Source organism: Deinococcus metalli, assembly GCF_014201805.1.
In the GTDB taxonomy this organism is placed as follows: domain Bacteria; phylum Deinococcota; class Deinococci; order Deinococcales; family Deinococcaceae; genus Deinococcus; species Deinococcus metalli.
On record NZ_JACHFK010000001.1, the window covers coordinates 999,676 to 1,055,819 of the forward strand.

Below are 56,144 nucleotides of genomic sequence, written 5' to 3' on the forward strand. Positions count from 1 at the left end.
GGTGAAGGGGGCCGGAACCGGGATAGACATGGGAAACCTCGGCTGGGAGAGGGTGTGCAGGGCCTGCCGGCGTTCGGACCGCCCGAACGCGAAGCGCGCGGCCCCGCCCGGCAGCGGCTAGGGTGAGGGTACACCCCGCGCCGCCCGGCCCGGAGTCCGAGGTGACATGGTCCTGCCGCATTCCACTCCCCCCGCCCCACGTCGCCCGACGCCCCCCCGGCGTACCCGCTCCACCCGATGAGCGTCCGCACGTCCTCGACCGCCCGCGCCGGACACCCGCCCGCCGCCGCGTCCCTGCGCGGGCTGGGGCTGTACGTGCTGGCCCTGGTGATCTTCGCCGGGCAGGACGGCCTGGCCAAGCACCTCGTGCACGCGCACTCGCCGGCCGTGGTGTCGGCCGTGCGCTTCAGCACGCAGGTGTTGCTGCTCTCCGCCCTCCTGCCGCGGCCGGTGCGCGCGGCGCCGCGGGACGTGGTGTATCCAAAGTGGCTGGTGCTGGCGCGCTCGCTGTGTCTGGCGAGCCTGACCGTGATCATGATGGGCGCGTTCGCGCGCCTGCCGCTGGCCGAGGCGACCGCGATCTCGTTCCTCGCGCCGCTGCTGGTCACGGTGCTGGCCGTGCCGCTGCTGGGCGAACGGCCGGGGCCACTGCGCTGGATCGGCGCCGTGGGGGGATTTCTGGGCCTGCTGCTGATCGTGCGGCCCGGCGGGCACCTCGATCCGCTGGGCGTGGGGCTGGCGTTTCTCGCGGCGGCCGTGAACACCGGCTACCAGCTGCTGTCGCGCGCGCTGCAGGGAATTCCGTCGCTGCATCTGCTGTACCACTCGGCCGTGACCGGCAGCGTCTTCGGAGTCTCAGTCGTGGTGCTCGCCCATCAGGGCGGTCCGATCTCGTGGACCGACCTCGCCCTGATGGGCGTACTGGGCCTCACGGGCGGCAGCGGGCACTTCCTGCTCACGGTCGCGTACCGCACGTCGGACGCGTCGCTGCTGGCCCCGCTGACGTACCTGCAACTCGTGTTCGCGGCGGTGGTGGGGTGGGTGGCCTTCCACCAGTTCCCGGACGCCATCGGCCTGAGCGGCATGGCACTGATCTGCGCGTCGGGGGTGCTGGCGGTGCTCGACGGCCGGCGCCGCCTCCAGCCGCCCGGCGACTGAGGAAGCGTCACTGCCCAGAGCGCAGGGCGGCGAAGGTGCGCCGCAGCAACCGCGCCGCCTCGGACGCGCGCACGCCCGGCGTGACGGTGGGCCGCGCGCCCCAGTGGTGGGCGAGCACGTCCGTGACGCCGCCCAGCGCGCCGGCCTTCGGGTTCGGCGCGCCGTAGACGATGTGCCCGATCCGCGCCTCCAGCGCCGCGCCGAGGCACATCGGACACGGCTCCAGCGTGACGACCAGCGTGCAGGCGGTGAGGTACGGCGTGCCGAGCGTGACGGCGGCCCCGCGCAGCGCCTCGAGTTCCGCGTGGCGGGTCATGTCGCCGCGCTCGCGGCTGCGGTTGCGGCCCCGGCCGACCACAGCGCCGTCCGGACCGAGCACGACCGCGCCGACCGGCACCTCCTGCGCGCGCCCTGCCTCGTGGGCGAGCGCGAGGGCCTCGCCCATCGCGGCGTGCAGCGGATCGGCCGCCTGGGCCGCGTCCTCACGCGCGCCGGCAGCCCACAGCGGCGGCGTCACGCCCACCCACCGCACCGCGCCGTCCGCCCCGACGAGCAGCGGCACCCGGTCGCGGTCCGCCCGCGGCACCCTGAGGTCCGTCAGGACGTCGCTGAGCTTGCGCGTGCCGCCCGCGAGGACGATGCGGTCGCCGTCCCGCCGCGTGCGGAGCCCCCAGCCGGCCGGCACGGGAAACGCCGGAAGCGGGAAGGTCACCGGGGCGGTGTGCAGCCGGCCGCCGCTCGCCGTGACGTCCCGTCCGCCCGGCAGGGTGACGTGGACGGTGCCGCCCGCGTGCAGGGCGCCGGCCAGCGTGTCCACGTGTCCGGCGTGCACGTCCAGCCGCGCCCGGACGAGTTCCTGCCGGACGTGGCGCCGCAGGACGGCGAGCGGCGCGCCCGTCCGGGGCGCGTGCGGCGTCAGTCCCTGTGTGAGGGCGGCCAACGCGGCGTCGTCCTGCGCCTGGTACCGCGCCACCCGGGCCAGCGACGCCTCCAGGCCGGGAAAGCGGGCTGTCAGGACGGGCATCACCGACGTCCGCAGCCACGCGCGGGTGTAGCGGGGATCGTCGTTTGACGCGTCCTCGCGCCAGTCCTGCCCGGCCGCCGTCAGGTAGGCCTCGATCTCGCCCCGGTCCACGTCCAGCCACGGTCGGCGCAGTGTTCCGCGCTGGGGCGCGATGCCGTTCAGCACGGGTTCGCCGCGCAGGAGCTGGATCAGCACCGTCTCGGCCTGGTCGCGGCGGGTGTGGGCAGTCAGGACGGCCGCGGCGCCGTGGGCCTTCGCCGCGCGGGTCAGGACGTCGTAGCGCACGCGCCGGGCGGCGTCCTCGAGGTTCCAGCCGCGCCGCGCGGCGACGGCGGCCACGTCCACCCGCGTGACGACCACGGGCACGTCCAGGCGGGCGGCGAGGGCCTGCACCCACGCGGCGTCCGCTGCCGAGTCCGGGCGCAGGGCGTGGTCGAGGTGGACCGCCACCACCCGCGCGTGGGCCGCGTGGAGCGCGAGCAGCAGCGCCACGGAATCCGCGCCGCCCGACACGCCGGCCACCACGGTCTGCCCGGCATAGGGCCGCAGCGGCTGTGCCAGCCGGGCCGGCAGGTTGGGGGGACGCGCGGGGGTGGACACGCCGGCATTGTAGGAAGTCGCCGCCCAGGACGCGACCCGGGGCGACCGCGAGAGTGTGCGGGATGGAACGCCGCGCGCGGGCCGCACCGGTAGAATGGCGCGATGAGTCCCCGCCCCGGTGCGCCCGCACCCCTGTTCGAGAAACGCAGCGTCGACGGCGAGCTGATCCGGCTCTCCGACCTGCGCGGCCGGCACGTGGTGCTGGTCTTCTACCCGCGGGCCGGGTCCGCCGGCTGCTCCATCGAGGCGCAGCGCTTCGAGACCGCCCTGCCGGAGTTCGAGCGGCTGGGCGCGGTCGTGATCGGCGTGAGCACCGACACCGAGGCCCGGCAGGCGCGGTTTCGCGACACCTGCCACCTGACCTTCCCGCTGCTGCCGGACAGCGACCGCAGCGTGTGCCATGCGTACGGCGTGCTGGGCGTCATCGGCGGGCTGCTGAACATGGCCGCCCGCGAGACCGTGCTGATCGACCCGCAGGGCGTCATCGCGGCGCGCTGGCGCAACCCGAATCCGGCCGCGCATGTGCCGGCGGTGCTGCGTGCCCTGGGCAGCGAGTCCGGCCACGCGCCGAGTGCGGTGCAGGGCACGTGAATCACGTGTCCGTGGTCACCCGCCGCTGAGGAAACGCAGCGACTCCTGATACAGCATCGCGGTGGTCTCCAGGCTCGCGAAGGTGTGTGTGCCGCCGGGAATGGCGGTCGCGTCGCAGCCGAGCGCGCGGGCGTAGCGCACGCCGAACTCCGGTGGGCACACGTCGTCCTCGTCGCCGTGGATCACGTGTGCCACGCCGCCCCAGCGGGCGGCGGCCTCCAGCGGCCGCTGGCGCAGCATGTCCTGGAAGAACGCGCGGCTGACCGGCCAGCCGCCCAGGTCCGCGACAGTCGCCGGGAGCTGACCCCCCGGCAGGCGCGGCAGCCACAGGTCGGGAAGCGCAGGCGCCCACAGCAGCAGGCGGTGTGCCCGCGCTTCCTGCGCGGCCAGCGTGGCGACCAGGCCGCCCATGCTGAAGCCCAGCAGCATCACCCGCAGGGGATCGATGCCGGGCTGCCGGCGCACGTACGCGCAGGCCTCCAGCGTGTCCTGCACCTCGGTGCCCACCGTGACGTCGCTGAACTCGCCCTGCGACTCGCCGCTGCCCCGGCAGTCGAAGCGCAGGCTGGCGACGCCGCGCGCGGCGAGCACGCGCGAGAAGCGCACGAACAGCCGCTGCGCCTCGGTGCGGTTGCCGGTGAAGCCGTGCACGAACACGACAGACGGCCAGCCGGACGCGGGGGCGTCGGTGTCCGGGGTGTGCAGCATGCCGTAGAGCCGGCTGCCGTCGACGCTGAACTGCGCGAAGTGTTCCATGTCCGGGATTGTGCCACCGCGCGGCCGCCGCACCCTACACTCCGCTCATGCCCTTCCCCGCCCTGCCCGTGATCCTCGACGGCGACCCCGGTCTGGACGACGCGGTCGCGTGGCTGCTGGCCGCCGCCAGCCCGGAACTCGACATCCTGGCCGTGACGACCGTACACGGCAACGTGCCGCTGGACCTGACCACCCGCAACGCGGGCGTGACGCTGGCGCTGGCTGGCTCGGCCGCGCCGTATTTCGCGGGGGCCGACCGCCCCGTGGTGCGCCCCGCCGTGACCGCCGCCGCGGTCCACGGCGCCACCGGCCTGCCCGCCCAGAACCTGCCGGAGCCCGCGCGACCGCCGGCGGAGGGCCACGCCGTTCACACGCTCATCCGGCACGCGCGGCAGCGACCGGGCGAGGTGACGGTGATCGCCACGGGGCCGCTCACGAACGTGGCACTGGCCTTCCGGATGGCGCCGGACCTGCCGGGCCTGCTGCGGGAAGTCGTGTGGATGGGCGGCAGCACCGCGCAGGGCAACCGCACGCCGGCGGCGGAATTCAACGCGCTGGCCGACCCGCACGCCGCGCACATGGTGTTCGGGTCGGGCGCAGCGCTGCGGATGGTGGGCCTGAACGTGACCATGCAGTGCATCGCCACGCCAGACCGCGTGCAGGCGCTGCGCGACCTGGGCACCCGCGCGGGCGCAGTCAGCGCGGAACTGCTGACCTTCTACGCCGGCGTGTACCGCGATCGCTACGGCCTGGACGGTGGCGCGCTGCATGACCCGCTGGCCGTGGCGGGCGTCATCTGGCCGGACCTGCTGGAGTGGGCGCCGATGGACGTGCAGATCGAGGTGCAGGACGGTGCGAACGTCGGGCGGACGACCTGCGACCTGTACGGCGTGACACGCCGGCCCGCCAACGCGCGGGTGGCGGTCGGGGTGGACGACGCCGCGTTCTTCGCGCGCCTGCTGGAGCGGCTGGCGACCCTGCCCTGAAGGGCGGCTGCGGCCGCTCAGCTGAAGTCGAAATCGAGGCTCAGACCCGCGATGCCGCGCGGCGCGGCGTGGGTGGCCTGCCCACTCGGCACCAGCGCCACGGTCTCCTCGCGAGCGGTGACGATACCGGGCGTGGGAACGGCCGGGTCCGGCGCACGGCGCAGCAGGGTCACGGTGCCCTGGTGGGCATTCACCCGCACGACCGCGCCGTCCTGCAACCACTCTGGGCGCCGGCCGCGCAGGCCCACGGCGGGCCGGCCCAGACCGCGCTCGTGCAGCGCCGGAGCCGACAGCGGGCCGGCGTGGTCGAGCACCACCGCGGCGGCGCCCGATAGCTGCGGCCGGTGCCACGGCCGCACGTCGCTGCACAGCGCGATCACGCCGTCCGGCACGGTCTGGCCGGGCGTCCAGGCGTACAGCTGGCCGTCACGCACCCCCGGCGACAGCGGCACGGCCGGGTACTGCCGGTCGACCAGCGTCCACGTGGGCGTGTCCGCGGCGGGCGTGTGCTGCAGGCGGCGCAGCTGGGTGAGGCCGCGCAGGGTGCCGGGGTCCAGGGTGCCGTCCAGGGCGTCGCGCAGTTCGGCCGGCGTCAGCCAGCGCGCGTCGGCCGGGCGGTTCAGCCACCCCGCACGGGTGAGGAGGGCCGCGCCCTGCACGGCGGCGCGGATCAGCTCGCGGCGGGCCAGCCGGGTGGCGCTCTGGTGGGCACGCAGCGCGGCGTGCTGTGCACGGGCGGCCTCCACCAGGGCGCGGGCGGCGCCGCGCCGGGCGCCGGTCAGGGTGGTCTGGAGCTGCTGCAGGGCCGCGCCGGCGACCTCGCCGCCCGGGCCGCTCCCCGCGTCCACGCCGCACAGCAGTTCCAGGTGTAGAGCGCCGCGCTGGTCGAGCCAGTGCCACGCCACAGCCCGCAGCGCCTCAGTGGCGAGCACCGCGTTGTAGGTGCTGAGGGCGTCGGGGTCGTCACCCAGGCGGTGCATGGCGCGAGCGAGCCGGGTGGCCGGCGTGGCCCGGGTCTCACCGACCGGCACCGCAGGTACGGCGGCGCGCGGCCCCAGCGCCGCCTGGTGCAGGAAGTCCGGGCGGGGCCGGGGCGGGGGCGCCGCCGGCACGTCCGGCTCGGGCGTCACGCCGAGGGCAAGCTGAAAGGCCAGGGCCTGCTCGCGGCCCAGCGGCGCGGTCAGGGTCTCCAGGTGCGCGGCGTGCAGGAACAGCCGGCCCTCACGCTGCGCGAGCAGCCGCGTGCTCAGGCCGTCCGGGTCGGTCAGGTTCAGGGCCCGCAGCAGGGTCCGGACCCGGCCGTGCACGCTCAGCCGCACGATTCCGAGTTCCAGCGGACACAGCGCGGCCGGATGGTCGTCCAGGGGAAGCCACCGGGGGGGCGTCCGGGTGGGAGCGGGGGCAGCGGTCATGGGCCGTCCTCATTGTGGCCTCAACATCGTCATGCTGCAAGTCAGGACCGGCGATCCTGCCGCGCTGCACCGGCCCTGATGAGCTGCCCGGGCGGTCAGGGTTCTCATCAAACCGCCACAGCTGAACGGCAGGTCAGGACAAGGCGTGAAGTGCCTGTCTCCGCGCTCGTCCACGGAAGATCAGACGCGCCCCCGCCCCACGATGCACCCGACAGCTGTCTGGACAGGCGAGATTTTCGCGCTAAGCACGCATTCCGTCGGCCTGCCACGCCGAGGAGGCGTAGTGTAAGCTCGGCAGGTATGAACGTCATCGGCAAAGTGACCGTGCTTCCCCAGCTGCCGCCCAGCCTGTCGCGGCTGTCCGAGCTGGCCTACAACCTGTACTGGTCGTGGACCCCACACGCCCAGGCGCTGTATCAGGATCTCGATCCGTCATCATGGGAGCGCTTCCAGCACAACCCGGTGCGCACGCTGCTGGACGTGCCGCAGTCCCGTCTGGATGAAGTCGCCAAGGACCCGGCGTACCTGGCGCGCTACACGCAGGTCATGGCGGATTTCGACGCGTACATGGGCAAGACGGACACCTGGGCCAGCCGGAATGCGCCGGCCATGAAGCCCGTCGCGTACTTCTCCATGGAGTACGCGTACCACGAGTCGCTGCCCATCTACTCCGGCGGTCTGGGGGTGCTGGCGGGCGACCACTGCAAGAGCGCGTCGGACCTCGGGATTCCGTTCACGGCGGTGGGGATGCTGTTCCACCAGGGGTACTTCACGCAGCTGTTCGACAAGGACGGCTGGCAGAACGAGAGCTACGAGGAACTCGACCTCACGACCCTGCCGATCACGCCGGCCCTGACGCCCGGCGGCGAGGAAGCGCGCGTGAGCGTGCAGATCGGCAACCGCGAGGTGCACACCCGCATCTGGAACCTGAACGTGGGCCGGATCAAGGTGCTGCTGCTCGACACGAACGTGCCCGAGAACAGCGAGGACGACCGCAAGCTCACCGCGCGGCTCTACGGCGGCAACCAGGAACTGCGGCTCCAGCAGTACGTGCTGCTGGGCGTGGCGGGGATCCGCGCGCTACGTACCCTGAACGTGCCGGCCGACGTGTACCACATGAACGAGGGCCACGCCGCGCTGCTGTCGCTGGAACGCGTCCGCGAGCAGGTGAGCGCCGGCCTGGACTTCCGCACCGCGCTGGAAACGGTGGCGAGCAGCACCCTGTTCACCACGCACACGCCGGTCGCCGCCGGCAACGACGCCTTCGGCTACGACCTGGTCGACCGCTACCTGGGCCGCTGGCCGGGGATGCTCGCGACCACCCGCGACGACCTGTATGCCCTGGCCAAGCACGAGCAGGTGTGGGACAACCACCTCGTGCCGACCTTCTCCATGACGGTCTTCGCGCTGAGCATGAGCCGCGCGGCGAACGGCGTGTCGGAACTGCACGGCGAGGTGTCGCGCAAGATGTGGAACTTCCTGTACGAGGGCGCCGAGCCCGAGGAAGTCCCGATCGGGCACGTCACGAACGGCGCGCACAACCTGACCTTCACGTCGCAGGCGATGCGCGACCTGCTGTCGACTGTGCTGCCCGCCGACTGGACCGAGCGCCTGGAAGACGAGCAGATGTGGACGGCCGTGGAGGGCCTCACCGAGGAGCAGCTCAGCGGCGTGCAGCTCGTCATGAAGCGCGAGATGATCGCCTTCGTGCGCGCCCGCATGCGCGAGCAGATGCTGCGCAACGGCGCGTCGGCCGCCGACGTGGCCGCCACCGACACCCTGCTCAGCGAGAACGCCCTGACCATCGGCTTCGCGCGGCGGTTTGCCACGTACAAGCGCGCCACGCTGCTGTTCCGCGACCGCGCGCGCCTGAGCCGCATCGTGAACGACCCGGAGCGCCCGGTGCAGTTCGTGTTCGCCGGCAAGGCCCACCCCGCCGACAACCCCGGCAAGGCCTTCATCCAGGAGATCTACAAGGTCTCGCAGGAACCCGAGTTCCGCGGCAAGATCGTGATCCTGGAGAACTACGACATGAACGTCGCCCGGCACCTCGTGCAGGGCGTGGACATCTGGCTGAACAACCCGCGGCGCCCGCTGGAGGCGTCCGGCACCAGCGGCATGAAGGCGTCGTTCAACGGCAGCCCCAACTTCAGCGTGCTGGACGGCTGGTGGCGTGAGGGCTACGACGGCACGAACGGCTGGCCGATCGGCGAGGAGCGCGAGTACGCCGACCTGAACGTGCAGGACGACGCCGACGCCTTCAGCCTGTACCAGACGCTGGAACAGGACATCGTGCCGCGCTACTACGGCAGCTCAAGCGGCGCCGAGTCGTGGGCGCACACGGTCCGGCGCGCCATCGAGACGTGCTCGCCGCGCTTCTCGATGCAGCGCCAGGTGATCGACTACGTGCAGAGGTACTACGTGCCGCTCGCCTCGCGCGGAGAGCGCGTCGCGGCCGACGGCGCCGCGCAGGCCCGCGAGATCGCCGGCTGGAAGACCTGGGTGCGCCAGCAGTGGCCCTACACCAGCGTCACCGCCCAGGCGGCCCTGCCCGTCACCACGCAGCCCGGCCAGACGGTGCCCGTGACCGCGCAGGTGAACGCTGCCGGCATCAACCTCGACCAGTTGCGGGTCGAGGCGGTGCTCGACCGCAGCGGGCACATCACCCGCGTGCCGCTGGCCAGCCAGGGCGACGGCACCTTCCGCGCGGACGTGCCGCTCAAGGACAGCGGGTTGTACTCGGTGGGCGTGCGCATGATTCCCGAACTCGACGGCCTGAGCAACGACCTCGAAGCCGGCCTGATCAAGTGGGCGTGAGCCGCCTGGCCTGACCCCACGGCCCCGACCGCCCCCGCGCCCCTGTGGTGTCGGGGGCGGTGTCGTGGTGGCAGACGGCCGCCGAGAACGGGTACGCTCGGGCATGAGCGACGATCCGAACGGTATTCCCCAGGAACAGTACGAGCGCGGTCTCGTCAAGCGCCGGCATGTGATGGGCGAGCAGTATGTGAGCGCGGCCCTCGATCCGGACGCCTTCGGCGCAGACTTCCAGCGGTTTCTGACCGCCTACGCCTGGGGCAGCGCGTGGGGCCGCGGCAACCTCACGGATCGCGAGCGGCATCTGGTGACCCTGGCGATCCTGGCCGCGCTGGGCCGCGAGAAGGAACTGGAGGGGCACATCCGCGCCACGGCGAACACCGGGGTCAGCGAGCGCGACCTGAGCGACGTGCTGCATCAGGTGGCGGTCTACGCGGGGGTCCCGGCCGGCCTGAGCGCGGTGAACACCGCCCGGCGGGTCTTTGCCGCGCGCGACGCCGATCAGGGGACGTAAGACCTGACCTGATGCTTTAATGCCCCGGTGCGTCTGAATTCCCTGCCCCCCCTGCCCGCCGTGGCACTGGCCATGCTGAGCATCCAGGGGGGCGCGGTCTTCGCCAAGATGCTGTTCCCGCAGGTGGGGCCGACGGGCGCGACCGCGCTGCGCGCCGGCCTGGGCTTCCTGCTGCTGCTGGCGCTGTTCCGCCCGAACCTGCGGGCGCTGGGCCGCGCCGACTGGCTGGCCATCGTGCCCTACGGAGTGGTGCTGGGACTCATGAATCTGGTGTTCTACCAGGCGCTCGCCCGGCTGCCGCTGGGGCTGGCCGTCACCCTGGAGTTCGTGGGGCCGCTGGGCGTGGCCCTGCTGCTGTCACGCCGCGCCATTGATTTCGTGTGGGTGGCGCTCGCGGCGCTCGGGATCGCACTGATCGCCCCGCACAGCACCGTCACGGCCTCGACGGTCGATCCGCTGGGGGTGGCGCTGGCACTGCTGGCCGGGGTGTTCTGGGGCGCCTACATCCTGCTGGGCAGCGTGGTGGGGCGCCGCGTGCCGGGCGTGACCGGCGTCACGGCCGGCCTGCTGATCGCGTCGGTGATCAGCGTGCCCCTCGGGGTGGCGCATGCCGGCGCGGCGCTGCTGTCGCTGCCCGTGCTGGCCGCTGGGCTGGGCGTGGCGGTGCTCTCGGCAGCGTTGCCGTTCAGCCTGGAGATGAGCGCCCTGCGCCGCCTGCCGGCCCGCACCTTCGGAATCATGATGAGCGTGGAACCGGCCTTCGGGGCGCTGAGCGGCCTGATCTTCCTGCACGAGCACCTGACGCTCACGCAGTGGCTGGCGATGCTGTGCGTGATCGTGGCGAGCGCCGGGGTGCAGCTCACTCAGAACCGGACGGACGTGCCCGTCACGGCGTGAACGGCACGCCGCGCCCTCAGCCCTGGGCGCGGATGAAGGCCCGGTAGGCGCTGGGCGTCAGGCCGACGGCGGCGCGGAAGGCGCGGGTGAACGCGCTGTGATCGAAGTACCCGCACTCGACTGCCACCTGCGCGACGGGTCGGTCGCTGCTCCGCAGGAGGGCGGTGGCGGCGTCCACCCGCACCCGCGTGAGGAGCTGCGTGGGCGTCAGGCCATAGACCCGCCGCGTCTGGCGCTCGAAGGCGCTCACGCTCAGGCCGGCCGTGCGGGCCAGCTGCGCCACGCTCAGCGGGCCGGCATACTCGGCGTGCAGGCGCGAGACGGCGGCAGCCAGCGCGCTGGCGTGGGCGGCGGGCAGCGCCAGGTCGCGTGACAGGCCCACCAGACCTACGGCCGCCCCGCGCTCGTGCAGGGCGCGCTTGGTGGTCAGGCACCAGCCCGTCTGACCGCCGGGATACAGGTGCAGTTCCAGGTGCTCGGTCAGGTCGTGTCCGGCCAGCACCCGTGCGTCCTGCCGGGTGTACGTTGTGCCGAGTCCACCGGGAAACACATCCTGGGCCAGCCGGCCGATCAGCTCCTCCTGGCGGGTCAGGCGCAGGCGGGTCAGCAGGGTGCGGTTGGCGTACAGATAGCGGCCGTGCGCGTCCTTGACGAAGGCCACTGTATCCGGCAGGACGTCCAGCAGGTCGGTCAGACCCGCCAGCGTGGCTGCTGGAAGGGAGGACGTAGGAAGCAGACCCATGCCCATGAGTATGCCGATTTCGGCGCGGCATCCCCCCAGGGCGTACAAGACAGGACGCGGCCCGGCGCCTACCCTGAAGGCATGACCGCCATCCGGTTCGTCGACTCGCACACGGCCGGGGAACCGACGCGCGTGATCCTCTCGGGCTTCCCGGCCCTGCCCGGCGCGACACTGGCCGAGCAGCGGGACGCGCTGGCCGGAGCCTACGCGCCGTGGGCGCGGCGGGTGAACAACGAACCGCGCGGGAACGACGTGCTGGTCAGCGCCCTGCTGGTGCCGCCGCGCGATCCGGACTGCGCGGCGGGCGTGATCTACTTCAACAACGTCGGCCCGCTGGGCATGTGCGGCCACGGCACCATCGGCGTGGTGGCCACCCTGGCGCACCTGGGCCGCATCGCGCCCGGCGAGCACCGCATCGAGACGCCCGTGGGCGTGGTGACGGCCACGCTGCATCCAGACGGCCGGGTCAGCGTGGCGAACGTGCCCGCCTTCCGGCACGCCAAGGACGTGGTGGTGGACGTGCCGGGCCTCGGGCAGGTGCGCGGCGACGTGGCGTGGGGCGGCAACTGGTTCTATCTGGTGGACCTGCAGCAGCCGGGCCTGGGCGGTGCCGAGATCGGCCCGCTGCGCATCGAGGAACTCACCGACCTGGCTTGGACGATACGCAGCGCGCTGGAGACGCAGAACGTGACGGGCCGGGACGGCGCCGTGATCGACCACATCGAGCTCATGGGACGCGGTGACGGCGCGCACCGGAACTTCGTGCTGTGTCCGGGCCGCGCCTACGACCGCAGTCCGTGCGGCACGGGCACCAGCGCGAAACTCGCGTGCCTGGCCGCCGACGGACAGCTCGCCCCCGGCGAGGTCTGGCGGCAGGAGAGCGTGATCGGAAGCGCCTTCGAGGGCACGTATTCCCTGCGGGATGGGGAGGTTCACCCGGTCATCACCGGGCAGGCCTTCATCACGGCCAGCGGGGACCTGATCGTGCAGGATGGCGATCCCTTCGCGTGGGGCATTCCGGGATGACGGCGGCACTGTGACGTCCGCTCTGCGTGCGGTCGTGGTCGGAGGCGGCATGGTGGGCGCGGCGTGCGCGGACGCCCTGGCCCGGCACGGCGCGGCGGTCAGCGTGGTCGAGCCCGGCCCGCTGGGCGGCGGGGCGACGGCGGCGGGCATGGGCCACCTGGTCGTGATGGACGACAGCCCCGCGCAGCTGGCGCTCACGGCCCGCAGCCTGGAGCTATGGGACGCCCTGGCTCCCACCCTGCCGGCCGCCGCCGACTACCGCGGGTGCGGCACACTCTGGGTCGCCAGCGACGACGAGGAGCTGGCCGCAGTGCAGCCCAAACAGGCCGCATACCGGGCCGCTGGACGAACCTCGGAGGTGCTGGACGCCGCCGAACTGTCCGCCCTGGAACCCTCGCTGCGGCCCGGACTGGCGGGTGGCCTGCGCGTGCCCGGCGACGCCGTGGTGTACGCCCCGGTGGCTGCCGCCTTCCTGCTGGAACGCAGCGGCGCGGCCGTGATCCGTGACTCGGTGGTGGAGCTGGAGGACGGTGAGGTCCGTCTGGGCAGCGGTGCGCGCGTGGCCGCCGACGTGGTCGTGGTCGCGGGCGGCATCGGCTCGCTGTCGCTGCTGCCGGAGCTGCCGCTGCGGCAGCGCAAGGGCCACCTGCTGATCACGGAACGCGGCGGGCTGGACGTGACCCACCAGCTGGTCGAACTGGGCTACCTGAAGAGTGCCCACGCCAGCGACGCCGACAGCGTGGCCTTCAACGTGCAGCCGCGCCCCACCGGGCAACTGCTGATCGGCTCCAGCCGCCAGTTCGACCGGCCGGACGCCGCGCCCGAGTGGTTCCTGCTGCGGCGCATGCTCGACCGTGCCAGGGCATACCTGCCGGGTGTGGCCGCCCTGTCGGCGCTGCGGGTGTGGACGGGGCAGCGCTGCGCGACGCCGGATCACCTGCCCCTGATCGGCTGGCACGGCGAGCGCGCCGGCGTGTTCGTGGCGACCGGGCACGAGGGCCTGGGCATCACGACCGCGCTGGGCACGGCGGAGGTTCTGGCCGCCCAGGTGTTCGGCACGCCCAGCGCCCTGACCGCCTTCGATTTCGGCGTGGGCCGCTTTCACGGAGTCGCCCATGCCTGAACTGTGGATCGAGGGCCGGGCCGTGACCGTCCCCGACGGCACGAGCGTGCTGGCGGCCCTCCAGAACGCGGGATACCGGACGCTGCGCCGCAGTCTGGCGGGCGAGCCGCGCGGCGCGCTGTGCGGCATGGGCGTGTGCCAGGAATGCCGCGCCGTGATCGATGGCCGCACCGTCCGCACGTGCCAGACGCCCGTGGAGGCGGGGCAGCGCGTCACCCTGGTGCCCGGAGGTTCCCATGACCGCTGAGCCGCACACGGACATCGCCGTGATCGGGGCCGGGCCGGCAGGGCTGAGCGCGGCCCTGAACTCCGCCCGGTCGGGCCAGACGGTCACCGTGATCGACGCGCAGCCCACGCGGGGCGGCCAGATCTGGCGCGGCGCGAGCGTCGGCACGCCCGGCCCGGCGACCGCGCTGCTGAGCGCCCTGGACGCCTGCGCGAACGTGCGCTGGCTGGGCCGCACGGAGATCGCGTGGGTGGAGACCGGCGGCAGCGACTGGACGCTGGTCCTCAGCCGCCCGGACGGCCTGACCCGCCTGCACGTGGGCCGCGTGATCCTGGCGACCGGGGCCGTGGAGCGCTTTTTGCCCTTTCCCGGCTGGACCCTGCCCGGCGTGACCGGTGCCGGAGCGCTCCAGGCCATGGTCAAGTCGGGGCTGGACGTACGCGGCGCGCGGATCGTGGTGGCGGGCAGCGGCCCGCTGCTGCTGGCCGTCGCCGCAGGCCTGCGGAGGGCGGGCGCGCGGGTGCTGGGCATCGCCGAGCAGGCGCCGCTGACCAGCGCAGCCCGGTTCGGCGTGGCCGCGGCGCGGCTGGGCGGCAAGGCGCGGGATTCCGCCGCCCTGGCGTGGGCGCTGCGCGGCGTGGGCTACTGGCCGGATACCTGGCCCGTCCGGGCCGATGGGGACGACACGCTAAAGCGCGTGACCCTGCGCCGCGCGGGCCGCCCCGTCACCCTGAACTGCGAGTGGCTGGCGGTGGGCTTCGGTCTGGTGCCCGAGACGCGCGTGGCGGTGCTGCTGGGCTGCGCCCTGACCGACGCGGGCGCGGTGCGGGTGGACGCGTGGGGCCAGACGAGCGTGCCCGGCGTCTACGCGGCAGGCGAGTTGACCGGCGTGGGCGGCGTGGACAAGGCCCTGCACGAGGGCGCCGTGACCGGGTGCGCGGCCACCGGACAGACCGAGCGCCTGCGCGGCGCAGCGGCGACCTCGGCGCGGCACTCGGCGTTCCAGGCGGCGCTGGACCGCGCCTTCACCCTCCGCCCCGAAGTGCGTGGCCTGCCGGCCCCGGACACCGTCGTGTGCCGCTGCGAGGACGTCACCCACGGCCAGCTCCGCGCGCAGGCGAGCTGGACGGACGCCAAGCTCCAGACGCGCTGCGGCATGGGCGCGTGCCAGGGCCGGGTGTGCGGCCCGGCCACGGAGGCGCTCTACGGCTGGCGCTTCAGCGGCGTCCGCCCCCCACTGGTCCCGCTCCCTCTGTCCGATCTGCTGTCCGGTTCGTGACCGCCCCCGACCGTCTCCATCCCCTCTCACCTGCCCAGGAGGCCCGACCATGACCACCCCCACCACGTTCCAGGGAGTCTTTCCCGCCATCACCACGCCCTTCAATGCCGACGGCAGCGTCGATCACGGCTTCCTGCGCGAGCATGCCCGCTGGATGATGGACAGCGGAAACGCCGGCATGATCCCGCTCGGCTCGCTGGGCGAGGGCAACACGCTGGACTTCCACGAGAAGACCGCCATCCTGGAGACCCTGGTGGACGCCCTCGGGGACGCCCCGGTGATTCCCGGCATCGCCAGCCTGTCCACCCACGGCGCGGTGCAGCTCGCGCAGGCGGCCCGCGACCTCGGCTGCCGGGGCCTGATGGTGCTGCCGCCGTACGTGTACACCAGCGACTGGCGCGAGATGAAGGCGCACGTGTCGGCCGTGATCGCCGCGACCGAGCTGCCGGTGATCCTGTACAACAACCCCGTCGCGTACCGCACCGACTTCCTGGCCCCGCAGGTTGCGGAGCTGGCGGCCGAACACGCGAACCTGCGCGGCGTGAAGGAATCCAGCGGCGACTCCCGGCGGGTCACGGCCCTGCGCGCGGCGCTGCCGGAGTCGGTGGACATCCTGGTCGGGCTGGACGACATGGCGCTGGAGGGCGTGGCGGCGGGCGCGACCGGCTGGGTCGCGGGCCTGGTGAACGCCTACCCCGCCGAGAGCGTGAAGCTGTTCGAGCTGGCCCGCGCGGGCGACTGGGCGGCGGCGCGCGAGCTGTACACGTGGTTCCTGCCGCTGCTGCGGCTGGACACGGTGAACAAATTCGTACAGCTCATCAAGTTCGTGCAGGAGGAAGTCGGGCACGGCAGCGCCCGCGTGCGCGCTCCGCGCCTGGAACTGACGGCCGAGGAACAGGCGATGGTGCGCGACCTGCTGCGGGCCGCGCAGGCATGACCACCCGCGACGTCAGGGGCATCAATCCGGCGACGGGCGAGGCGCTGGAGCCCGCCTATCCGGTCACCGACCCTGCCACGCTGGAGGCCGCCGTGCAGGCTGCCGCCGGTGCCGCCCTGGCGTATGCCCAGACCCCCGGGGACATGCGGGCCGAGTTCCTGACCGCTGCCGCTGCAACCCTGGACGCACTCGGAGACGACATCGTCGCGCGGGCGATGCTGGAAACGGCGCTGCCCGAGGCGCGGCTGCGCGGTGAACTGACCCGCACCACGAACCAGCTCCGGCTGTTCGCCCGCGTGGCCGCCGAGGGGTCGTGGGTCGAGGCCCGGATCGACCGCCCCGACGCGGCCCGCACGCCGCCGAAGCCCGACCTGCGCTCCATGCGCGTGCCGCTGGGCCCGGTGGTCGTGTTCGGGGCGAGCAACTTCCCGCTGGCGTTCTCGGTGGCGGGCGGCGACACGGCCTCCGCGCTGGCCGCAGGCTGCCCGGTGATCGTGAAGGCCCACCCGGCGCATCCCGGAACGTCGGCACTGGCGGCGCAGGCCATCTCGGACGCCGCGCACAGAACCGGCCTGCCGGACGGCGTGTTCGGCATCGTCTACGACGACGGCCACCACGCCGGGCTGACCCTGACGGAACACCCGCTGGTGCAGGCCGTGGCCTTCACGGGCTCCCGCGCGGGTGGTCTGGCGCTGCTCCGGGCGGCGCAGGCCCGGCCCGTGCCCATTCCCGTGTACGCCGAGATGAGTTCCGTCAATCCGGTGGTGTTCACCGGCGCGGGCCTGGACCGTGGCGGGAGCACGCTGGCGGCGGCGCTGGCGACCAGCATCAGCGGCTCCGGCGGTCAGCTCTGCACGCAGCCGGGGCTGCTGTTCGTGCCGTCCGGGCCGCAGGGCGACGCCTTCCTGGCAGAGGTGGCGGCCCAGCTCGACCGCACGCCGGCCTGCACACTGCTCACCTCCGGCATCCACGATGCGTACCGGCGTGGAACGGCCGGCATCCGGTCACAACCCGGCGTGTCGGCCAGTACGGTGCAGGCGTCCGATCACTCCGGCGCGCAGGCGCAGCTCTACAGCGTGTCCGCCCGCGACTTCACGCCCGAACTGGAGGCCGAGGTGTTCGGCCCGGTCAGCCTCGCCGTGCGGTACGACGACATCGGTGAGGTGAGTGCCCTGGTGCGCGGCCTGGAAGGTCAGCTGACGGCCACGCTGCACGCCGCTCCAGAGGAGCTGTCGCTCCTTTCCGGGCTGCTCGCCGCCCTCCAGGACCGGGCCGGACGCGTGCTGTTCGGTGGCTTCCCTACGGGCGTGGAGGTCGGTCACGCGGTGGTGCACGGCGGCCCCTTCCCCGCCACGACCGCCTTCGCGGGCACCAGTGTCGGCACACACGCCATCACGCGCTTCACGCGGCTGCTGGCGTTCCAGAACTTCCCCGACGCCGTGCTGCCACCCGCCCTCCAGGACGCGAACCCACTGGACCTGCTCCGGATGGTGGACGGCGAGTGGAGCCGGCAGGGAGTGACGACGGGCGCCTGACCTGCCCATGGACAGCGGCCGGCAGGACCTCACCGGCGAGGTGACGACCCTCGCCTCCCGTCAGTTCCGCTCGCCGCTCTCCTGGGTGGTGCTGATCTCGCCGCTGCGCCCGCCGGTCGGGTGGCCCCCGTCGCCGCTGCCGGTCATCAGCAGGCCCAGCTGCGTCTCGGTGGCCTCGGCGGCGGGCACCTCGCCCACGACCTTGCCCTCGTACATCACCAGGATGCGGTCGGCGAGGTTCATCACCTCGCCCAGGTCCGCGCTGACCAGCAGCACCGCGAGGCCCTGGTCGCGCGCCTCGACGATGCGGGCGTGGATGAACTCGATGGCGCCGATGTCCACACCGCGCGTCGGCTGGCTGGCGACCAAGATCTTCGGGGACTTGCTCATCTCGCGCGCCACGATGATCTTCTGCGCGTTCCCGCCCGAGTAGCGGCCCGCCTGGAGGCTCGCGGAGCGCGGGCGCACGTCGTAGCGCTCGCTGAGGTCGCGGGCGTTCTGGTCGATCACGTCCAGGTTCAGCAGGCCGAAGCGCCCGGCGTACGGGGCATTGTCGTGCTTGCCCAGGATGTAGTTCTCGGCGGTGGTCATGTCGAGCACCAGGCCGCGCTCGTTGCGGTCCTCCGGCACGTGGGCGAGCCCAGCGGCCTCGACGCCCAGCACACCCTGCGCGGGCTGGCCCGAGTACAAGATGGTGCCGGCGTACGCGCTCAGGCCGGTGATCGCTTCGACCAGTTCGCTCTGCCCGTTGCCCTCCACACCCGCGATCCCGACGATCTCGCCGGCGCGCACCTGGAAGCTCACGTCGTCCACGGCGGGCCGGTGCTCGCCCTTGACGCTCACACCCTGGATGTCAAGCGCCACGGCGCCGGGCTGGGCGGGAGCCTTGTCCACCTTCAGGGTGACCTCGCGGCCGACCATCATGCGCGCCAGGGTCTCGGTGGTGGCGCCCTGGGTGGGAATGGTGCCGATCATGCGGCCGTCGCGGATGACCGAGATGGTGTCGCTGATCTGCAGCACCTCGTGCAGCTTGTGCGAGATGAACACCACGGCGTTGCCGCTCTTGGCGTACTGGTTGACCAAGAAGTCGAACAGCTCGTCGGTCTCGCTGGGGGTCAGCACCGCCGTGGGCTCGTCGAGGATCAGGATGCGCGCGCCGCGGTAGAGCGTCTTGAGGATCTCCACCTTCTGCTGGAGGCCGACCGGCAGGTCGCCCACGATGGCGTCCGGGTTCAGCGCGAAGCCGAACTGCTTGATGAGTTCCCCGACGCGCTTGCGGGCCGCGGCGTAGTTGATGGACGTGCCGGCGGTGGGTTCCATGCCCAGGATCACGTTCTCGGTGACGGTCAGCGTCTCGACCAGCATGAAGTGCTGGAACACCATGCCGATGCCGCGCTTGATGGCGTCGGACGGATCGTGCAGGTTCACGACCTCGCCGTCCACGACGATCTCGCCGCTGGTGGGCGGCTGGATGCCGTACACGATCTTCATCAGCGTGCTCTTGCCGGCGCCGTTCTCGCCGCACAGGGCGTGCACGCTGCCCCACCTGACCCGCATGGAGATGCGGTCGTTGGCGAGCACCAGCGGAAAACGTTTGGTGATCTCGCGCAGCTCCAGGGCGTACTCGGAGGCGTGCGGCACCTCGCGCAGCACGTCGGCAGTGGGGGCGCTCATGGCCGGATTGTAGCGCGGCCCCGGCGCGTGCCCGCCCGGAGGGCACGTGTGCTGTACGCGGCCGGGCGGGCACGCCAGAATGCCGCCATGGACTCCTTCTGGCTGGCCGTCACGACCCTGGGGCGCGACGAGGTCTTCATCGTGGTGCTCGCCCTGTACACCTGGCTGGTGCGGCCCACCGGCGGGCGCGACCTGGGCGTGGCCTTCGCCCTGAGCTACCTCGTGAACAGCGCCCTGAAGTACGGCCTGAACGAGCCGCGCCCCTTCTCGGCCGATCCCGCGCTGGCGTCCGACGCCGCGAGGGCCACGGCGGGCGGGCCGGGCCTGCCGAGCGGGCACGCGCAGATGGCCGCGACGCTGTGGGGCGGGATCGCGGCCCAGGTGCGGGTGGGCTGGGTCTGGGCGGTCGCGGCGGTCCTGATCGTGCTGATTGCCGTATCGCGGCTGGCACTGCACGTGCACTACCCGCTGGACGTCGTGGTAGGACTGCTTCTTGGAGCGGCCTTCGCGGCGCTGGCCGCACGCACGCATTTCCCGCAGCGGGACGCGCTGCGCTGGGCGCCGGCCGTGGCGGCCCTGGTGATCGCGGCGTTCATGCCGGCCAGCGCGCCGCGCGAGTACGCGGTGGGCCTCGGGCTGTTCGCCGGCTTCTGGTGGGCTCGCCCGGACTTCCGGGTGCCGGACACGGCCGCTGGGCGCGTGATCGTCGGGGTGGTGGGCCTGATCACGGTGTTCGCGGTGTACTTCGCGCTGGCCGCGCTGCCGCACAGCGTGCGCGACCTCGGGCTGGTCCGCGCGCTGCGCTACGGCGTGCTGGTGCTGGTCGCGGTGCACGGCGTGCCGGCCCTGCTGCGCCGCTGGCTGCCGCGCGCCGAGCCGGTGCCGGCGCCCTCCCAGGTGGCCGCCCGCGTGTGAGTGTCCGTGAACAGTCTCTCCGGCGAGGCCGTGTGCGCCGCCGTCCGGAGACGTACCGTGGGGCAGCGCTTCCCCAGCCCCCTGGAGGTCATGATGTCGCGTGCCATTCGCCGCCGGTTGCCTGCCCTGGTCGTCCTTCCGCTGGCCGCGGGCCTGATCGGCGCCGTGGCGCAGACCGCGCCGCCGGGCGGCAACCCGCTGGCCCTGACCTACACCGCGCCGGACGCCGCCCGCGGGCAGGCGCTGGCCGGACAGCGCGAATGCGCCAGCTGTCACGGCGGCGGCCTGGTGACGACCTACCCGGGGCTGCCGTCGCTGGCCGGGCAGCAGCCGAGTTACCTGCGGCTGCAGCTCGCGGCGTTCCGCGCGAAACTGCGGCCGAACGACACCATGCAGAAGGTCGCGGCGGACCTGAAGGACCAGGACATCGCGGACCTGGCCGCGTACGCCGCGACCCTGACGCCCGGCCCCGCGTGGAAGGCGGATGACGCGCTGCGGGCGAAGGGAATGGCGTTGTTCATGGCCGGCGACGGCAAGCGCAACCTGATGGCCTGCGTGATCTGCCACGGGGCGAACGGCCGCGGCGACGACCGCCTGGGCGTGGCGAGCATCACCAACCTCGCGCCGGAGTACGCGCAGCGCGTGCTGCACGAGTTCAAGGACGCGCCGGGCTTCCCCATCCCGCACCCGGACGCCATGCGGATCGTCCTGAAGGACTACACCCAGGCGGACCTGGACGCCATGGTCGCATACATCAGCTCCATGACGCCGTGATCCGGCGGGTCAGCGCACCCGGACGCCCTTGCTGGCGGGCTGGGTGCGCAGCCACACCACGAAACGCCGCACGCCTTCATGCTCCAGCAGGCGCTGCGGCGTGTGGTACTCGCGCTCGAGTTCCTCGTTGGTGAAGGTGCGGTGCAGGAAACTGTGGCACGCCCGGCACAACTGCACGGTGGGCAGGTCCTGCGGTTTCAGGCCACGCCGGCGCCCCCGCGAACGCGGCACGAGGTGATGCTCGGTGAGCAGCGGCACCGCCCGGCCGCACAGCGCGCACACCGTGGGGGCGGCGGCCGGGGGCGGCCACGAACTGGGTTCGGCGCGGCGGGCCACGGGCTCCAGACCGGCGCTAGAGCTTCGTCAGCTTCGGGTACTTCTGGATGGCCTCGTCCTCGCTGAGGAACTCGCCCTCCACGTCCGGGCTCCACACGACCTCCGCGCGGATCAGGTCGTCGGCGCTGACCGCGCTGATGGTCTGGAGCGCTGCGCGGGCTTCCTGCATGGTGGTCACGCCGGCAGGCGGCAGCGTGCCCAGCGCGTGCGCGGCCACCGCGATGGTCACCGCGAGGTACTGGTCCCCGGCGTCCTTGCTGTACGAGTAGTCGGTGCGCTGCGAGAAGCCGCTGCCGGGATCGCGGTTCTGGTAGTTGCTGGTCGTCTGGTCCGTGAACGCGGCGCGGGCCTCGGTCGCCCACGCGCCCACCTGGCTCTCGGCGGCGTTCGGGGCACCCTGGGCGCGTTCCACGTTGCCGTACACCCAGCGCTCGGGGTGGCGCAGCGCGACCAGCGCGGCCTCCTGAAGCATGCGGGCCAAGCCCTCGTTGGTGTCCGGGTCGCCGCTGCGGGCCACGCGCTGCAGGGCGCTCTTGACCTCGTCGCCCTCGGCGAGCAGCAGTTGCACGCTCACGGCCTGCGCGGTCCCGCTCAGGGACGCCAGGGCGCCGCCGCCCAGGCCGCGCGCACCTCCACTGCCGAGGCTGCGGCGCATGGCCGCGACCACCCCGAAGATGATCACGCCGAAGATAACCAGCGGCACGATCCCGAAGCCGCTCAGGCCGCCGCCGCCGTAGTACCCGCCGCCGTACCCACCATTGTTGATGATGACCGGCCCGTACCCGCCACCGTAGCCCCCACCGTACCCGCCCCCGTACGAGCCGCCGCCGGAGTAGCCGCCCCCGCTCGATCCGGACGACCCCCCGGAACTGCGGCCGCTGGAACTGCCGCCAAAGCCCCCGCCGGACTGAGCGCTGCCCGAGTGGCCGGGGAGTGCCAGCACGAAGGCCAGCAGGAGAAGGGGCACGCCCAGCCAGCGCAGGGCCAGCAGGCGGCGCAGGGGCGCTCCGGATACAGGGGCAGCGTGGCGCATACCCGGAGTCTACGCCGGGGGGGGCGGCTACACTCCGGGCATGACCCGTACCCCCTGGTCGGCCGAGGGCACCGTCCTCACCCTGGACGCCGCGCAGTGGCAGAGCTTTCTGGATGGCCTCTACGAACGCGACGACGGCCTGGCCGTGCGCGAGCCGGGCGTCAGCTACCCGCCGGACGAGGCGGTCGACGCCTACGCCCTGAGCGCCTACGCCGAGGCCCTGCGCAGCGGCGAGGTGGACGGCGACGTGTGGGGCACCCTGGAGGACCTCGACGAGACCGCCGCAACCGAGGACGAGGCGTGGGACAAGATCACGGCCTTCTACCTCGACCGGGGCTGCGTGCTGCTGCGCGTGACCGGCCTGGACGAGCCGGAAGAGTGGATTCTCGCGGGCGACCTCGCCGCGCGCGTGGGCCTGCCGTCTGTGGGGGCGTAAACCCGGTGTAAACCTGCCCTCATCCCGCTCCCGTGAGGCCCGCGTACCCTGATTCTCATGTCGAATCGTGACCAGCATCATTTTCCCCTCAAGCGCCTGCTCCTGCTGGGAGCCCTGATCGGCGCGGGAGCGTACTACTTCAGCCGTGAGCAGAACCGCCGCGCCCTGGACGAGAAGCTCTCCGAACTCGGCCTGAAGGACGCCGCGCAGGACGTGGGCCAGAGCGTCACGAAGGGCTGGGAGAAGACCAAGGACGCCGCGACCAGCGCCGGCGCGGTGATCGCAGACAAGGCCGGTGAGGTCAAGGACGCCGCGGCTGGTGGAGCCAGCGCCGCGGTGGACAAGGTCAAGGACGTCGCCGGCGACGTGAAGGACGCCGTGGGCAAGGCCGCGGACACCGCCCGGGACGCCATCGCGGGCACGGCCGACACCGTGAAGGACAAGGCCCAGGACGTGGCCGCGCAGGCCAAGGACGCGGCGGCCGACGCGAAGGGCGACGTCAAGGACGCGGCCGGCAAGGCGGCGGATAAGGCCCAGGACCTCGCGGCCAGCGCGCGGGACGCGGCGCGGGACGTGAAGGCGAACATGCAGCAGAGCGCGGCCAAGGCCAAGGATGACGTGCAGGCCGCCGCGCAGTCGGCCGGCGACAAGGCCGAGAAGGCCGCAAACGACGTGGCCGACGCCGCAGCCAAGGCGAAGCGCAACGCCGACCGCTCCGCGTAACGCCCACCCTCCGCACAGGCACCCCACGGTGGGTGCCTGTTGCTCTGGCCCGCCACCGGGCCACCCCTCCCCCGGGGCGGATCACGACGCTAGATTGGGCCTCATGAAGCTGCGCGGCACCCTGGGTGGACTCAACCTGCTCCTCGAACCCGGCGATACCGCGCAGAGTGTGGCCGAGGGACTGCGGGTGCGCGAGGAGCTGCTGGGCGCGTCCGTCACGCTGGAAATCCACGGGGACGCCGATCCCGGCGCGCTGGAGGCCGCGCTGCTGGCTATCCGCGGCGCGGGCGGCACGCCGGGTCGGGTGCGTGCGCCGCGTGTCACGGTGAACGCGCCGGCCGCGGCGACAGAGCCGGTCGAGAGTCCGCTGGACAGCGCCCGCACCGTGATCGTGCCGGGCAGCATCCGGGCCGGGAACCGCCGCGAGTACCGGGGCAGCGTGATCGTGCTGGGCGACGTGAACCCCGGCGCAGAGGTCATCGCGGGCGGAGACGTGATCGTGGTGGGGGCGCTGCGCGGCGTCGCGCACGCGGGCCAGGGCGGCTACGCGGACGCGATCGTGTGGGCACGGCCCATCGCCAGCGCGCAGATCCGCATCGGGGACGCCGTGGCCCGCGCGCCCGAGGGCAGCAGCCTGAGCAACATGCAGCGCCGCGAGGGACCACCGGTCGCGGAACTCGCCCGCCTGCAAGGCGGTCAGATCGTGATCGACATCCAGAAGTAGGCCACGAACGTCGGCCTAGGGCGGCGCGAGTGTGAGCGCGGCCGCCGCGGATGCGCGGCCATGCGGTATACTGGCGTTCGGATTCCTCGGACGAGGGGTGGGGTTGACCCACCCTTTTTCGTGGAGGGAGGTGGTTTCCAGGCTGCCAGGACGGGGCCGACACAATATGAATAACAACCCAGCCAAGAACACCACAACCGACAACTCCAGGCTTCAGGACATCGCCCGCACGGCCGTGGAGCCCCTGGGCTTCGAGGTGCTGGAGGTCCAGCAGCAGATTGCTGGCGGCGAGCGCATCGTGCTGGTGCGGATCGACCGCCTGGACGAGCAGCCCGTGACCATGGCCGACCTGACCGCCGCCAGCCGCGCCGCCGACGCCGAGTTTGACCGCCTCGACCCGATTCCCGGCGAGTACCGCCTGGAGTTCGAGTCGCCGGGCTCCAAGCGCCCGCTCACGCGCGCCCGGCACTTCGAGCGCATGGTGGGCCTCAAAGCCCGCGTGCGCGCCGACGGGCACGCCTTCACCGCGCCCATCAAGGGCGTGCAGGGCGAGCACGTGACCTTCGACGTGAACGGCGAGGACGTCACGCTGGACGCCGGCCACATCCAGGCGAACCTGGCCGAGTTCCCGGACCGGCACCGCTGAGCCCCCACACAGTCCGGCCCCTGCGGCCGAAAGGAAGAGTGAGATGACCCAACCGGAATTCAACTTCGCGGACGCGCTACGCGAGGTCGCGCAGGCGCGCAACATCAACGAACTGCAGCTGATCGAGGCCTTCGAGCAGTCGCTGGCGCAGGCTTACACCCGCAACGTCGAGCCCGACCGCCGCATCGAGGTCCACCTCGATCCGCAGAGCGGCGAGCTGGAAGTGCTGGTCGTGCGCGAGGTCGTGGAGAAGGTCGAGGACGAGAACCTCCAGATCTCGCTGGCCGACGCGCTGGAACTCGATCCCGGCGTCGAGATCGGCATGGAGATGGAGTTCCCGGTCGAGAAGGAGAAGTTCTCCCGCATCGCCCTCCAGGCCGCCAAGCAGACGCTGACGCAGAAGATGCGCGAGACCGAGCGCAACGTGGTCTTCAACGAGTACAAGGACCGCGAGGGCCAAGTGCTCACCGCTCAGGTCGTCCGCAGCGACAACAAGGGCAACTGGTTTGTCGAACTCGGCGCGGGCGAGGCCATCTTGCCCCCCCGCGAGCAGATTCCCGGCGAGAAGCTCACGCCGGGCAACCGCGTGAAGATCTACCTCAAGGAAGTCCGCAAGACGCCCAAGGGCCCGACCATCCTGGCGAGCCGCGCCGACGAGCGGCTGCTGGACTACTTGCTGCGCCAGGAGATCCCGGAAGTCGCCAACGGCATCGTGGAGGTCAAGGCGATCGCGCGCGAGGCGGGACAGCGCTCCAAGGTGGCGGTGTTCTCGCACAACAGCAACGTCGATCCCATCGGCGCGTGTATCGGGCACCGCGGCAACCGCATCCAGGCCGTGACCGGCGAACTCGGCCGCGAGCGGGTGGACGTGATCCTGTGGGACGGCAGCACCCGCGACTTCATCCGCAACGCCCTGTCGCCCGCGAAGGTCGGTCTGATCGACGTGCACGTCGACCGCCGCGAGGCGACCGTGACGGTCACGCCGGATCAGCTGTCGCTGGCCATCGGCAAGGGCGGTCAGAACGTCCGGCTGGCCGCGAAGCTGACCGGCTTCAAGATCGACCTGCGCGAGACGGCCGCGATCAGCGACCTGGACAGCGCCATGCAGCAGGCGCTGCAGGGCGAGCAGGGTAGCCGCGACGACAGCGCCGCCGCCAAGTCCGCCTTCGACGCGCTGTTCAAGGACAGCAAGTCGGTGGCGACCGCCAGCCCGGACGACACCCAGGAGTGAGCGCGTGACCGGCCAGGGCACCCCCTTCCCCGTTCCCGCCCGGCACGTGCCGGAGCGCACGTGCGTGGCGTGCCGCCGCAAGCGGCCCCAGCCGGAGCTGCGGCGCGTGAGCCGCGTGGACGGGCAGTGGCGGGTGGTGACCGGGCCGCGCACGGGCCGGGGAGCGTACGTCTGCGCCGACTCGCCCGCGTGCTGGCAGGACAAGCGGCTGCGCCGGGCCTTCGGTGCCCAGGCACCAGTCCTCAGTGCGCTGCTGACCGCTCATGCCTGACCTGTTCCCAGACCAGCCTTTTATCGACGACTTTCATGCCGCGCCGCCCACGGGCGCGCGGACCTCACCGGAGGTGAGCATGTCGAAAATCCGAATCTATAGCCTCGCCAAGGAAGTGGGCGTGGACAATCACCGAATGCTCGAGATCCTCGACGGGCTCGGCGTGCAGTACAAGAGCGTCAGCTCGACCATCGAGGAAGACACGGTCGAACTCATCAAGCAGATCCTCGCGGAGGAGGGTACGGACGCCACCGGCGGCCAGGTGAGCGACCCCACGCCCGACACCGAGGTCGCCGGTGAGACGCCCGAACCCGCGGCGGCACCCCAACCCACGCCTGCGGTCCAGACCGCGGCGCCCACGCCGGAACCCGCGCCCGGCCAGATGCCCAGCGAGGGCCGTGCCGTGCCGCCCACCCCGACCGCCACGGCGCCGGCCAGTCCGGCGACGCAGGGCGCAGCGGCCACGCAGGTCGAGGAGCGGCCCACCGCCCCTGCCGAGCGTGAGGTGCCGCACCGCGCGCCGGTCGTGACGATCATGGGGCACGTCGACCACGGCAAGACGTCGCTGCTGGACTACATCCGCAAGACGAAGGTCGCGGCCAAGGAAGCGGGCGGCATCACCCAGCACGTCGGGGCCTTCGAGGCGCAGACCAGCAAGGGCCGCATCGTGTTCATCGACACGCCGGGCCACGAGGCCTTCACGACCATCCGTGCGCGCGGCGCGAACGTCGCGGACATCGCGATCATCGTGATCGCCGCCGACGACTCGCTGATGCCGCAGACGCGGGAAGCCATCGCCCACGCGCAGGCGGCCAAGGTGCCGATGATCGTGGCGATCAACAAGATCGACCTCGCGCAGGCCGATCCCGAGCGCGTCAAGACCGACCTCACGCAGCTGAACCTGGTGCCGGAAGAGTACGGCGGCGACCTCGTGGTCGTGCCCGTCAGCGCCCGCACCGGCGAGGGTGTCGAGGACCTGCTGGAGTACATCTCGCTGACCGCCGAACTCGAAGACCTGCGGGCCGACCCCAAGGGCACGTTCTCGGGCGTGATCATCGAGGGCAAGGTCGACAAGCAGGCCGGCGTGCTCGCCACCGTGATGGTGCAGGAGGGCACGCTGCACATCGGGGATTTCCTGGTGGTGGGCGAGCGCTACGGCAAAATCAAGGCCATGACCGATACGGGCGGCGGGCGCATCAAGGAAGCCGGCCCGAGCACGCCCGTGCAGGTGCTGGGCTTCAGCGACGTGCCCGAGAGCGGCGAGAAGGTCGTGTCGGCCAAGAACGAGCACGCCGCGCGTGAACTCGTGGACGCCCGCGCCGGTCAACGGCGCGACGCCGAGAACGCCCGCGTCCGCAACCGCCTGACCCTGGAAGAGATGATGGGGCCAGTGGGCACGGTACGCACCGTGAACCTGATCCTGCGCGCCGACACGCAGGGCAGCGTCGAGGCCCTCCAGGGCATCCTGGCGCGCAAGGAGAGCGAGGACGTCAAGATCAACGTGATGTTCGCCGGTATCGGTTCGCCCAGCGAGGCGGACGTGTTGCTGGCGAGCACCGCCGAGGCGACCATCCTGTGCTTCTCGGTGACGGCGGCGGGCGGCGTGAAGAAGATCGCGGACTCCAAGGGCGTGGAGATCAAGTCCTACCGCATCATCTACGAGCTGATCGACGAGGTGGACCGCCTGATCAAGGGCACGTCCGAGCCGGTCTTCGAGGAGAAGTACCTCGGCCGCGCGGAAGTCCGCATGGTCATCCGGCACCCCAAGAGCGGCAACATTGCCGGGTCGTACGTCACGGACGGCAGCCTCAAGCGCAACTCGAAGGCCAAGGTCACCCGCGGCCGGCAGGTCGTGTACGAGGGCACCATCGTGGGCCTCAAGCGCTTCAAGGACGACGTCCGCGAGGTGCAGACCGGCTACGAGTGCGGCATCAACCTCGACTGGGACGACGTGATGGAAGGTGACATCATCGAGGCCAGCGAGATGGTCGAGGTCACCTCGGCCTGAGGCTGACAGCACAACAGAAGCGACCGGACGCAGCATGTCCGGTCGCTTTTGTTCTGGTGTGGGGTCAGGTGCCGCTGGTGCCCGAGGTGCTGCCCGACGGCGCAGCGGGGGCCGTCTGGTCCTGGCCGCGCGGACCGCCGCCGGGGCCACCGTCCGGGCCGTGACCCGGGCCGCCAGGACCACGCATGCCACGCCCGCCGCCGATGGCGAAGGGGTTCTGCTGGAGGCGCTGCTTCATCTCGGCGGCGCGGTCGCTGGGGAAGTCGCCAGCCTTGACGCCCTGGTCAATCGTGGCGCTGCCCGCCGCGATGGCCGCGCTCTTGAGCTTCGTCACGCTGATACCGAGCTGCGCGGCGAGCTTTTGCAGGAACACGTCCGCGTAGTTCGTGCCGCTGAACTGGCGCGGGGCGGTCTGACCGGGCTGGGTGCCGGGCTGGCTGGGGCGCTGGCCGGGCGCCACCGGCTGCACCCGCTGCGCCTGCGCGGTCACGTCCGGGGTGGAGGCGCTGCCGGCGGTCGTGGTGCCCTGCTGGGCGAGCACCAGGCCCACCGTGAGGGGCAGCGTGGCGAAGGCGATCAGCGGCAGGCGGCTGGTCTTGCGGCGGGCGGTGACATTCTCGGGCTGGCGGGGGGTGGTCTCGTTCACAGGTCACGCTCCTTGGGGTTCGGGTGGCCGGGGGTTCCATGTCCCTTCCACGCCCACAGGGTGCGGGGGCGCGGTTAGGGGGCGGCTAACGCGGCTGAACGGACGCTGAACGCTGCCCGGACGCGGCCGCGGGGTCAGGTGGCGTTCAGGGCCGGTCTGGTATGCTGTGGCGCTTTGAGACGACCGGGCATGTCCTTGCAGTTCTGGCAGGTTCGCGTGGCGGCCTGGCCGGGCCTGCTGACGCTGCTGTCGCTCCTGGCCGTGGTGCTGGGCACACCCGCACGCGTGCCGGAACAGGCGCCGCGCCTGACCGCAGGGAATGTCACGCCGCTGACTCCGGAACTGCGCGCCGCGCCGCAGCCCTCCCCAGGCGTGCCGCTGCTGGCCCCGCCGGCCCCCACGCCCGAGTGGGCGCAGCGGCCGGCGCTGCTCGCGTCGCGGTTCTTCTGGGCGTGGTCTCCCCCGGCGCAGCGCCTTGACCTGACGGTGCTGGGCCGGCGGCAGACGGACGGCGGCTGAGCGGGGCGTGCAGCTTTCCCCGGCCTATCCCACCGCGTCCACTGAACAGGAGACCTTCCCGTGACCTACGGCAACAAGAACACCCGCAACCGAGGCGGCAACGACCGCCGTCCCCCTCCACCCCGGCGCACGCCGTCCGGCCGCAGCAGCGCGTCGCGCTGGACGCCCCTGCTCCTGCTGATCACGCTGCTGGTGAGCCTCGCCTACATCTGGCGGCCGTGGGAGCACCGCGACAACCTGTGGACGATCTGGAATCCCGGCAAGTACGAGTTCATGACGCTGGGCCTCGACCTCAAGGGCGGCCTGCGCATCGAGCTGGCCCCCGAGTCCGGCACGGCCACCAAGGACGACCTCGACCGCGTGAAGACCGTGATCGAGAACCGCATCAACGCGCTGGGCGTGGCCGAGCCGACCGTGACCGTCTCGGGCGGCAAGCGCGTGGTCGTGGAGATTCCCGGCGCCACGCCGGCCGTGCAGCAGCGCGCCCGCGAGATCATCCAGCGCACCGCGCGCCTAGAGTTCCGGATCGTGCAGCAGAGCGCCCAGCCGGACGCCACGCTGCGCACCCAGAAGCCCGAGACCGGCGGCTACACGCTGGCGCAGCTCGGCCCGGTCGAGGCGACCGGTGAGGTCATCGCCAACGCCCAGGCCGGCACGGACCAGCGCACCGGCGCGTGGGTCGTGACCTTCCAGAACACCGACAAGGGCGCGAACACCTTTGGGGAGTTCACCGGCAAGAACGTCGGACGCCTGATGGCGGTCGTGCTGGACGACCAGATCCAGAGCGTGGCGACCATCCAGCAGAAACTCTTCCGCGACGTGCAGATCACCGGGAGCTTCTCGGCCGAGGAAGCCAACCAGCTCGCGCTGGTGCTCAAGTCCGGCGCGCTGCCCATCAAGATCAAGACCGAGGCCGAGCAGGCCATCGGGCCGACGCTGGGTGCCGACGCCATCCGCAGCGGCGCGATCGCCGGCCTGGTCGGCATCGTGCTGGTGTTCGTGATGCTGTTCGCGTACTACGGGTTGTGGTTCGGGCTGGTGGGAGCGCTGGGCCTGCTGTTCTCCAGCATCATCATCCTGGGCATGCTGGCGGGCTTCGGCGCGACGCTGACGCTGCCGGGGATCGCCGGGCTGGTGCTGACCATCGGGGCGGCCGTGGACGGCAACGTGATCTCCTTCGAGCGCATCAAGGAAGAGCTGACCAAGGGCAAGGGCATCAAGAACGCCATCGGCGCCGGGTACCAGCACTCGACCGCCGCGATCCTCGACGTGAACGCGTCGCACCTTCTGTCGGCGCTGGCGCTGTACAACTACTCGACCGGCCCGGTGAAGGGCTTCGCAGTCACGCTGATCATCGGCGTGGTGGCGTCCACCTTCTCGAACCTGGTGTTTGCCAAGTGGTTCATCACGTGGCTCGCGCAGCGGCGCCCGAACATGAGCGCGCCGAACTGGGTCAAGAACACGCACTTCGACTTCATCAAGGCCGCGCCGGTCGTGACCACCCTGAGCGTGCTGCTCGCCCTGGGCGGGCTGGGCGTGCTCGCGGCGCGCGGCCTGAACTACGGCGTGGACTTCACAGCCGGCACCACCCTGACTGTGAAGACGAACGCGAACACCACCACCGAGCAGGTGCGGTCGGCGGTGGCCGGGGCCGCCGTGCCGGGCGTGACGGCCCAGAGCGCGTCCATCCAGCGTGACATCACGCCGGGGCAGTCGGGCGCCCAGTACAACATCAAGGTGCCCGAGCTGACGACCGCGCAGATCACCACGCTCGGCAGCGCCATCGCCAAGCTGCCGGGCGGTCAGGTGCAGGCGACCGCGACGGTCGGCCCGGCCGTGGGGCAGGAACTCACGGACAAGACCATCAAGGCCGTGCTGCTGGGCATGGCGCTGATCCTGATCTACGTGGGCTTCCGCTTCGACTTCATCATGGGCCTGGGCTCGATCCTGGCGGTGGTGCACGACGTGGGCATCGTGATGGGCCTGTACTCGCTGCTGGGCCTGGAGTTCACCATCGCCACGGTGGCGGCGGTGCTGACCCTGATCGGCTACTCGCTGAACGACTCGATCATCGTGTCCGACCGCATCCGCGAGAACATCAAGGAGATGCGCGGGAAGTCCTACCGCGAGATCGTGAACACCAGCATCAACCAGACGCTGTCGCGCACGATCATGACGTCCGTGAGCACCATGCTGCCGCTGCTGAGCCTGCTGATCTTCGGCGGGCCGGTGCTGCGCGACTTCAGCTTGATCCTGATCGTGGGGATCATCATCGGGACGTACTCCAGCATCTACATCGTGGCGCCGCTGGTCGTGTACTTCGAGGAGTGGAACCGCCGCCGCAAGTCCGGTGGGCAGCCCGCCAAGGCCTGACCGCCCTCCCCTCTCCGCCCGTCTCCACCCGGAGGCGGGCTTTTCAATTGCCATCCAAAACCGGGCTTAGACATATCGTGTGGATGGTAGCGGCCGCACGCTATCCTGCCCGGCATGACTGCACCGGAGCAACTCAGCGTCGCCATCGTCGGCGGCAGCGGCTACGCGGGCGGGGAATTCCTGCGCCTCGCCCTGAACCACCCACACCTGAACGTCACCCAGGTGACCAGCGAACGCAACGCGAACACACCCGTCAGCCTCGTGCACCCGAACCTGCGCGGCCGCACGACCCTCAAGTTCCGCAAGGTGGCCGACCTGGAACCGGCCGACATCGTGGTGCTGGCTCTGCCGCACGGCAGCGCGGCCAAGCGCATCGGGGAGTTCACCGCCAAGGGCCGCATCGTGGTGGACCTCTCGGCCGACTTCCGCCTGAAGGACCCGGCGGTGTACCGCGCGACCTACGGCGAGGACCACCCCGCCCCGGAGCAGCTGGCCGAGTGGGTGTACGGCAACCCGGAACTCCACCGCGAGGAGCTGGTCGGCGCGACCCGCATCGCGTGCGCCGGGTGCTTTGCCACCAGCGTGATCCTGGCGCTGTATCCCCTGCTCAAACTCGGCGTGCTGCTGCCCAAGGACATCACCGCGACCGGGCTGGTCGGCAGCAGCGCGGCCGGAGCGAGCGCGTCCGACAGCTCGCACCACCCGGAGCGTGCCGGCAGCCTGCGCGTGTACAAGCCCGTCGGGCACCGGCACACCGCCGAGGCGCGCCAGGAACTGCCGGGCAATTTTCCGCTGCACCTCACCGCGATCAGCACGCCGCGCGTGCGGGGCATCCTGACCACCGTGCAGGCGTGGGTGCCGGACGGCTGGAGCGACAAGGACGTGTGGAGCGCGTACCGCGAGGTGTACGGGCAGGAGCCGTTCATCCGGATCGTCAAGGTCGCCAAGGGAATCCACCGCTACCCCGATCCCATGCTGCTGGACGGCACGAACTACTGCGACCTCGGCTTCGAGATGGACCCGGACACCGGGCGCGTGGTGCTGATGTCCGCCATCGACAACCTCGTGAAGGGCACCGCCGGGCACGCCATCCAGAGCCTGAACATCAGCCAGGGCTGGGCTGAGACGACCGGGCTGGAGTTCGCAGGCCTGCACCCGGCGTGACGAGGCCTCCCTCGACAGTCCTGTAGGCAGACGGCACCCGTGCACAGACCGGCAGGCAGCGGCGCTGCCGCGGCATGGCCCTCTGCCATGGTTTGTGGGCGACCCGGCCGTTCCATCAGACCCCTTCCCGCAGCAGCGATTTTCATTCGTAAAGCAATCGGAGAAATTTCTTGACATTCATCAGGCAGCCGGGCAGAATGCCACGCACGAGGCCACCCATGACCCCAGAACTCCCGGAAGCTCCCGTCAATTACGTCCCGCTGATCCCCGCGCGCTCGTGGGCGATCATCGACTCCACCCTGCGGGAGGGCGAGCAGTTCGCCAAGGGGAACTTCAAATCGGGCGACAAGATCGAGATCGCCCGCGCGCTGGACGCCTTCGGCGCGGAGTTCATCGAGGTGACCACCCCGATGGTCAGCGAGCAGACCCGCGAGGACATCATCAAGCTGACCTCATTGGGCCTGAAGTCGAAGTTCCTGACGCACGTGCGCTGCCACATGGAAGACGTGCAGCGGGCCGTGGACACCGGCGTGCACGGCCTGGACCTGCTGTTCGGCACCAGCTCGTTCCTGCGCGAGTTCAGCCACGGCAAGGACATCGCCGGGATCATCGCGTCGGCGCAGAAGGTGATCGGGTGGATCAAGGACAATCACCCGCAGCTCCAGATCCGCTTTTCTGCCGAGGACACCTTCCGTAGCGAGGAAGCCGACCTGATGGCCGTGTACCGCGCGGTCTCGGACCTGGGCGTGCACCGGGTCGGGCTGGCGGATACCGTGGGCGTCGCCACGCCGAGGCAGGTGTATACGCTAGTGCGTGAGGTCCGCAAGGTGATTCACGCCGAGTGCGGCATCGAGTTCCATGGCCACAACGACACCGGCTGCGCGGTCTCCAACGCCTACGAGGCCATCGAGGCGGGTGCCACGCACATCGACACGACCATTCTGGGCATCGGGGAGCGCAACGGCATCACGCCGCTGGGCGGCTTCCTGGCCAGGATGTTCACCTTCGATCCGCAGGGCCTGACCGAGAAGTACGACCTGGAACTGCTGCCGGAACTCGACCGCATGATCGCGCGGATGGTGGACCTGCCCATTCCGTGGAACAACTACCTGACCGGCGAGTTCGCGTACAACCACAAGGCCGGGATGCACCTCAAGGCCATCTACCTGAATCCCGGCGCGTACGAGGCGATTCCGCCCGGCGCCTTCGGCGTGGGCCGGCGCATCCAGGCGGCCAGCAAGGTCACGGGCAAGCACGCCATCGCCTACAAGGCCCGCGAACTGGGCCTGCACTATGGCGAGGACGCCCTGCGCCGCGTGACGGATCACATCAAGGCGCTGGCCGAGCAGGACGAACTGGACGACGCCCACCTGGAGCAGGTCCTGCGCGAGTGGGTCAGCGCGTAGGCAGGGCCGGGACGGCCGCCGCCCGCCCGTGCTGGAATGGGCCGTCATGAGTGCCGATCCGGTTCGTTACCGCACCTTCTCTCCCGCCGGCCAGGATGGCGGCAAGCGCGTGGCCGTGTTCTCCGAGGCCAGGGGCGATCTCCAGGCCCGGGCGGCGGCGTCCGGCGAGCCGCTGAACGTGTTCGTGGACAGCGGCGACGCCACGTCCCTCACCCTGCGCGTCTACACGCCCACGCGCGAGAAGGGCAGTTCCGACAGCGCGGCCATCGCCGCCCTGGCGTGGTGGGCGTCCACCCGGCCGGTGTCTGACCTGATGGAGGTCACGATGGCCGGCGAGACGCTCAGCGCGCAGCTGTGCGGCGGCGAGTGGCTGCTGCGGCAGGGCGTGGTCGAGGTCGGGGACGCCGCGGCCGACCTCTCTTCCCTCGGGCTGGCCGGAGCGCCGTGCTGGACGGCGAGCACCGCGCGGCCCAACCTCGTGGTGGCAGTGGCCGACGTGGACGCGCTGGACGCCTTCATGCCAGACGCAGGGGCGATCTCGGCCGTCAACACCTCGACGGGCACGACCGGACTGATCGTCTATGGGCCGGGCGGCCCAAACCGCGCCGACGTGAGCTTCCGCGCCTTTGGGCCGCTGAAGGGCTTCGCGGAGGACGCCGCGAGCAGCAACATGCTCGCGTGCCTGGTGGGCGTGCTGGGGCACTGCGGGCACCTGCCGGCCGACACCAACCTGCTGCGGGCCGCCCAGCGCATGCCCGGTGCCCTGTCGCAGCTGAGCGCGCAGTTCGGCGCGGCGGAGGGGGGCGTGGAGGTCTGGGTGGGCGGCCGGGCGGAAATCACGGCGTCGTCCACGGTGCCGGCGGGCAGCGGCGGCTAGACTGGTCGGCATGGAGCTTCTTCTCGACCTGCACCCCGACGCGTACCCCCTGGAGGGCTTCCGGCGGCGGCAGCTGCTGGAGTGGGTGTACGGGCAGGGCGTGGGCACCTTCGACGCCATGACGAACCTGCCTGCCGACACCCGCGCGCAGCTCGCGGCGTCGTACCACCTGAATCCCTACCGCGAGATCGAGACGGTCCGCAGCGCCGACGGGTCCGTCAAGTACCTGTTCACGCTGCACGACGGTCGCCAGATGGAGGCCGTGTACATGCCGTATCTCGACCGCCGCACCATCTGCGTGTCCACGATGGTAGGCTGCCCCGCCAGGTGCGCGTTCTGCGCCACGGGCGCCATGGGCTTCGGCCGCAACCTGACGCCGGGCGAGATCGTGGGGCAGATCCTCGCGGTGGCCGGCGGCGAGGGCCTGGAACCGCGCGAGCTGCGCAACCTGGTGTTCATGGGGATGGGCGAGCCGCTGCTGAACTACGCCAACACCATGCAGGCCGCCCGTATCCTGCTGCACCCGCTGGCCCTGGGCATGAGCAAACGCCGCGTGACGCTCTCTACCGTCGGGTTGCCCAAGGGCATCCGGCAGCTCGCCGCCGAGGACGACCTGGGCATCAAGCTGGCGATCAGCCTGCACGCCCCGGACGACGAGACGCGCAACACGATCATTCCGACCGGGCACCGCAACTCGGTCGCGGAGATCATGGACGCCGCGCGCGAGTACCAGGCGGCAACCGGCCGGCGCGTGACCTTCGAGTACGCCATGCTGCGCGGCGTGAACGACCACCTGTGGCAGGCCGAGGCCCTGGCGGGCCTGCTGCGCGGGCTGGTCAGCCACGTCAACCTCATTCCCATGAATCCGTGGGAGGGTTCGGGCTTCGAGTCCAGCAGTGAGGAGCAGATCCAGGCCTTCTACGACGCCCTGGAGGCGCGCGGCATCGACGTCAGCGTGCGGCGCTCGCGCGGCAAGGACGCCGGAGCGGCGTGCGGTCAGCTCGCCCTGAAACGGCCCGGCGCGGTGGCGGGCACCGCCTGATCGCCTCGACCTCTGCACTTCGAGCACAGAGGACCGCCGACTGAACCTGCGACTGTATGGACAGATGGTCGGCCGGTCACCGTCCAGGGGGCAGACACAGCGGGCCGACCGCGCCCGCTGTGACAGATGAGTAAGGGTTCAGCAAGACCTAAATGCTACGCTATTCGCGTTTCCGCATTCCAGGAGGCTTTCAGGTGACGCAACCGACCCGCTATGTACTGACCGGCCTGATGCTGGCCCTCGCCACGCCTGCCTCCGCCCAGACCCTGGTGGAGACGGTGACGACCACCAGCATCCAGAACACCCTCAATTCCGCGGACGCCGCGAACACCCTGAAGGTTCCCGCCGTTCCCACCACACCGGCCCCGGCCACCGATCCGGCCGGCGGCACCACGGCCGCGCCCGCCGTGACCGTCACGCCGCTCAGCGCCGGGCAGCAGCAGCAGCTCAGGGCGGCGCAGCTGGCCTTCCAAGCGGGGCAGTACGCCCAGGCCCGGCGGCAGTTCGAGGCGCTGGTGGCCGCGAACTACACCAACCCCGAGCCGCATTTCGGGCTGGCGCTGACCTTGATTGCCCAGAAGGACGACAAGGGCGCCACCTTTGAACTGGGGCAGTTCATGGCGCTGGCCCCGGACCGCTTCGAGGGGCCGTATAACCTTGGCGTGCTCGCCACCCGCGCCGGCCGCTACGACGACGCGCTGAAGCTGTACACCGACGCTGCTGTCCTGATGAAGGACAAGGCCACGCCCGCCGCGCAGCGACAGGTGCTGGACGCGCTCTCGGCCGAGCAGACCCGCAAGGCCGACTTCACGGGCCTGAGCACCACCCTCGCCGCCCTGGTCGCCCTCGATCCCACCAACCAGGACGCGCAGTACCGTCTCGCGCAGGCCCGCACGCTGTCCGGCCAGGGCGCCGCCGCGCTGCCCGGTGTCTACGCGCTGCTCAAGCAGGCGCCTGCCCGCGCCGACGCCGCCCTGCTGCTCGCGGACATCTACGTGGCGCAGGGCCTGCCCGACCGCGCCCTGCGGGAACTGAACGCCGCGCTGACCCGCGTGACCGTTCCTGCGGACCGCAGTGACCTGCTGCTGCGCAAGGCGAACCTGCTGGCCGCCAGTGGCGACACCTACAGCGCCGTGCTGTCCGCCCAGAACGCCACCCGCGAGAACGGCCGCAACGCCGCCGCCTTCGCCCGCCTGGGCGAACTGCGCGCGGCGCGCAACGACCGGCCCGGCGCGCTCACCGCGTACCTGAACGCCGTGAAGCTCGCGCCGCAGAACGCTGCGTACCGCGTGGCCCTGGCAGGGGTCCGCCTCGGCATGAACCAGACGGCCGAGGCCGCCGCCGACGCCGCGGCCGTCCTGGCCCTCAAACCCCAGGGCGCCACGCTGGCCCGGGCACAGTACGTGCAGGGCGTCAGCGCGTACCGGCAGGGCCAGTACGCCCAGGCCGTCAAGGTCCTGACCGCCAGTCAGGCTGCTGCGCCCAGCGCCGACGCCGCCCTGTGGCTGGGCCTGAGCGCGTACGCCGCCGGGGATTACGCCACCGCCGCCGGCGCCCTGGCCGAGAGCGTGAAGCTCGACCCGACCCGCACCGCCCGCCAGAACCTCGCGTCCGCCCTGCTCGCCAGCGCGCGCTACCCCGAGGCCGAGGCCGTGCTGCGCGGCCTGGTCAGCGAGGACGCGAAGAATGCCGACGCGTGGTTCATGCTCGGCCTGGCCCAGCGCGCGCAGCAGCGTGAACAGGACGCCCGCGTATCCCTGAAAACCGCCGCCACCCTCGGCAGCGTCCGGGCCCAGGGAGCCCTGAAGTGAGCCGACCCGCCACCCGGCCACGCCGCTGGCCAGACCTGCTGATCGGCGTGCTGGTCGTGCTGCTGCTGGTCGGGTTTGGCCTGCTGCTGTTCCGGCCCGAGACGCGTACGGCGATGACCCCGGCCGCCACGCCCGCCACCCCGGCCGCCAGCACCGAGACAACCAGCATTCCCAGCGCGCCCACGCCCGCCGAGACGACGGCCCAGACGCCCGCCCCCGCGCCCGCCCAGAGCGGCACGGCGACCACGTCGGAACCGCCCACCATCGCTGCCGCTCCCGTCGAGGCCACGCCGCCTGTCAGCGCCACCCCGGCCCAGGGCACGGCCACCACAACGCCCACGGAGCAGCCGGACCAGCCCGCGACCACGCCCACCACCGCCACGCCGCGCAGCGGCGGCGCAGTCGCCACCAGCGAGCAGCGCGTGCCGCTGCGCAGCGACTACCGCATCACGCTCGGCACCTTCAGCACGTCCCAGGCGGCCACCACGGCTGCCGCCTCCGTCAGTGCCCTCGGGTACACCGTATACCCCATCGACCTCGGCTCGCAGGTGGTCGCCCAGGTCGGCCCCTTCGCGGACGAGACCAGCGCCCGGCAGGCCCTCGCCGACATCCAGCGGGCCTACCCCGGCGCGCTGCTGTACCCGCCGCGTGGCCGCAGCCTCGGCCAGAACAACGCGGGCGGCGGTGCCAGCACGGCTGCCAACCCAAGCGCTTCCGCCGCCGAGACCACCGCCACGCCCGCGCCGGCCCCCGCACCCAGCGGTCCCACGTACCTGCAGGTGGGCGCCTTCGACCGCGTGGAGAGCGCCCAGAAACTCGTGCAGCAACTCCGCGACCTGGGCTACGCGCCCACCGTCAACGCCCCGGAAGGCAAGAAGGTGACCGTGCTGGTCGGCCCGTACACCGGCGACGCCGTCACGCGCACCGAGCAGCGCCTCAGCGGCAGCGGCATCGACCACTTCCGGGTGCGCTGACGTGGCCGAGATCCCCACCGCCGCGATCAGCCGCCTGGTCACGTACCTGCGCATCCTCGAACAGCTCGAGGCGCAGGACGTCAGCCGGACCAGCAGCAGCGACCTCGCGGAACGGGCCGGGGTCAGCGCCTTTCAGGTCCGCAAGGATCTCGCGTACTTCGGACGATTCGGCACGCGCGGCATGGGCTACACCGTGGCCATCCTCAAACGCGAACTCGTCCGCGTGCTGGGTCTCAACCAGACGTGGAACGTGGTCATCGTCGGCATGGGCCGCCTCGGGCAGGCCATCGCCAACTACCCCGGCGCCAGCGATTACCAGTTCCAGTACGCCGGCCTGTTCGACGTCAGCCCTGCCATCGTCGGCCAGCAGATCCGCAACCTCACCGTCCGGCACATGGACGACCTGAAGACCTTCGTCGCGCAGAATAAGGTGGACATGGGTTTTCTGGCTGTACCGCCCGACCGCGCGCAGGACGCTGCGCAGGCCCTCGTCAGCGCCGGCGTGCGCGGCATCCTGAATTTTGCGCCGGTCGTCATCCAGCCGCCCACCGAGGGCGGCGCGCAAGAAATCAGTGACGAGTGGCGTGCTGTGATCATCGAGAACGTCGACTTCCTCGCGGGCATGAAGCGCCTCGCTTTCTACATCCTCAATCCCCATCTCAAAGACGCCCCCCTGACGGAGGACACCGAATGAAGAAGCTGCTTGCCCTGCCCATGCTCGCCCTGCTGATTGCCGCATGCGGCACCGCGCCCGGTCAAGTCTCCGGCAACAGCCGCGCTTCGGTCGGCGTCTCGGTGGACGACTCGAAAGCGACCGCGGTGGCGAAGAAGACCGTGACGCCTGCCACCACGACCACTCCAGAAAAAATTTCATGGACGATCACGCCCGGCGGTGGCGTGACCTTCACCTTCATGACGAGGCCCGGTTCGGACGCGGTGTACCTCACCGGTTACCGCGTCGTCAAGGACGTCCTGACGACGGCGGGCGGGACCACGACCACGACCACCAACGCCCAGGTGAACAAGGCCGACCTGTACCTCACGTCCGGTTTCACCTGTACCGCCCGCACGACCCTCAACTCCTGCCCGTTCAACGCCACGGACGCGGTGCCCTCGAACGGCATTCCCGGCCAGCTTGCCATCGGTCTCGATGGCGGCCTGGGCGACCTGGTCGTGGCGACCGACGCCAGTGTCAGCCGGGTCACGGATCTGGAGTTCTACGGCACCAGCAGCAACGGCCAGCCCGTGACGGTCGCGGTGAGCGGTGTGGTCAGCACCGGCAGCAAGCAGGGCGACAACTGAGGACCAGCCCCAGGTGACAACGAGGGAGGGCCCGCAGCACAGTCCGCTGCGGGCCCTCCCTCGTCTGCGCTCAGAACTTGATCGTGTATTCCGCGAAGCCATCGTCGCGGGTGCGCACCAGCGTGGCGCCCGTCGGCAGGTACTTCTGGGCGTTGGGGCTGCTGACGTACAGCAGGGTCACGCCGGGGATGGGCGTGAGTTTCCAGTTGCCGTCGGCAGTGGGGTTGATGGTCTTCTGCTGGTTGAAGTACCCGATGATCGCCTGGCGGGTTTCGTCGGGAGCGGCCAGGACGATGTTCTTGCCGTCCAGACCGGGGAAGCTGCCGCCGCCGGACGCGCGGTAGTTGTTGGTGGCGACCACGAACTTGGCCGCCGGATCGATGGGCTTGCCCTGGTACTGCAGGTTCTTGATGCGGTGGGCGCCTGCGGCCACGACCTGACCCTGGGCGTTGTAGCGGCTGGGCTGGGTGACGTCGATCTCGTAGGTCACGCCGTCGATGATGTCGAAGTTGTAGGTGGGGAAGGAGTCGTCCACCAGCACCTGGGGTTCAGTCTTGGCGGGGTCGATCTGCTTGAACTGCCCGGCCGCGCGTTCCAGCCATTCCTGCACCTGCGCGCCGGTCACGACGACCGCCTGCACGGTGTTCGGGTACACGTACAGGTCGGCGACGTTCTTGATGGCGAGCGTGCCGGCGGGGATGTCGGTGTAGTAGCTGGGGCCGCTGCGTCCGCCGGCCTTGAAGGGAGCGGCAGCGGACAGCACCGGCAGGTCCTTGTACTCGGTGGTGCTCAGGGCGTTCTTGACATACGAGGTCTGGGCGTTGCTGACGAGCTGCACGCTGGGGTCGTCCTGCACCAGCGCCCAGTAGGAGTTGATGGGCGTGGTCAGGTCCGCGACCTTACCGCGCACATATTCCAGGGTGCCCTCGTGCGCGGCCTTGACGGCGGCGGCGATGGCCGGGTCGGGCGTGACGAGGTTCTTCTTGGCCGCGGCGTCCCAGATGGGACGAACGCTGGCCTTGCCGCCCGTGATGGCCCAGCGGTTGCCCTTTTTGGTCAGGGTCAGGTCCACGATGCCGAGGTCGTTGCCCCAGAAGCCGGCCATGACGGTGGGCTTGCCGTTGATGGTGCCGTTGGTGATGTCCGCGCCGGGGATGCTCTTGTACACCGGGCCGGGGAACACCTGGTGGCTGTGGCCGGAGAGCACCACGTCGATGCCGTCCACCTTGGTCAGTTCGGTGGCGGCGTTCTCCTGGCCGGGCTGGTAGTCGGCGGCGATACCGGTGTGGGCGATGGCGACGATCACGTCCGCGCCCTTGGCCTTCATCTCGGGCACGAACTTGCGGGCGGTCTCGACGATGTCGCGGGTGGTGACCTTGCCGTCGAGGTTGCTCTTGTCCCACTGCACGATCTGCGGGGGCAGGAGGCCGATGATGCCGACGTTGATGTAGTACGGGCGGCCGTAGGTGTCGCGCACCAGCTTGCGCTGGATCAGGTACGGGGTGAACGCGTTCTTGTCGTTGGCGGGGTTGCCGTCGCCGTCCTCCGCGTAGGTGTTGGCGCTGACGATGGGCATGGGCGCGGCGGCGATGATCTGCTGGAGGAAGGGCAGACCGTAGTTGAACTCGTGGTTGCCGAGGTTGCCCGCGTCGTAGTGCAGGGTCGCCATGGCGGCGTGCATGGGGTGCATGGTGCCGGCCGGCAGCGGCTTGATGCGCGCCACGTAGTCGCCCAGCGGATTGCCCTGGATCAGGTCGCCGTTGTCGTACAGCAGCGTGTTGACCTTCTCGTCGCGCGCCTGCTTGATCAGCGTGGCGGTGTATTCCAGGCCGTACTCACCGGTGGGCTTGTCCTGGTAGTAGTCGTAGCCGAGGGCGGCGGTGTGGAGGTCCGTGGTCTCCAGAATGCGGAGGTCGACGGTCTGCGCGCCGGCTGCGCTGAGCAGCAGCGCTCCGATCAGGAACGTGGAGTGTTTCATCCACCGCAGGATACGCCCGCCGGTCAGGGTGGTGTCGGCTGCCCGGGACCGTGCTGGCGGAGGTTGGAACCACTGTTCAGGCGGGCGCCAGCACGCTCCTGTCGAGGTCGCGGACGGCGGCCACACCGATCAGCGCGAGCGTCAGGTCAAGGTCCGCGAGGACGTTCTGGATGACCTCGCGCACACCTTCCTCGCCGGCGATGGCCAGGCCGTAGGCGTAGGGGCGGCCCAGCAGCACGGCGCGGGCGCCCAGGGCCACCGCCTTGACGATGTCCGCGCCGGTGCGCACGCCGCTGTCGAACAGCACCGGCACGTCTCCGGCGGCGGCCACCACGCCGGGCAGGGCGTCGAGCGCCCCGACCGCGCCGTCCACCTGCCGGCCCCCGTGGTTGGAGACGATCATGGCGTCCACGCCGCGCGCCGCGGCCTCGCGGGCGTCGTCCGGATGCAGGATGCCCTTGAGGACGATGGGCAGGCGGGTCCATTCACGCAGGCGGGCGAGGTCGTCCCACGTGAGGTCCGGCCGGGTGTACGTGGCGGTGAAGCGGGCGACCGCAGCGCGCATCTGCTCCAGGCTGAGGTGGTAGGGACGGCCCCTCGCGGCGAGTTCCGCGCCGGCGCGCAGCAGGGCGGGCGTGCGCGGCGGCGTGGTGGCCGGGCCGGGCTGGGGCCCATGCAGGTGCGCGCGGAATACCGGGTCGCTGAGGTACTGCGCCAGGCCCCGGCCGCGCATGAACGGCAGGTGGCCCAGGTCGAGGTCCCGGGGCCGCCAGCCGAGCACGGTCGTGTCCAGCGTCAGGACGATAGCCTGCGCGCCGCACGCCTCGGCGCGGCGCAGCAGCGAGCGGGTCAGGTCGTCGTCGCGGCTCCAGTACAGCTGGAACCAGCGCGGGCTCTCCCCCATCTCCGCCGCGCAGTCCTCCATCGGCACGGACGCCTGCGAGGAGTAGATGAACGGCACGCCCTCGGTGGCGGCGGCGCGGGCCACGGCGCGGTCGGCGTCCGGGTGGGCGCACTCCAGCACCCCCAGCGGCGCGAGCAGCAGCGGCGTGGCGTAGGTGTGCCCCAGCACGCTCACGCTGAGGTCGCGCTCCGTATGGCCGCGCAGGTGCCGGGGCAGCAGTTGCACGCGCTCGAAGGCGGCCAGGTTGGCGCGCAGCGTGCGCTCGGCGCCGGCCCCGCCCGCCAGGTACGCGAAGTCCGGCGCCTTCAGGTGCACGCGCGCCGCCTCCTGGAGCCGCTCGGGCGCGACGGGTACGGCGGGTTTCTCGCCGCCCAGGCCGCGGACGTACACCTGGGTCTGGCGCTGCCGGCCGCGGCCCACGGGTTCAGAGGTCATGTCCACAGCTTAGGCACGCCGTGTTCAGACGATGTGAAGACGCCGCACGCCGAACGGACGCGCCCGCTCCGGCCGGTGGGCGGGAGCGGGCGGATCACCGGTAAGCGGTCAGGACGGTTCGCGGGCCGGGGTGTCGCGCGTCTTTTTGGCCTTCGGCAGCACGTCTGCGAGGTCCGCGGGCGTGATGGACCGTTCCTGCGCGCCCAGGCTGGTGGCGGCCAGAGCGCCGGCGGCGTTGGCGGCGCGGGCGGCCTCGGCCATGTTCACGCCGCTCAGCACCGCGTGCGCGAATGTGGCGGTGAAGGTGTCGCCGGCGCCGGTGGTGTCCACGACGTCGCCTTCCGGGAGCACGGCGTCCACGAGTTCGGTGTCGGTGGGCGTCCACGTGATCGAGCCCATCTTGCCGACCTTCACGACCACGCGCTGCGCGCCGGCTTGCCCGAGTTTCGCCAGCGCCGCGCTGATGCTGCCGGTGCCAGTCAGGGCCTGGAGTTCGTGCTGGTTGAGGGTGAGGTAGTCCGAGCCGATCACGTCGTCCAGCAGGCTGGTGCGGGCCTTGTTCACGGCGCCGGTGCCCAGGTCGATGAACACCGGCACCGCCTTCTTGGCGCCGCGGGCGTACGCGATGGCCTGGAGGGCGTACTCGCGCTGCGGCCCCTCGATCAGGGCGTAGGCATTCACGATCAGGGCGTCGCTGGTCTCGATGTCCCGCTTCTTCAGCTTGGCCGGATCGAGCTGGCGGTTGGCGGCGCCGTCGCTGATCATGGTGCGGTCGCCGGCGTCGGTCTGCATGACGGTGATGGTGCTGGTCAGGTGCTGGTCGTCCTGCTGGATGGCGCCGGTGCCCACGCCGCTGCGGCGCACGTGGCTCAGCGCGTACTCCGCGAAGGGGTCGACGCCGACGCACGCGGCGAGCGTGACGGTGTGGCCCAGGCGGGCCAGCGTGACGCTGATGGTGCCGCCCGCGCCGCCGGGTTTCATGCTGGCACGCAGCGGCGTGACTTCCTCGCCGGCCCGCGGCAGGCGGCCGAGGTGGTACAGGTGGTCGACGGTGACGTCGCCGATTACGTAAAACTTCACGGTGGAGACCTCCGGGGCCGGCGTACTGGCCCCTGCCGGGGAATGCGGTGGCTGCAACTGGTCGGTGACCTGGCGTTACCGTACCACGCCGAGTTCCCGCGCAAGGGCTTCCAGCGCCGCCAGCGGCACGTCCTCGGCGCGCACGTCCGGCCGCAGTTCCGTGCGGGCCAGCGCCGCGTCGATGGCGTCTCCCGCGTGACCGGCGAGGCGCAGGTTGTTGCGCAGGGTCTTGCGGCGGTGGTGCAGCGCCGCCTCAATGAAGCGCAGCAGCTCCGGCGCGGGCAGCGCGCGCTGGCGGTCGAAGTCCAGGCGCATCACGGCGCTGGTCACGTCCGGCGCGGGCAGGAACGCGCCCTTCGGCACGTCGCGCACGTGGCGCACGCTGCCGTGCAGGGCGGCCAGCGCGCTCAGGAAGCCGTAGTTGTCCTCGCCGGGCCGGGCGGTGAGGCGCTGCCCGACCTCCTTCTGCACCAGCACGGTGGCCGACGCGATGGCCGGCGCGTTCATGAAACGCGACAGCAGCACCCCGGTGATGTAGTACGGCAGGTTGGCGATCACATGCGTGCCGGGCTCCAGGGCGGCGTAATCGAAGTCCAGCGCGTCGCCCCACACGACCGTCACGTCCAGGCCGGCGAGCGTCTCGGCCAGTACCGGGCGCAGCCGCTCGTCCTTTTCCAGCGCCGTCACGCGCGCGCCGCGGGCGGCGACCTCGCCGGTCAGCACGCCCAGGCCCGGACCGACCTCCAACACTGGCACGCCCGGCGCAGCGCCGCCCGCCTCTGCGATGGCGCGCAGGATGTTGCCGTCGATCAGGAAGTTCTGACCGAGGCTCTTGGTGGGTTTCAGGCCGTGCCGGTCCAGCAGCTCCCGGACGCGGGCCGGGGAGTACAGGGGCGGGGGGCGGGGCGCGTCGGGGGTGGGTTCGGACTGGGACAAGGATCACTCCGGTGCGGCGGGGCGCGCGGGACGTCCGGCCACAGGCGCGTCAGTATACTCTTCGCCATGACCGATCCCGTCGGTGTGGGCCACCCCACGGACACACCATCCCAGCCGCCGCTGCCGGACCTGGGCGACCTGATCCGCGCCGGCGAGTGGCGCCGAGCACTCGCCACCGCCCGCGTGGGGCACGCGGACGCCCACGTCGAGGCGGCGCTGAGCGCCGTGGTCGGCATCGTGGAGGGCGTGCGCGCCCGGCGCTACCCGGCCGCGCGCCGCGCCCTGACGGACCTGCGCGACACGCTGGCCGCCAGCGACGCCCCGGACCTGACGGTGATCCGCCGCCACGTCGATCCGGACGCCGTGCACGCGGGCCTCGCCGCGCTCGACGTGAAGTCCGGCCGGGACGCGCCGGATGACGACGCGCTGGCGGCCAGCCTCGAAGCGGCGCTGGCCACATCTCTCACGCGGGCCGAGGCGCTGAACACGCTGGGCGTGCGCGCCGCTGCGCAGGGCGACACCGAGCGCGGCCGCGGCCTGTTCGAGGAAGCGCTGGCGGCCGATCCCGGTCACTACCGGGCGCTGACGAACATCGGGAACATGAAGCTGGAAGCCGGGGACGCCGTGGGCGCCGAGGCGGACTACCGCGCCGCCCTGAAGCTGGCGCCGGAGTACGACGGCGCGCACCACAACCTGGGAGTGGCGCTGCGCCGCCAGGGCCGGGTGGCCGAGGCGGTCAGCGCGATCCGGCGCGGCCAGCGGCTGGGCATGCGCCGCTCGAAGGAGGACACCCAGGCCGAGATGCGCGAGCAGTTCGCCGGCAGCGCCACCCTGCGGCGACTCCGGACCGCAGCGCTGGTGGTCGTCGTGGTGCTGATCCTGCTGGCCCTGCGCGGCGCGCTGACCTGACCGTGGACCCACGCTGATGCCGCAGTGGGTGCTCGCACCGGAGGGCGCGCGGCGGGTGGATGCCCGGCTGGAGCGCGCGGGCCTGCTCGACCTCGCCATGGAGGAGGCGGGCCGGGCCGTGGCCGACCATCTCCTTGCCGCGCGCCCGGACGGCCCGGTGCTGCTGCTCGCGGGCAGCGGGGCGAACGGCGGCGACGCCTTCGTCGCGGCCCGGCACCTGCGGGTGCGTGGCGTGGATGCGGCCGTGCTGGCGCTGCCGTCCCGCCACCCGCTGACCCGGGCGAACCGCCAGCGGTGGCGGGCCGTGGGGGGCACGGTCACGGCCCTGGGCGCCGCCAGCCTGGCCCGCGGGCTGCGGACGGCCACCATGGTCGTGGACGGCCTGCTCGGCACGGGTTTCACGCCGCCGCTGCGGCCGGCCACGGCGGAGCTGATCGCCACGGTGAACGCGTGGCGGGGACCGGGGCGCCGGGTGCTCGCCATCGACGTGCCGAGCGGCCTGGACGCGGCGTCCGCCCTGGTGCCGGAGGGGGCTCTGCGCGCGGACGACACTGTGACCCTGATGGGCTACAAGGCCGCGCTGCTGTTCGGCGCGGCCGCCGTTCACGCGGGGCGGGTCACGCTGGCCCCGCTGTCGGCACCCCCCGAATGGGTGCAGGAGGACGCCCTGGCCGCCCGCCCCACCGACGCCGAGGTGGGCGCGCTGCTGCCCGTGCGACACGCCGACGCCCACAAGGGCACCGCCGGCCGCGTGTGGATCGTCGGCGGTCATCCCGGCACGACGGGGGCGCCGGCCCTGGCCGGAGTGGGCGCGCTGCGGGCCGGGGCGGGCCTGGTGACGGTGCATTCCACGGCGGACGTGCCGCTGGTCACGGCGGAACTGATGGTGCGCCGGGCGACGTCCTGGGACGCGTGGCGTGTGGAGACGGAGGGCGCGTCCCGGCCGGACGCCGTAGCGCTGGGCATGGGCCTGGGGCCGGACGCGGCGGCCCTGGCGCGCACCGTGCTCGCATGGAACATTCCCACGGTGGTAGATGCCGACGCGCTGCAACCCGAGCTGGCGGGACACGGGCACGCGCGCGTGATCTGGACGCCGCACCCCGGCGAGGCCGCGCGGCTGCTCGGCACCGATACGGCCGGGATCGTGCGCGACCCGCTGGGCGCGGCCCACACCCTCCAGCAGCGCTTTGGCGGCGTGGTCGTGCTCAAGGGCGGACCGAGCGTCGTGGCGCACGCGGGCGGCCTCAGCGTCGCGCGTGGCGGGCACCCGGGCATGGCGACGGCCGGCATGGGCGACACGCTCTCCGGCATCCTGGCCGCGCTGCTGGGACAGGGCCTGTCGGCACCGGACGCCGCGGTGGCCGGCGTCCGGCTGCACGCGCGGGCTGGCGAGCGGGCGGGTGCCCGTCACGGCTACGGCCTGATCGCGTCGGACGTCGCGCTGGAACTGGGCGGCGCGTGGCAGGACGTGAGCGGCGGCGCGGCCGGGGAAGCGTGGTAGGGTCGCTGCATGCAGGGTCTGCTGAGTGATCTTCCGCTGCTGGGCGCCCTGGAACTGATTCACACCACCCGGCAGACCGGCGTGCTGGACGTGCAGACGGACGTGCCGTATGCGGTCGCCTTCGTGGGCGGCGAGATCGTGTCCGGCGGCATCGTGGACTGGATCGGCCTGGACGCCCTGTACGCGTGCCCGCTGCTGGCCGAATCCGGGTCGTTCTCTTTCGAGCGCAAGCCCGTGACCGGCCGGCCGCTGGGCACCTTCAACCACATCGTGTCCGACTGGGCGCGCACGTCAGATGAGTGGCAGGAGGTATGCGCGGTGATCGGCAGCCCGAGCCGCTACTACCGGGGGGCCGAGCCGCTGTTCGACCTGGAGGGCGGGCGCTCGGTGCGCGGCGCGGCGCGGGCGGCGGAGGTGCCGGTCTTCCAGGTGGCGCAGTTCGTGGTCCGGGCGCTGCGCGACGGCCGGCTGGAGGCCAGGGACCGTTTCGAGTGGTTCCGGCTCAAACTTCAGCCCGCGCCGCGCCGCGCCGGGCAGACGCCCGAGCCGATGCTGCCGCTGGGCCAGCTGATCGAGCGCGGCATGCCGCTGCGTGAAGCCCGCGCCCGGCTGCTGAACGAACTGCGCCTGGGCCTGCGCTTCACCGGCAGCGGGTGGGTGTGGCGCGATCTGGTGTGGGAAGTGCAGCAGGACACCGTGGCGACCGCACCCCGCTGAGGCCGGCGGCCAGGGGAATACCCTAGAATGCCGCCCATGCTGTTTCTGTCCGTGCTGCTGCTGGCCGTCGCGTTCCTGGTGGGGAGCGCGCCCGTGGGGCACACGCTGCTCGCGCGCGTCGGGGTGGACGTCCGGACGAACAATCCCTACAACCTCGGCGTGGAGAACGTCCTGCGGCGGGTGGGGCCGGGCCTGGCCGTCACGACCGCGCTGCTGGACGCCGCGAAGGGCTTCGTCGCGGTGCTGATGGCCGCGAGCCTCCAGCTGCCGGAGGTGGCGGCGCTGGGCGCGCTGGCCGCGTATCTGGGCCACCTGAATCCGCCGCCGCGCCTGTACGGGCCGCTGCCGCCGCGCGGCCGGGGCAACCTCGTGCTGCTGGGCGTGCTGGCGGGCCTCGCGGTCACGGGAGCCGTGCCGCTGTGGGCGGCGGCGCTGCCGGTCGTGGTGTACGCGGGCATCAGCGGGTACTGGGGCTTCGTGACGCTGGGTACGCTGGGGGGCCTCGCGGCCTTCGCGGTGGCGGCGGCGCTGCTGCCCACGCCGGTGCCGGCGAAACTCGCGGCGCTGGGGCTGCTGCTGGCCGCCACGTGGCGCTTCAAGGAGAACCTGGGCCGCATCCTGGACGGCACCGAACCGCGCCTGGGCGACGCGGTGCCGATGGCCGGCAAACGCGCGGACGAGGTCGTGACGGCCTTCATGATCCACCCCATGACCGTGGAGAACTTCTGGCAGACCCGGCGCTTCTCGTGGATGCGCCCGCTGGTGGAACGCGGCCTGATCTCCGAGGCGAGCGTGCGCGACCTGGCCCGCTCGCTGCGCCCCATGAAGGTGGGAGAGCTGCGCGGCATCCGCACCGTGGACGGCAAGAGCATCCGCTGCTACCTGCTGTCCAGCCCGCTGCTGCCCGACGTCTTCCGCGACGATCCGGAGCTCGCCACCCGCCGCGCCATCGAGGGTGCGCGCCTCGCGCACGAACTGGGCGCCGAGGTGTTCGGGCTGGGCGCCTTCTGGTCGGTGGTGGGCAACAAGGGTATGGACGTGCAGGCGGCGGTGCCGCAGATCACCATCACGAATGGCGGGGCATACACCTCCGGCACCATCAAGGCCGCGGTGCCCGGCATCCTGGAGCACTTCGCCGCCACCGGACGCGACCTCAAGGACGCGACGGCGGCGGTGGTGGGCGCCAACGGCGTGGTCGCCTTCGGAATCGCGCGGACCATCGCGCCGCAGGTGAGTCGGCTGATCATGGTGGGCCGCGACCTGGAGCGGCTGGACCGCAGCGCCACGACCCTGCGCCGGGCCGTGAAGGACACCGAGATCGTCACGACCACGTCGTACGACGGGCTCAAGGACGCGTCGCTGATCTTCACCGCGACCAGCGACCCCAACCCCGTGATCTTCCCGCAGCACGTCCAGCCGGGTGCGTGGATCTTCGACGAGGGCCGCCCCGCCGACGTGGACGACAGCGTGCGCAGCGTGCCGGGCGTGCGGATCATCCCCGGCGGCGTGGTGCGCCCGCCCGGCGGCATGACCAGCAACATCGACCTGCAGTTCGGCGAGGGCGCGGTGCCGGCGTGCCTCGCGGAGACGCTGATCATCGCCGCGACGGGCGAGCACGGCCGCAAGAGCCTGGGCCCGCAGACCCTCACGGAGAACATCAACTTCTTCGTGGACGAGGCGCACAAGCTCGGCTTCGAGGTCCTGGACTGACATGACGCCGCCCCTCATGATTTGCTGAGGTTCGGCGGGGTGTCTAGGAATGGGCCCGGCCCGCCCGCAGATCTTCGTCCGGCCTTCATCTGAGCTCCCTATGCTGCCGGGGTGATCCGGCCGACGCTGCTGCGCGTTCTGTCCACGCTGGCGCTGCTGGCCGTCATGGTCGCCGCGCCCGGCCACGCCGCCGAGGTGCTGCTGTGGCCGGGGGGGCTTCAGCCGCCACAGCCCATCTCGACCCCCGAGCCGCCGTGCGCGGAACCCACGGGCCGCCTGAGCCTGCGCCTGTGGGAACTCGTGCGGCAGGAGGGCGGCCCGGACCTGACCTGCGGCAACGCCTTCGTGGCCTTCGACCGCACACCCCGCAGCGACCGCGTGCCCGAGGACGCCTTCCAGGTCGCCGCCGACCAGATCCGGGCCGCCCACGCCGAGGTACTGTTGGCCAGCATGGAGTGGCGGTCCGGCGGCGAGAACCCCGGCATGACCTTCGCTCGGGCAGTGCGCGACCTGTATGTCCGCGTGGCCGCAAATCCGGCCGCGTACCCGCAGGGCATGAGCGTGCGGCTGCTGCTCGGCGGCCTGCCGGACTTCGTGCGCCCGGACGGCGCGACGCAGATCCTGAGCGTAGCCCACGACCTGCGCAGTGTGGGCGTGCCCCTGAGCGACCCCCGCGCCGGGTGGACGGTCACGCTGCTGAACTACCGCTACCTGCCGCACAGCCACGTGAAACTGCACGTTATCGACGGCACGGACCTCACGGTGGCCGGCTACAACTACACCGACTGGCACCTGCCGGTCAGCGAGCCCGGCGGCCGCGCCCTGCACGACCTGGGCCTGCACATGTCCGGCCCGGTCGCGCAGAGCGGCGTGGCGGTGTTCGACGACCTGTGGCGCCGCAGCCAGGAACTGGTCTGCCCGGCGGACGTGGCCCCGGACGACGTGACCGCCCGCTGCGCCCTGCAGGAGCCCGCGCCCCCCTCGCACCCAGAACTGGCCCGGCACGCCGTGCGGACAGGAGACACGCGCGCCTACATGCTGTACCGCCGCACTGGGGTCGACCAGGCGGACGTGGCGCACCTGGCGCTGCTGGACGGCGCCCGCACACAGGTCGACCTGATGCAGGCGGATTTCGGGCCGCCGCTGACGTGCTGGTATGCCTACCTGAATCCGTCCACGTGCCCGGTGCGCGAGTGGACGACGTACATGACGGAGGTGCTGACCGCGCTGCGGCGGGGTGTGCACGTCCGGCTGCTGCTGGTGGACTACGGCATCGGGGCCGCGCCGAACCGCAGCGGGGTGGCGCTGATCCGCCGTGAACTGCACCGCCGGGGCCTGGACGACCGCTTCGAGGCCCGCTACACCACCTTCACCATGCACACCAAGGCCCTGACCGTCGACCACGAGCTGGTCGTGACCGGCAGCATGAACTTCCATTTCGCGTCGTGGGGCAGCCTGGGCCTGGCGGAAGCTGCGCTGGCGACCGACGATCCACGGGCGGTGGCCGAACAGGAGGCGAGCTTCAACGACGTGTGGGCCAACGGCAGCCGGCCCGTCCCGGAGGAACGCTGGCTGCCGAACGTCACCCAGGACCTCCTGAACTGAGAACGCACACCGGCGGCGGGGGCACGGTCTGACGCGCCGGGCTTCCGTAGACTGTGTGCATGAGTGGTGTTCCCGTCCGCTGGTCCTCGCCGAGGTGTGGTCATGGTTGAGCGCGTGTTCCTGGCCAAGCCGCGCGGCTTCTGCGCCGGGGTGGTCATGGCGATCCAGGCGGTCGAACGGGCGGCGCAGCGTGAGGAGAAGCCGGTCACGGTGTACCACTCCATCGTGCACAACCACACCGTGGTCGAGCGGCTGTCGTCGGCGCACGGCGTGCACTTCGTGGAGGATCTCGACGCCGTGAACGCCCTGCCCGAGGGCGGCGAGACGGTCGTGTTCAGCGCCCACGGCATCAGCCCCGCGGTGCGGGAACGCGCCCGCGCGCTGGGGCTGGCGACCATCGACGCGACGTGCCCGCTGGTCACGAAGGTGCACACCGAGGCGAAGAAGTACGCGCGCGAGGGCTACACCATCCTGCTGATCGGAGACAGCGCCCGGCACCAGGAGGTGATCGGCACGCGCGGCGAGGCGCCGGAGCACACGATCCTGGTCGGGGTGCTGGGCAAGACCGGCGAGGGGCTGCACGATCCGTACACCGTGCAGGTGCCCGATCCACAGAAACTGGTCGTGCTGACACAGACGACCCTGAGCGTGGACGACACCCGCCGCACCATCGAGATCCTGAAGTCGCGCTTCCCGGCGCTGGTGGTGCCGCCCAGCGAGGACCTGTGCTATGCCACGAAGAACCGCCAGGACGCGGTCAAGGCCATCGCTCCGCATGTGGACGCCTTTCTGGTGCTGACCAGCACGCACTCGAGCAACGGCATGCGCCTGCTGGAACTGGCCGCCGAGACCTGCGGCCGGGCCGAGCGGCTGGAGACGGTGGCAGACCTGGCGCACGTGGACCTCGCGGGCGTGCACAGCGTGGGCATCACGTCGGCAGCCAGCACCCCGGACGACCTCGTGCAGGCGGTGGTCGCGCACTTCCGCGCCCTGAACCCGGCGCTGGAGGTGATTGAGGAAGGCGAGTGGGAGGACATCGAGTTCCGCGAGCCGAGGAAGATCCTGCCCACCGACGCCCTGCCGCGCACCATGCAGTGATTTCACCTTCACGTGGGTCGGAGACGAGTCCGAGCGACGCGAGAAGACCCATCCCGGACTGGAGGGCTACAAAGATTTCCCGATCCTTCCGCGGGAGGTCCTGGACGCACGGAGGTTCGGGATGATCCTCTCCCCTGCCGCGTGGGCAGCGTTCGATGCCGTACTGCGGGTGTTCGTGGCGTGGCAGGTGGTGTGGGGGCTGATCGCGTTCGTGTCGGTGTGGCGGGACAAGGTGCTGGCCTCGGGTGGGCGCCGGCGCGTGCCGGAACGCACCCTCCACCGCACAGAAGCGTGGGGCGGGTGGCTGGGCTCGTTCGTGGCGCAGCGCGTGTTCCGCCACAAGACCCGCAAGGCGCCGTACCAGCGCGCCTTCCTGCGGATCGCCGCGTGCTGGCTGGGCGCTTGGGGGGCCGTGATCGGGCTGCGACTCCTGGCGAACTGAGTGCCGAATCTTGCCATTTGCAATGCAATTCTGTATTCGACTTGCCATGTGATACCTTCATCCGCATGATCGTGGTGAAGGTGGGCGGCAGTGCAGGAATCGATTACGACGCAGTATGTGCGGACATCGCCGCACGCTGGGCGGCGGGCGAGAAGCTGATTCTGGTGCACGGCGGCAGCGGGGAGACCAACCGGATCGCCGAGGCGCTGGGGCATCCGCCGAAGTTCGTGACCAGTCCCAGCGGGTATACCTCGCGCTTCACCGACCGCGAGACGCTGGAAATCTTCGAGATGGTGTACTGCGGCAAGATGAACAAGGGCATCGTGGAACGCCTGCAACGGCTGGGCGTGAACGCGGTCGGCCTGTCGGGTCTGGACGGCCGCATCTTCGAGGGCCGCCACAAGGACTCGGTGCGCGCCGTCGAGAACGGCAAGGTCAAGGTGCTGCGCGGCGACCACACCGGCACCGTCGAGAAGGTGAACACCGGCCTGATCGAGCTGCTGCTCGGCGCGGGCTACCTGCCAGTGCTCACGCCGCCGGCCAGCAGTTACGAGGGCGTGGCGATCAACGTGGACGGCGACCGCGCCGCCGCCGCCCTGGCCGTGGCCCTGAAGGCCGACGCGCTGCTGCTGCTCTCGAACGTGCCGGGCCTGCTGCGCGCCTATCCGGACGAGGCCAGCCTGATTCCCACGATTCCCGCTGGCGACGTCGAGAGCTACCTGGAATTTGCCCAGGACCGCATGAAGAAGAAGGTGCTGGGCGCCGCCGAGGCCGTGCAGGGCGGCGTGCGGCGCGTGATCTTCGGGGATGCCCGCGCCGGTCAGCCGGTCAGCGCGGCGCTGGGTGGAGCGGGCACGGTCGTGTCCTGACAGCGGTGCGGCGTGCGCTATCCTGCGCGCTCGATGACGCCGGCCGAACTGCTCGACTTCCTCGCCGCGCGGGGCGGGCAGGAATATGAGGTGCAGGCGCTGCTGCACGCGGGCCGGGGGCGCAAGGCCAGCGTCCGCGAGCTGGGCGCCTATCGCCTGACCATGCGCGGCGACGAGGTGCTGGCGTGCGGGCCGAGCGGGCAGCCACGGCACCTCTCCCGTACGGAATTCCACGCCGTGTTCGGCTCGTACGCCTTCGGGGAGCCCCGGCCCACGGGCACGTTCACGGATCTGGGGCCGCTGTTCGGGATGTAACGGAGGGCGGGACCGGAGGGAATCCCCCGGCCCCGCCGTGTGGCTCGCTGCTTACTGGCTCTGAGCGGCCGGGAAGGCGAAGGCCTTCAGATCGACCGTGACGGTGCGCGTCTGGCCGCCGCGGACCACTGTGAGCTGCACACTGTCCCCGATCTGCTTGCCGATGATCGCGCGGCGCAGGTCGTCCCCGGCCGAGATCGCCTGACCGTCGATGGCAGTGATGATGTCGCCGTCGGTGGAGATGGCGTTCGGCTGATCCTGGCTGGCGGCGCCCACGCTCAGGGCGTTGTTGCTGCCGCCCTTGAGGCCCGCGGCGGCGGCCGGACTGTTCGGCGCGACCTGCTGGATCAGGGCGCCGCTGGCCGGAAGCTTGGCCTGGGTGCGCTGCGCGGAGGTCAGGCCGCTGAGGTCCGTGAACTGGATGCCCAGGGTGGGCGTCTGGAGCACGCCCCCCTTGCCCGCCTGGAGCTGCGGCAGGAGCTTCTTGACCGTGTTCACGGGAATCGCGAAGCCCACACCGGCGCTCTGCCCGGCGCCGCCGGTGAGGATCTGGGTGTTCACGCCGATCACCTGACCGCTGGAGTTCAGCAGCGGTCCGCCGGAGTTCCCGGGGTTGATGGCGGCGTCCGTCTGGATCACGCTCTGCTCGACCTGCTTGGTGCCGACCGGCACGGTGCGTTCCAGTGAGGAGATGATGCCCTCGGACACGCTGAAGTCCAGGTTGAAGGGCGCGCCCATGGCGATGGCCTTGAGCCCCACGTCGAGCTGGTCGCTGTCGCCCAGCGGAATGGGCTGGATGGCCGATGCCGGCACGCCCTCGGCACGGATCAGCGCGAGGTCGAAGTCCGGGGCGCGGGCGATGACCTTCGCCTTGTACGTGGTCTTGGAGCCGTGCAGGCGGATGGTGATCTCGCTGGCGCCCTCGACCACGTGGTTGTTCGTGATGATGTCACCCTGCGCGTTCACGAAAAAACCGCTGCCGGTGCCGGTCTGCGGCTGGCCGTCGTCCGGCGTGCCGAAGCCGAAGGGCAGCTGCTGCTGGAGCCGCTGGCGCAGCTGGGCCTGCGGGGTGCTGTCGGCGCCCTCGGTCACGCTGATGTACACCAGCCCGTTCTGGCGGGCCTTCACCACGTTCACGGT

Annotated in this window: 54 protein-coding genes (2 of these 54 only partly in view); 40 read left to right on the forward strand and 14 right to left on the reverse strand. The window is 71.6% G+C overall.

What is annotated here, in order from left to right; all coding sequences use genetic code 11:
* On the reverse strand, positions 1-30 hold the beginning of the coding sequence (gene pcaD / locus HNQ07_RS04880) for a 3-oxoadipate enol-lactonase (RefSeq protein WP_184109728.1). 792 nt of this gene lie to the left of the window's left edge; 30 of the gene's 822 nt are visible here — the first part of the coding sequence; it begins with the start codon at positions 28-30; its stop codon lies off the left edge, out of view.
* Positions 31-237: 207 nt separating this feature from the next.
* On the opposite strand from pcaD, the gene HNQ07_RS04885 reads away from it, so the two are divergent.
* Positions 238-1,158, forward strand: coding sequence for a DMT family transporter (locus HNQ07_RS04885; RefSeq protein ID WP_184109729.1), 921 nt, complete (start codon positions 238-240; stop codon positions 1,156-1,158).
* A gap of 7 nt (positions 1,159-1,165) precedes the next feature.
* Here the strand turns inward: HNQ07_RS04885 and tilS are convergent, their stop codons facing one another.
* On the reverse strand, positions 1,166-2,782 hold the full coding sequence (gene tilS / locus HNQ07_RS04890) for a tRNA lysidine(34) synthetase TilS (protein WP_229831718.1): 1,617 nt from the start codon (positions 2,780-2,782) through the stop codon (positions 1,166-1,168).
* Between the two features lie 102 nt (positions 2,783-2,884).
* On the opposite strand from tilS, the gene HNQ07_RS04895 reads away from it, so the two are divergent.
* A complete protein-coding gene (locus HNQ07_RS04895) occupies positions 2,885-3,373 on the forward strand; it encodes a peroxiredoxin (protein ID WP_184109730.1) in 489 nt (162 codons plus the stop codon).
* Between the two features lie 15 nt (positions 3,374-3,388).
* Here the strand turns inward: HNQ07_RS04895 and HNQ07_RS04900 are convergent, their stop codons facing one another.
* A complete protein-coding gene (locus HNQ07_RS04900; protein WP_184109731.1) occupies positions 3,389-4,129 on the reverse strand; it encodes an alpha/beta hydrolase family protein in 741 nt (246 codons plus the stop codon).
* A 47-nt stretch (positions 4,130-4,176) separates the two neighbouring features.
* Between HNQ07_RS04900 and HNQ07_RS04905 the strand changes: the two genes are divergently transcribed.
* Complete coding sequence (locus tag HNQ07_RS04905) at positions 4,177-5,115, forward strand: nucleoside hydrolase (protein WP_184109732.1); 939 nt, start codon at positions 4,177-4,179, stop codon at positions 5,113-5,115.
* Between the two features lie 17 nt (positions 5,116-5,132).
* On the opposite strand, the gene HNQ07_RS04910 is transcribed toward HNQ07_RS04905, so the two are convergent.
* Positions 5,133-6,527, reverse strand: a complete 1,395-nt coding sequence (locus HNQ07_RS04910; RefSeq protein WP_184109733.1) for a hypothetical protein — start codon at positions 6,525-6,527, stop codon at positions 5,133-5,135.
* A gap of 300 nt (positions 6,528-6,827) precedes the next feature.
* On the opposite strand from HNQ07_RS04910, the gene glgP reads away from it, so the two are divergent.
* From glgP to HNQ07_RS04925, 3 genes are all read left to right on the forward strand, one after another.
* Positions 6,828-9,344 (forward strand): alpha-glucan family phosphorylase, encoded by a 2,517-nt coding sequence (glgP, locus tag HNQ07_RS04915; protein ID WP_184109734.1) that lies wholly within the window; start codon positions 6,828-6,830, stop codon positions 9,342-9,344.
* Between the two features lie 103 nt (positions 9,345-9,447).
* Positions 9,448-9,855 (forward strand): 4-carboxymuconolactone decarboxylase, encoded by a 408-nt coding sequence (gene pcaC / locus HNQ07_RS04920; protein ID WP_184109735.1) that lies wholly within the window; start codon positions 9,448-9,450, stop codon positions 9,853-9,855.
* 27 nt (positions 9,856-9,882) lie between these two features.
* On the forward strand, positions 9,883-10,752 hold the full coding sequence (locus HNQ07_RS04925; RefSeq protein WP_308430859.1) for an EamA family transporter: 870 nt from the start codon (positions 9,883-9,885) through the stop codon (positions 10,750-10,752).
* Positions 10,753-10,768: 16 nt separating this feature from the next.
* Here HNQ07_RS04925 and HNQ07_RS04930 read toward each other — a convergent pair whose 3' ends face one another.
* A complete protein-coding gene (locus HNQ07_RS04930; RefSeq protein ID WP_229831717.1) occupies positions 10,769-11,494 on the reverse strand; it encodes a helix-turn-helix transcriptional regulator in 726 nt (241 codons plus the stop codon).
* A gap of 81 nt (positions 11,495-11,575) precedes the next feature.
* On the opposite strand from HNQ07_RS04930, the gene HNQ07_RS04935 reads away from it, so the two are divergent.
* Genes HNQ07_RS04935 through HNQ07_RS04960 form a run of 6 tightly spaced genes read left to right on the forward strand, consistent with a single transcriptional unit; the run spans position 11,576 to position 17,620 of the window.
* Positions 11,576-12,520: a proline racemase family protein gene (locus HNQ07_RS04935; protein WP_184109737.1), complete on the forward strand. Its 945-nt coding sequence runs from the start codon at positions 11,576-11,578 to the stop codon at positions 12,518-12,520.
* 10 nt (positions 12,521-12,530) lie between these two features.
* Complete coding sequence (locus HNQ07_RS04940) at positions 12,531-13,643, forward strand: NAD(P)/FAD-dependent oxidoreductase (protein ID WP_229831716.1); 1,113 nt, start codon at positions 12,531-12,533, stop codon at positions 13,641-13,643.
* Positions 13,636-13,890, forward strand: coding sequence for a (2Fe-2S)-binding protein (locus tag HNQ07_RS04945; protein WP_184109739.1), 255 nt, complete (start codon positions 13,636-13,638; stop codon positions 13,888-13,890). Before HNQ07_RS04940 ends, HNQ07_RS04945 begins: the two co-directional genes overlap by 8 nt.
* Positions 13,880-15,148 (forward strand): FAD-dependent oxidoreductase, encoded by a 1,269-nt coding sequence (locus HNQ07_RS04950; protein ID WP_184109740.1) that lies wholly within the window; start codon positions 13,880-13,882, stop codon positions 15,146-15,148. The genes HNQ07_RS04945 and HNQ07_RS04950 overlap by 11 nt, the downstream gene beginning before the upstream one ends.
* Positions 15,149-15,197: 49 nt before the next feature.
* The gene (locus tag HNQ07_RS04955) at positions 15,198-16,085 is read left to right on the forward strand and encodes a dihydrodipicolinate synthase family protein (protein WP_184109741.1); all 888 of its coding nucleotides are present in this window, start codon (positions 15,198-15,200) and stop codon (positions 16,083-16,085) included.
* The gene (locus HNQ07_RS04960) at positions 16,082-17,620 is read left to right on the forward strand and encodes an aldehyde dehydrogenase (NADP(+)) (RefSeq protein ID WP_184109742.1); all 1,539 of its coding nucleotides are present in this window, start codon (positions 16,082-16,084) and stop codon (positions 17,618-17,620) included. Before HNQ07_RS04955 ends, HNQ07_RS04960 begins: the two co-directional genes overlap by 4 nt.
* A gap of 60 nt (positions 17,621-17,680) precedes the next feature.
* On the opposite strand, the gene HNQ07_RS04965 is transcribed toward HNQ07_RS04960, so the two are convergent.
* Complete coding sequence (locus HNQ07_RS04965) at positions 17,681-19,294, reverse strand: ABC transporter ATP-binding protein (protein ID WP_184109743.1); 1,614 nt, start codon at positions 19,292-19,294, stop codon at positions 17,681-17,683.
* Positions 19,295-19,381: 87 nt separating this feature from the next.
* Between HNQ07_RS04965 and HNQ07_RS04970 the strand changes: the two genes are divergently transcribed.
* Together HNQ07_RS04970 and HNQ07_RS04975 are read left to right on the forward strand one after the other, a co-directional pair.
* Complete coding sequence (locus HNQ07_RS04970; RefSeq protein ID WP_184109744.1) at positions 19,382-20,209, forward strand: phosphatase PAP2 family protein; 828 nt, start codon at positions 19,382-19,384, stop codon at positions 20,207-20,209.
* Between the two features lie 6 nt (positions 20,210-20,215).
* A complete protein-coding gene (locus tag HNQ07_RS04975; protein WP_229831715.1) occupies positions 20,216-20,983 on the forward strand; it encodes a c-type cytochrome in 768 nt (255 codons plus the stop codon).
* Positions 20,984-20,992: 9 nt separating this feature from the next.
* Here HNQ07_RS04975 and HNQ07_RS04980 read toward each other — a convergent pair whose 3' ends face one another.
* Together HNQ07_RS04980 and HNQ07_RS04985 are read right to left on the reverse strand one after the other, a co-directional pair.
* Complete coding sequence (locus tag HNQ07_RS04980) at positions 20,993-21,319, reverse strand: HNH endonuclease (RefSeq protein WP_184109745.1); 327 nt, start codon at positions 21,317-21,319, stop codon at positions 20,993-20,995.
* Between the two features lie 16 nt (positions 21,320-21,335).
* The gene (locus HNQ07_RS04985; RefSeq protein WP_184109746.1) at positions 21,336-22,352 is read right to left on the reverse strand and encodes a DUF1517 domain-containing protein; all 1,017 of its coding nucleotides are present in this window, start codon (positions 22,350-22,352) and stop codon (positions 21,336-21,338) included.
* A gap of 40 nt (positions 22,353-22,392) precedes the next feature.
* On the opposite strand from HNQ07_RS04985, the gene HNQ07_RS04990 reads away from it, so the two are divergent.
* The 7 genes from HNQ07_RS04990 (at position 22,393) to infB (ending at position 28,391) form a co-directional block, all read left to right on the forward strand.
* Positions 22,393-22,788: a hypothetical protein gene (locus tag HNQ07_RS04990; RefSeq protein WP_184109747.1), complete on the forward strand. Its 396-nt coding sequence runs from the start codon at positions 22,393-22,395 to the stop codon at positions 22,786-22,788.
* 57 nt (positions 22,789-22,845) lie between these two features.
* Positions 22,846-23,511 (forward strand): desiccation-associated late embryogenesis abundant protein, encoded by a 666-nt coding sequence (locus tag HNQ07_RS04995; RefSeq protein ID WP_184109748.1) that lies wholly within the window; start codon positions 22,846-22,848, stop codon positions 23,509-23,511.
* Positions 23,512-23,614: 103 nt separating this feature from the next.
* A complete protein-coding gene (locus HNQ07_RS05000) occupies positions 23,615-24,235 on the forward strand; it encodes a septum site-determining protein MinC (RefSeq protein ID WP_184109749.1) in 621 nt (206 codons plus the stop codon).
* Between the two features lie 166 nt (positions 24,236-24,401).
* On the forward strand, positions 24,402-24,881 hold the full coding sequence (gene rimP / locus HNQ07_RS05005; protein WP_184109750.1) for a ribosome maturation factor RimP: 480 nt from the start codon (positions 24,402-24,404) through the stop codon (positions 24,879-24,881).
* 43 nt (positions 24,882-24,924) lie between these two features.
* Entirely contained in the window at positions 24,925-26,112 is a 1,188-nt protein-coding gene (nusA, locus tag HNQ07_RS05010; RefSeq protein WP_184109751.1) for a transcription termination factor NusA, read from the forward strand.
* 4 nt (positions 26,113-26,116) lie between these two features.
* Positions 26,117-26,383 carry a YlxR family protein gene (locus HNQ07_RS05015; protein ID WP_184109752.1) on the forward strand — a complete coding sequence of 89 codons (267 nt, stop codon included), beginning with the start codon at positions 26,117-26,119 and terminating at the stop codon, positions 26,381-26,383.
* A gap of 79 nt (positions 26,384-26,462) precedes the next feature.
* The gene (gene infB / locus HNQ07_RS05020; protein WP_184109753.1) at positions 26,463-28,391 is read left to right on the forward strand and encodes a translation initiation factor IF-2; all 1,929 of its coding nucleotides are present in this window, start codon (positions 26,463-26,465) and stop codon (positions 28,389-28,391) included.
* A gap of 64 nt (positions 28,392-28,455) precedes the next feature.
* Here infB and HNQ07_RS05025 read toward each other — a convergent pair whose 3' ends face one another.
* Positions 28,456-29,037, reverse strand: coding sequence for a hypothetical protein (locus HNQ07_RS05025; RefSeq protein WP_184109754.1), 582 nt, complete (start codon positions 29,035-29,037; stop codon positions 28,456-28,458).
* 189 nt (positions 29,038-29,226) lie between these two features.
* On the opposite strand from HNQ07_RS05025, the gene HNQ07_RS05030 reads away from it, so the two are divergent.
* The 10 genes from HNQ07_RS05030 to HNQ07_RS05075 all read left to right on the forward strand — a co-directional run bounded on the left by HNQ07_RS05030 (position 29,227) and on the right by HNQ07_RS05075 (position 40,505).
* Positions 29,227-29,556, forward strand: a complete 330-nt coding sequence (locus HNQ07_RS05030; RefSeq protein ID WP_229831714.1) for a hypothetical protein — start codon at positions 29,227-29,229, stop codon at positions 29,554-29,556.
* Between the two features lie 60 nt (positions 29,557-29,616).
* Positions 29,617-31,929 (forward strand): protein translocase subunit SecD, encoded by a 2,313-nt coding sequence (gene secD, locus HNQ07_RS05035; protein ID WP_184109755.1) that lies wholly within the window; start codon positions 29,617-29,619, stop codon positions 31,927-31,929.
* Between the two features lie 114 nt (positions 31,930-32,043).
* On the forward strand, positions 32,044-33,093 hold the full coding sequence (gene argC, locus HNQ07_RS05040) for an N-acetyl-gamma-glutamyl-phosphate reductase (RefSeq protein ID WP_184109756.1): 1,050 nt from the start codon (positions 32,044-32,046) through the stop codon (positions 33,091-33,093).
* 218 nt (positions 33,094-33,311) lie between these two features.
* Positions 33,312-34,499 (forward strand): homocitrate synthase, encoded by a 1,188-nt coding sequence (gene lysS, locus HNQ07_RS05045; RefSeq protein WP_184109757.1) that lies wholly within the window; start codon positions 33,312-33,314, stop codon positions 34,497-34,499.
* A gap of 46 nt (positions 34,500-34,545) precedes the next feature.
* Positions 34,546-35,376, forward strand: coding sequence for a PhzF family protein (locus HNQ07_RS05050; RefSeq protein WP_184109758.1), 831 nt, complete (start codon positions 34,546-34,548; stop codon positions 35,374-35,376).
* Positions 35,377-35,386: 10 nt separating this feature from the next.
* Complete coding sequence (gene rlmN / locus HNQ07_RS05055; protein ID WP_184109759.1) at positions 35,387-36,418, forward strand: dual-specificity RNA methyltransferase RlmN; 1,032 nt, start codon at positions 35,387-35,389, stop codon at positions 36,416-36,418.
* A 194-nt stretch (positions 36,419-36,612) separates the two neighbouring features.
* Complete coding sequence (locus HNQ07_RS05060) at positions 36,613-38,229, forward strand: tetratricopeptide repeat protein (protein ID WP_229831713.1); 1,617 nt, start codon at positions 36,613-36,615, stop codon at positions 38,227-38,229.
* Entirely contained in the window at positions 38,226-39,203 is a 978-nt protein-coding gene (locus HNQ07_RS05065; protein WP_184109761.1) for an SPOR domain-containing protein, read from the forward strand. The genes HNQ07_RS05060 and HNQ07_RS05065 overlap by 4 nt, the downstream gene beginning before the upstream one ends.
* Position 39,204: 1 nt before the next feature.
* On the forward strand, positions 39,205-39,897 hold the full coding sequence (locus HNQ07_RS05070) for a redox-sensing transcriptional repressor Rex (protein ID WP_184109762.1): 693 nt from the start codon (positions 39,205-39,207) through the stop codon (positions 39,895-39,897).
* Positions 39,894-40,505: a hypothetical protein gene (locus HNQ07_RS05075; protein ID WP_184109763.1), complete on the forward strand. Its 612-nt coding sequence runs from the start codon at positions 39,894-39,896 to the stop codon at positions 40,503-40,505. Before HNQ07_RS05070 ends, HNQ07_RS05075 begins: the two co-directional genes overlap by 4 nt.
* Before the next feature lie 70 nt (positions 40,506-40,575).
* On the opposite strand, the gene cpdB is transcribed toward HNQ07_RS05075, so the two are convergent.
* The 4 genes from cpdB to rsmA all read right to left on the reverse strand — a co-directional run bounded on the left by cpdB (position 40,576) and on the right by rsmA (position 45,838).
* A complete protein-coding gene (gene cpdB, locus HNQ07_RS05080) occupies positions 40,576-42,483 on the reverse strand; it encodes a 2',3'-cyclic-nucleotide 2'-phosphodiesterase (RefSeq protein WP_184109764.1) in 1,908 nt (635 codons plus the stop codon).
* 76 nt (positions 42,484-42,559) lie between these two features.
* Entirely contained in the window at positions 42,560-43,822 is a 1,263-nt protein-coding gene (locus HNQ07_RS05085) for an alpha-hydroxy-acid oxidizing protein (protein WP_184109765.1), read from the reverse strand.
* 108 nt (positions 43,823-43,930) lie between these two features.
* On the reverse strand, positions 43,931-44,902 hold the full coding sequence (locus HNQ07_RS05090; RefSeq protein WP_184109766.1) for a carbohydrate kinase family protein: 972 nt from the start codon (positions 44,900-44,902) through the stop codon (positions 43,931-43,933).
* A gap of 75 nt (positions 44,903-44,977) precedes the next feature.
* The gene (gene rsmA / locus HNQ07_RS05095; protein ID WP_184109767.1) at positions 44,978-45,838 is read right to left on the reverse strand and encodes a 16S rRNA (adenine(1518)-N(6)/adenine(1519)-N(6))-dimethyltransferase RsmA; all 861 of its coding nucleotides are present in this window, start codon (positions 45,836-45,838) and stop codon (positions 44,978-44,980) included.
* 66 nt (positions 45,839-45,904) lie between these two features.
* On the opposite strand from rsmA, the gene HNQ07_RS05100 reads away from it, so the two are divergent.
* From HNQ07_RS05100 to HNQ07_RS05140, 9 genes are all read left to right on the forward strand, one after another.
* The gene (locus HNQ07_RS05100) at positions 45,905-46,747 is read left to right on the forward strand and encodes a tetratricopeptide repeat protein (protein ID WP_184109768.1); all 843 of its coding nucleotides are present in this window, start codon (positions 45,905-45,907) and stop codon (positions 46,745-46,747) included.
* A gap of 16 nt (positions 46,748-46,763) precedes the next feature.
* Positions 46,764-48,248 (forward strand): NAD(P)H-hydrate dehydratase, encoded by a 1,485-nt coding sequence (locus tag HNQ07_RS05105; protein WP_184109769.1) that lies wholly within the window; start codon positions 46,764-46,766, stop codon positions 48,246-48,248.
* 9 nt (positions 48,249-48,257) lie between these two features.
* Positions 48,258-48,965 carry a DUF4388 domain-containing protein gene (locus HNQ07_RS05110; RefSeq protein ID WP_184109770.1) on the forward strand — a complete coding sequence of 236 codons (708 nt, stop codon included), beginning with the start codon at positions 48,258-48,260 and terminating at the stop codon, positions 48,963-48,965.
* Positions 48,966-49,001: 36 nt separating this feature from the next.
* The gene (locus HNQ07_RS05115; RefSeq protein ID WP_184109771.1) at positions 49,002-50,675 is read left to right on the forward strand and encodes a glycerol-3-phosphate acyltransferase; all 1,674 of its coding nucleotides are present in this window, start codon (positions 49,002-49,004) and stop codon (positions 50,673-50,675) included.
* A gap of 111 nt (positions 50,676-50,786) precedes the next feature.
* Positions 50,787-52,280 (forward strand): phospholipase D-like domain-containing protein, encoded by a 1,494-nt coding sequence (locus tag HNQ07_RS05120; RefSeq protein WP_229831712.1) that lies wholly within the window; start codon positions 50,787-50,789, stop codon positions 52,278-52,280.
* A gap of 102 nt (positions 52,281-52,382) precedes the next feature.
* On the forward strand, positions 52,383-53,378 hold the full coding sequence (gene ispH / locus HNQ07_RS05125; RefSeq protein ID WP_184109772.1) for a 4-hydroxy-3-methylbut-2-enyl diphosphate reductase: 996 nt from the start codon (positions 52,383-52,385) through the stop codon (positions 53,376-53,378).
* 121 nt (positions 53,379-53,499) lie between these two features.
* On the forward strand, positions 53,500-53,820 hold the full coding sequence (locus tag HNQ07_RS05130; protein WP_184109773.1) for a DUF1294 domain-containing protein: 321 nt from the start codon (positions 53,500-53,502) through the stop codon (positions 53,818-53,820).
* Between the two features lie 65 nt (positions 53,821-53,885).
* Positions 53,886-54,689: a [LysW]-aminoadipate kinase gene (locus HNQ07_RS05135; RefSeq protein WP_184109774.1), complete on the forward strand. Its 804-nt coding sequence runs from the start codon at positions 53,886-53,888 to the stop codon at positions 54,687-54,689.
* 33 nt (positions 54,690-54,722) lie between these two features.
* Positions 54,723-55,004: a hypothetical protein gene (locus HNQ07_RS05140; RefSeq protein WP_184109775.1), complete on the forward strand. Its 282-nt coding sequence runs from the start codon at positions 54,723-54,725 to the stop codon at positions 55,002-55,004.
* A 51-nt stretch (positions 55,005-55,055) separates the two neighbouring features.
* Here the strand turns inward: HNQ07_RS05140 and HNQ07_RS05145 are convergent, their stop codons facing one another.
* A protein-coding gene (locus HNQ07_RS05145; RefSeq protein ID WP_184109776.1) for a S1C family serine protease crosses the window boundary here: on the reverse strand, positions 55,056-56,144 show its 3' portion. It continues 213 nt past the right edge of the window; the window shows 1,089 of its 1,302 coding nt (coding positions 214-1,302); the start codon falls outside the window, past its right edge; it ends in the stop codon at positions 55,056-55,058.

Bases quoted from the DNA above. Each gene is read 5' to 3' on its own strand.
- HNQ07_RS04885 (WP_184109729.1), top strand. From the start codon at position 238: ATGAGCGTCCGCACGTCCTCGACCGCCCGCGCCGGACACCCGCCCGCC.
- HNQ07_RS04895 (WP_184109730.1), top strand. From the start codon at position 2,885: ATGAGTCCCCGCCCCGGTGCGCCCGCACCCCTGTTCGAGAAACGCAGC.
- HNQ07_RS04900 (WP_184109731.1), bottom strand. From the start codon at position 4,129: ATGGAACACTTCGCGCAGTTCAGCGTCGACGGCAGCCGGCTCTACGGC.
- HNQ07_RS04905 (WP_184109732.1), top strand. From the start codon at position 4,177: ATGCCCTTCCCCGCCCTGCCCGTGATCCTCGACGGCGACCCCGGTCTG.
- HNQ07_RS04910 (WP_184109733.1), bottom strand. From the start codon at position 6,527: ATGACCGCTGCCCCCGCTCCCACCCGGACGCCCCCCCGGTGGCTTCCC.
- glgP (WP_184109734.1), top strand. From the start codon at position 6,828: ATGAACGTCATCGGCAAAGTGACCGTGCTTCCCCAGCTGCCGCCCAGC.
- pcaC (WP_184109735.1), top strand. From the start codon at position 9,448: ATGAGCGACGATCCGAACGGTATTCCCCAGGAACAGTACGAGCGCGGT.
- HNQ07_RS04930 (WP_229831717.1), bottom strand. From the start codon at position 11,494: ATGGGTCTGCTTCCTACGTCCTCCCTTCCAGCAGCCACGCTGGCGGGT.
- HNQ07_RS04935 (WP_184109737.1), top strand. From the start codon at position 11,576: ATGACCGCCATCCGGTTCGTCGACTCGCACACGGCCGGGGAACCGACG.
- HNQ07_RS04945 (WP_184109739.1), top strand. From the start codon at position 13,636: ATGCCTGAACTGTGGATCGAGGGCCGGGCCGTGACCGTCCCCGACGGC.
- HNQ07_RS04950 (WP_184109740.1), top strand. From the start codon at position 13,880: ATGACCGCTGAGCCGCACACGGACATCGCCGTGATCGGGGCCGGGCCG.
- HNQ07_RS04955 (WP_184109741.1), top strand. From the start codon at position 15,198: ATGACCACCCCCACCACGTTCCAGGGAGTCTTTCCCGCCATCACCACG.
- HNQ07_RS04960 (WP_184109742.1), top strand. From the start codon at position 16,082: ATGACCACCCGCGACGTCAGGGGCATCAATCCGGCGACGGGCGAGGCG.
- HNQ07_RS04965 (WP_184109743.1), bottom strand. From the start codon at position 19,294: ATGAGCGCCCCCACTGCCGACGTGCTGCGCGAGGTGCCGCACGCCTCC.
- HNQ07_RS04970 (WP_184109744.1), top strand. From the start codon at position 19,382: ATGGACTCCTTCTGGCTGGCCGTCACGACCCTGGGGCGCGACGAGGTC.
- HNQ07_RS04985 (WP_184109746.1), bottom strand. From the start codon at position 22,352: ATGCGCCACGCTGCCCCTGTATCCGGAGCGCCCCTGCGCCGCCTGCTG.
- HNQ07_RS04990 (WP_184109747.1), top strand. From the start codon at position 22,393: ATGACCCGTACCCCCTGGTCGGCCGAGGGCACCGTCCTCACCCTGGAC.
- HNQ07_RS04995 (WP_184109748.1), top strand. From the start codon at position 22,846: ATGTCGAATCGTGACCAGCATCATTTTCCCCTCAAGCGCCTGCTCCTG.
- HNQ07_RS05000 (WP_184109749.1), top strand. From the start codon at position 23,615: ATGAAGCTGCGCGGCACCCTGGGTGGACTCAACCTGCTCCTCGAACCC.
- rimP (WP_184109750.1), top strand. From the start codon at position 24,402: ATGAATAACAACCCAGCCAAGAACACCACAACCGACAACTCCAGGCTT.
- nusA (WP_184109751.1), top strand. From the start codon at position 24,925: ATGACCCAACCGGAATTCAACTTCGCGGACGCGCTACGCGAGGTCGCG.
- infB (WP_184109753.1), top strand. From the start codon at position 26,463: ATGTCGAAAATCCGAATCTATAGCCTCGCCAAGGAAGTGGGCGTGGAC.
- HNQ07_RS05030 (WP_229831714.1), top strand. From the start codon at position 29,227: ATGTCCTTGCAGTTCTGGCAGGTTCGCGTGGCGGCCTGGCCGGGCCTG.
- argC (WP_184109756.1), top strand. From the start codon at position 32,044: ATGACTGCACCGGAGCAACTCAGCGTCGCCATCGTCGGCGGCAGCGGC.
- lysS (WP_184109757.1), top strand. From the start codon at position 33,312: ATGACCCCAGAACTCCCGGAAGCTCCCGTCAATTACGTCCCGCTGATC.
- HNQ07_RS05050 (WP_184109758.1), top strand. From the start codon at position 34,546: ATGAGTGCCGATCCGGTTCGTTACCGCACCTTCTCTCCCGCCGGCCAG.
- rlmN (WP_184109759.1), top strand. From the start codon at position 35,387: ATGGAGCTTCTTCTCGACCTGCACCCCGACGCGTACCCCCTGGAGGGC.
- HNQ07_RS05075 (WP_184109763.1), top strand. From the start codon at position 39,894: ATGAAGAAGCTGCTTGCCCTGCCCATGCTCGCCCTGCTGATTGCCGCA.
- cpdB (WP_184109764.1), bottom strand. From the start codon at position 42,483: ATGAAACACTCCACGTTCCTGATCGGAGCGCTGCTGCTCAGCGCAGCC.
- HNQ07_RS05085 (WP_184109765.1), bottom strand. From the start codon at position 43,822: ATGACCTCTGAACCCGTGGGCCGCGGCCGGCAGCGCCAGACCCAGGTG.
- HNQ07_RS05100 (WP_184109768.1), top strand. From the start codon at position 45,905: ATGACCGATCCCGTCGGTGTGGGCCACCCCACGGACACACCATCCCAG.
- HNQ07_RS05105 (WP_184109769.1), top strand. From the start codon at position 46,764: ATGCCGCAGTGGGTGCTCGCACCGGAGGGCGCGCGGCGGGTGGATGCC.
- HNQ07_RS05110 (WP_184109770.1), top strand. From the start codon at position 48,258: ATGCAGGGTCTGCTGAGTGATCTTCCGCTGCTGGGCGCCCTGGAACTG.
- HNQ07_RS05115 (WP_184109771.1), top strand. From the start codon at position 49,002: ATGCTGTTTCTGTCCGTGCTGCTGCTGGCCGTCGCGTTCCTGGTGGGG.
- ispH (WP_184109772.1), top strand. From the start codon at position 52,383: ATGGTTGAGCGCGTGTTCCTGGCCAAGCCGCGCGGCTTCTGCGCCGGG.
- HNQ07_RS05130 (WP_184109773.1), top strand. From the start codon at position 53,500: ATGATCCTCTCCCCTGCCGCGTGGGCAGCGTTCGATGCCGTACTGCGG.
- HNQ07_RS05135 (WP_184109774.1), top strand. From the start codon at position 53,886: ATGATCGTGGTGAAGGTGGGCGGCAGTGCAGGAATCGATTACGACGCA.
- HNQ07_RS05140 (WP_184109775.1), top strand. From the start codon at position 54,723: ATGACGCCGGCCGAACTGCTCGACTTCCTCGCCGCGCGGGGCGGGCAG.